The 57,671-nt window shown below is 71.6% G+C and carries 47 protein-coding genes and 3 pseudogenes (1 of these 50 running past the window's edge); 29 read left to right on the top strand and 21 right to left on the bottom strand.

Features of this window, described 5'->3' with window-relative positions; genetic code table 11:
• Both AC061S_RS22905 and AC061S_RS22900 read right to left on the bottom strand, forming a co-directional pair.
• Positions 1-269 carry the 5' end (the start) of an NAD(P)/FAD-dependent oxidoreductase gene (locus AC061S_RS22905; protein WP_478687818.1) on the bottom strand. The gene continues 1,021 nt to the left of window position 1, outside the view, so only the first 269 of its 1,290 coding nucleotides appear in the window; its start codon is at positions 267-269; its stop codon lies off the left edge, out of view.
• 123 nt (positions 270-392) lie between these two features.
• Positions 393-4,706 carry a S8 family serine peptidase gene (locus tag AC061S_RS22900; protein ID WP_478687817.1) on the bottom strand — a complete coding sequence of 1,438 codons (4,314 nt, stop codon included), beginning with the start codon at positions 4,704-4,706 and terminating at the stop codon, positions 393-395.
• A 91-nt stretch (positions 4,707-4,797) separates the two neighbouring features.
• Between AC061S_RS22900 and AC061S_RS22895 the strand changes: the two genes are divergently transcribed.
• Together AC061S_RS22895 and AC061S_RS22890 are read left to right on the top strand one after the other, a co-directional pair.
• The gene (locus AC061S_RS22895; protein WP_478687816.1) at positions 4,798-5,769 is read left to right on the top strand and encodes a helix-turn-helix domain-containing protein; all 972 of its coding nucleotides are present in this window, start codon (positions 4,798-4,800) and stop codon (positions 5,767-5,769) included.
• Between the two features lie 98 nt (positions 5,770-5,867).
• The gene (locus AC061S_RS22890) at positions 5,868-10,607 is read left to right on the top strand and encodes a HEAT repeat domain-containing protein (protein WP_478687815.1); all 4,740 of its coding nucleotides are present in this window, start codon (positions 5,868-5,870) and stop codon (positions 10,605-10,607) included.
• 17 nt (positions 10,608-10,624) lie between these two features.
• Here AC061S_RS22890 and tal read toward each other — a convergent pair whose 3' ends face one another.
• Both tal and AC061S_RS22880 read right to left on the bottom strand, forming a co-directional pair.
• Positions 10,625-11,740: a transaldolase gene (tal, locus tag AC061S_RS22885; protein WP_478687814.1), complete on the bottom strand. Its 1,116-nt coding sequence runs from the start codon at positions 11,738-11,740 to the stop codon at positions 10,625-10,627.
• Between the two features lie 302 nt (positions 11,741-12,042).
• Positions 12,043-13,995: a helix-turn-helix domain-containing protein gene (locus AC061S_RS22880; RefSeq protein ID WP_478687813.1), complete on the bottom strand. Its 1,953-nt coding sequence runs from the start codon at positions 13,993-13,995 to the stop codon at positions 12,043-12,045.
• Between the two features lie 272 nt (positions 13,996-14,267).
• On the opposite strand from AC061S_RS22880, the gene AC061S_RS22875 reads away from it, so the two are divergent.
• From AC061S_RS22875 to aroC, 20 genes are all read left to right on the top strand, one after another.
• The gene (locus AC061S_RS22875; RefSeq protein WP_478687812.1) at positions 14,268-14,969 is read left to right on the top strand and encodes a methyltransferase domain-containing protein; all 702 of its coding nucleotides are present in this window, start codon (positions 14,268-14,270) and stop codon (positions 14,967-14,969) included.
• A gap of 63 nt (positions 14,970-15,032) precedes the next feature.
• The gene (gene pabB / locus AC061S_RS22870) at positions 15,033-17,177 is read left to right on the top strand and encodes an aminodeoxychorismate synthase component I (protein WP_478687811.1); all 2,145 of its coding nucleotides are present in this window, start codon (positions 15,033-15,035) and stop codon (positions 17,175-17,177) included.
• A gap of 290 nt (positions 17,178-17,467) precedes the next feature.
• On the top strand, positions 17,468-18,661 hold the full coding sequence (locus tag AC061S_RS22865; protein WP_478687845.1) for an IS701 family transposase: 1,194 nt from the start codon (positions 17,468-17,470) through the stop codon (positions 18,659-18,661).
• 107 nt (positions 18,662-18,768) lie between these two features.
• On the top strand, positions 18,769-19,767 hold the full coding sequence (locus AC061S_RS22860) for a hypothetical protein (protein WP_478687810.1): 999 nt from the start codon (positions 18,769-18,771) through the stop codon (positions 19,765-19,767).
• 165 nt (positions 19,768-19,932) lie between these two features.
• Positions 19,933-20,427, top strand: a complete 495-nt coding sequence (locus AC061S_RS22855; protein ID WP_478687809.1) for a PhzA/PhzB family protein — start codon at positions 19,933-19,935, stop codon at positions 20,425-20,427.
• Between the two features lie 51 nt (positions 20,428-20,478).
• Positions 20,479-21,651: a 3-deoxy-7-phosphoheptulonate synthase gene (locus tag AC061S_RS22850; protein ID WP_478687808.1), complete on the top strand. Its 1,173-nt coding sequence runs from the start codon at positions 20,479-20,481 to the stop codon at positions 21,649-21,651.
• A 32-nt stretch (positions 21,652-21,683) separates the two neighbouring features.
• Positions 21,684-22,307 (top strand): isochorismatase family protein, encoded by a 624-nt coding sequence (locus tag AC061S_RS22845; protein WP_478687807.1) that lies wholly within the window; start codon positions 21,684-21,686, stop codon positions 22,305-22,307.
• Positions 22,304-24,328, top strand: coding sequence for an anthranilate synthase family protein (locus AC061S_RS22840; RefSeq protein ID WP_478687806.1), 2,025 nt, complete (start codon positions 22,304-22,306; stop codon positions 24,326-24,328). The genes AC061S_RS22845 and AC061S_RS22840 overlap by 4 nt, the downstream gene beginning before the upstream one ends.
• Positions 24,329-24,370: 42 nt before the next feature.
• Positions 24,371-25,207, top strand: a complete 837-nt coding sequence (locus AC061S_RS22835) for a PhzF family phenazine biosynthesis isomerase (protein ID WP_478687805.1) — start codon at positions 24,371-24,373, stop codon at positions 25,205-25,207.
• Positions 25,208-25,299: 92 nt separating this feature from the next.
• Positions 25,300-25,935, top strand: coding sequence for a phenazine biosynthesis FMN-dependent oxidase PhzG (gene phzG / locus AC061S_RS22830; protein WP_478687804.1), 636 nt, complete (start codon positions 25,300-25,302; stop codon positions 25,933-25,935).
• Positions 25,936-26,037: 102 nt separating this feature from the next.
• On the top strand, positions 26,038-26,418 hold the full coding sequence (locus tag AC061S_RS22825; protein WP_478687803.1) for a nuclear transport factor 2 family protein: 381 nt from the start codon (positions 26,038-26,040) through the stop codon (positions 26,416-26,418).
• An 84-nt stretch (positions 26,419-26,502) separates the two neighbouring features.
• The gene (locus AC061S_RS22820) at positions 26,503-26,871 is read left to right on the top strand and encodes a YybH family protein (RefSeq protein WP_478687802.1); all 369 of its coding nucleotides are present in this window, start codon (positions 26,503-26,505) and stop codon (positions 26,869-26,871) included.
• 41 nt (positions 26,872-26,912) lie between these two features.
• Positions 26,913-27,725 (top strand): class I SAM-dependent methyltransferase, encoded by an 813-nt coding sequence (locus AC061S_RS22815; RefSeq protein WP_478687801.1) that lies wholly within the window; start codon positions 26,913-26,915, stop codon positions 27,723-27,725.
• A 154-nt stretch (positions 27,726-27,879) separates the two neighbouring features.
• Entirely contained in the window at positions 27,880-29,067 is a 1,188-nt protein-coding gene (locus tag AC061S_RS22810; protein ID WP_478687800.1) for an MFS transporter, read from the top strand.
• Between the two features lie 37 nt (positions 29,068-29,104).
• Complete coding sequence (locus tag AC061S_RS22805; protein ID WP_478687799.1) at positions 29,105-30,124, top strand: transposase; 1,020 nt, start codon at positions 29,105-29,107, stop codon at positions 30,122-30,124.
• Positions 30,125-30,208: 84 nt separating this feature from the next.
• Entirely contained in the window at positions 30,209-31,432 is a 1,224-nt protein-coding gene (gene metK / locus AC061S_RS22800) for a methionine adenosyltransferase (RefSeq protein WP_478687798.1), read from the top strand.
• Between the two features lies 1 nt (position 31,433).
• Positions 31,434-32,471: a carbohydrate kinase family protein gene (locus AC061S_RS22795; protein ID WP_478687797.1), complete on the top strand. Its 1,038-nt coding sequence runs from the start codon at positions 31,434-31,436 to the stop codon at positions 32,469-32,471.
• Between the two features lie 11 nt (positions 32,472-32,482).
• Positions 32,483-33,385, top strand: coding sequence for a methylenetetrahydrofolate reductase [NAD(P)H] (gene metF / locus AC061S_RS22790; protein WP_478687844.1), 903 nt, complete (start codon positions 32,483-32,485; stop codon positions 33,383-33,385).
• Between the two features lie 86 nt (positions 33,386-33,471).
• Complete coding sequence (locus AC061S_RS22785) at positions 33,472-33,630, top strand: hypothetical protein (RefSeq protein ID WP_478687796.1); 159 nt, start codon at positions 33,472-33,474, stop codon at positions 33,628-33,630.
• On the top strand, positions 33,627-34,811 hold the full coding sequence (aroC, locus tag AC061S_RS22780; RefSeq protein ID WP_478687795.1) for a chorismate synthase: 1,185 nt from the start codon (positions 33,627-33,629) through the stop codon (positions 34,809-34,811). The genes AC061S_RS22785 and aroC overlap by 4 nt, the downstream gene beginning before the upstream one ends.
• Before the next feature lie 93 nt (positions 34,812-34,904).
• Here aroC and AC061S_RS22775 read toward each other — a convergent pair whose 3' ends face one another.
• The 9 genes from AC061S_RS22775 to AC061S_RS22735 all read right to left on the bottom strand — a co-directional run bounded on the left by AC061S_RS22775 (position 34,905) and on the right by AC061S_RS22735 (position 43,428).
• Positions 34,905-35,690: an enoyl-CoA hydratase/isomerase family protein gene (locus AC061S_RS22775; RefSeq protein ID WP_478687794.1), complete on the bottom strand. Its 786-nt coding sequence runs from the start codon at positions 35,688-35,690 to the stop codon at positions 34,905-34,907.
• The gene (locus AC061S_RS22770) at positions 35,687-36,934 is read right to left on the bottom strand and encodes a cytochrome P450 (protein ID WP_478687793.1); all 1,248 of its coding nucleotides are present in this window, start codon (positions 36,932-36,934) and stop codon (positions 35,687-35,689) included. Before AC061S_RS22770 ends, AC061S_RS22775 begins: the two co-directional genes overlap by 4 nt.
• A gap of 103 nt (positions 36,935-37,037) precedes the next feature.
• Positions 37,038-38,417 (bottom strand): cytochrome P450 family protein, encoded by a 1,380-nt coding sequence (locus AC061S_RS22765; RefSeq protein WP_478687792.1) that lies wholly within the window; start codon positions 38,415-38,417, stop codon positions 37,038-37,040.
• Positions 38,418-38,427: 10 nt separating this feature from the next.
• Positions 38,428-38,988, bottom strand: coding sequence for a GTP-binding protein (locus tag AC061S_RS22760; RefSeq protein WP_478687791.1), 561 nt, complete (start codon positions 38,986-38,988; stop codon positions 38,428-38,430).
• Positions 38,989-38,993: 5 nt separating this feature from the next.
• Positions 38,994-39,386: a DUF742 domain-containing protein gene (locus AC061S_RS22755; RefSeq protein ID WP_478687790.1), complete on the bottom strand. Its 393-nt coding sequence runs from the start codon at positions 39,384-39,386 to the stop codon at positions 38,994-38,996.
• Positions 39,379-40,233 (bottom strand): roadblock/LC7 domain-containing protein, encoded by an 855-nt coding sequence (locus AC061S_RS22750; RefSeq protein WP_478687789.1) that lies wholly within the window; start codon positions 40,231-40,233, stop codon positions 39,379-39,381. Before AC061S_RS22750 ends, AC061S_RS22755 begins: the two co-directional genes overlap by 8 nt.
• Positions 40,230-41,477 carry an ATP-binding protein gene (locus AC061S_RS22745; RefSeq protein WP_478687788.1) on the bottom strand — a complete coding sequence of 416 codons (1,248 nt, stop codon included), beginning with the start codon at positions 41,475-41,477 and terminating at the stop codon, positions 40,230-40,232. Before AC061S_RS22745 ends, AC061S_RS22750 begins: the two co-directional genes overlap by 4 nt.
• Positions 41,478-41,923: 446 nt before the next feature.
• Positions 41,924-43,042, bottom strand: coding sequence for a hypothetical protein (locus tag AC061S_RS22740; protein WP_478687787.1), 1,119 nt, complete (start codon positions 43,040-43,042; stop codon positions 41,924-41,926).
• Positions 43,039-43,428 carry a hypothetical protein gene (locus AC061S_RS22735; protein ID WP_478687786.1) on the bottom strand — a complete coding sequence of 130 codons (390 nt, stop codon included), beginning with the start codon at positions 43,426-43,428 and terminating at the stop codon, positions 43,039-43,041. The genes AC061S_RS22740 and AC061S_RS22735 overlap by 4 nt, the downstream gene beginning before the upstream one ends.
• Positions 43,429-43,474: 46 nt before the next feature.
• Here AC061S_RS22735 and AC061S_RS22730 point away from each other — a divergent pair, with 46 nt between their 5' ends.
• A complete protein-coding gene (locus AC061S_RS22730) occupies positions 43,475-43,645 on the top strand; it encodes a hypothetical protein (protein ID WP_478687785.1) in 171 nt (56 codons plus the stop codon).
• A gap of 72 nt (positions 43,646-43,717) precedes the next feature.
• Here the strand turns inward: AC061S_RS22730 and AC061S_RS22725 are convergent, their stop codons facing one another.
• Entirely contained in the window at positions 43,718-44,518 is an 801-nt protein-coding gene (locus tag AC061S_RS22725) for a bestrophin-like domain (RefSeq protein WP_478687784.1), read from the bottom strand.
• 191 nt (positions 44,519-44,709) lie between these two features.
• Positions 44,710-45,051: a HopJ type III effector protein gene (locus AC061S_RS22720; protein WP_478687783.1), complete on the bottom strand. Its 342-nt coding sequence runs from the start codon at positions 45,049-45,051 to the stop codon at positions 44,710-44,712.
• Positions 45,052-45,223: 172 nt separating this feature from the next.
• Between AC061S_RS22720 and AC061S_RS22715 the strand changes: the two genes are divergently transcribed.
• The gene (locus AC061S_RS22715) at positions 45,224-45,358 is read left to right on the top strand and encodes a hypothetical protein (protein ID WP_478687782.1); all 135 of its coding nucleotides are present in this window, start codon (positions 45,224-45,226) and stop codon (positions 45,356-45,358) included.
• 146 nt (positions 45,359-45,504) lie between these two features.
• Here AC061S_RS22715 and AC061S_RS22710 read toward each other — a convergent pair whose 3' ends face one another.
• From AC061S_RS22710 to AC061S_RS22700, 3 genes and pseudogenes are all read right to left on the bottom strand, one after another.
• Positions 45,505-45,750, bottom strand: coding sequence for a hypothetical protein (locus AC061S_RS22710; protein ID WP_478687781.1), 246 nt, complete (start codon positions 45,748-45,750; stop codon positions 45,505-45,507).
• A gap of 21 nt (positions 45,751-45,771) precedes the next feature.
• On the bottom strand, positions 45,772-47,079 hold the full coding sequence (gene nhaA, locus AC061S_RS22705; protein ID WP_478687780.1) for a Na+/H+ antiporter NhaA: 1,308 nt from the start codon (positions 47,077-47,079) through the stop codon (positions 45,772-45,774).
• Between the two features lie 247 nt (positions 47,080-47,326).
• Positions 47,327-48,160, bottom strand: a pseudogene (locus AC061S_RS22700) (alanine:cation symporter family protein); the annotation flags it as partial.
• A 243-nt stretch (positions 48,161-48,403) separates the two neighbouring features.
• Between AC061S_RS22700 and AC061S_RS22695 the strand changes: the two are divergent.
• Together AC061S_RS22695 and AC061S_RS22690 are read left to right on the top strand one after the other, a co-directional pair.
• Positions 48,404-50,302 carry a potassium channel family protein gene (locus tag AC061S_RS22695; RefSeq protein ID WP_478687843.1) on the top strand — a complete coding sequence of 633 codons (1,899 nt, stop codon included), beginning with the start codon at positions 48,404-48,406 and terminating at the stop codon, positions 50,300-50,302.
• Positions 50,303-50,434: 132 nt separating this feature from the next.
• A complete protein-coding gene (locus tag AC061S_RS22690) occupies positions 50,435-51,775 on the top strand; it encodes a DUF2252 domain-containing protein (protein WP_478687779.1) in 1,341 nt (446 codons plus the stop codon).
• Positions 51,776-51,984: 209 nt separating this feature from the next.
• On the opposite strand, the gene AC061S_RS22685 is transcribed toward AC061S_RS22690, so the two are convergent.
• Positions 51,985-53,286 (bottom strand): MFS transporter, encoded by a 1,302-nt coding sequence (locus AC061S_RS22685; protein WP_478687778.1) that lies wholly within the window; start codon positions 53,284-53,286, stop codon positions 51,985-51,987.
• Positions 53,283-54,410 (bottom strand): PLP-dependent cysteine synthase family protein, encoded by a 1,128-nt coding sequence (locus AC061S_RS22680; protein WP_478687777.1) that lies wholly within the window; start codon positions 54,408-54,410, stop codon positions 53,283-53,285. Before AC061S_RS22680 ends, AC061S_RS22685 begins: the two co-directional genes overlap by 4 nt.
• A 1,337-nt stretch (positions 54,411-55,747) precedes the next feature.
• Here AC061S_RS22680 and AC061S_RS22675 point away from each other — a divergent pair.
• Positions 55,748-55,983: pseudogene (locus AC061S_RS22675) on the top strand (NUDIX hydrolase).
• Between the two features lie 186 nt (positions 55,984-56,169).
• Complete coding sequence (locus AC061S_RS22670) at positions 56,170-56,445, top strand: hypothetical protein (protein ID WP_478687776.1); 276 nt, start codon at positions 56,170-56,172, stop codon at positions 56,443-56,445.
• A gap of 8 nt (positions 56,446-56,453) precedes the next feature.
• Here AC061S_RS22670 and AC061S_RS22665 read toward each other — a convergent pair.
• A pseudogene (locus AC061S_RS22665) lies at positions 56,454-56,606 on the bottom strand (hypothetical protein); the annotation flags it as partial.
• Positions 56,607-57,276: 670 nt separating this feature from the next.
• On the opposite strand from AC061S_RS22665, the gene AC061S_RS22660 reads away from it, so the two are divergent.
• Positions 57,277-57,671 (top strand): hypothetical protein (locus AC061S_RS22660; protein WP_478687775.1); only part of this gene is annotated, 395 nt, incomplete at its 3' end.

The raw sequence follows: 57,671 nt of genomic DNA, 5'->3' as shown, positions 1-57,671 counted from the left end.
CCCCAACGGGTGTACCAGCGAGCCGTGTTGCGGACCGCTCCGGCCTCCTCCAGGGCGGGGACGAGACCGATCTCGTCCAGCACCGGATAGGCGTTGGCCGTGATGGAGTGGGTGCAGAGCACCTTGTACGCCGCGGGGTCCGAGCGGCGTTCCAGCAGTGCGACGCGGACACCGTGTCGAGCGAGCAGGATCGCGGCGGCGCTGCCGGCGAGGCCGGCTCCGCTGATGACGACGTCGTAGTCGTGTTCCGCGCTCTCGGGCCTGGGCATGCGTCGATCGCCGCCTTCGGGATGTGGTGCCGCTGATGGGAGGGAGCGGTGCAGCATCCACTGGTGTCATGTCCATGAAAGCTTGTCAAGATTGTGGGGGCCGCGGCGCGGCCCCCACGGACCTCAGTCGTCCAACTCCAGGCGGTGGACGCCGCCCTGGTCGACGCCGGCGAAGAGGTACCGGCCGTCGGGCGAGGCCGCCAGGGACAGGACGTCCTTGTTCGGCATCGAGCGGGAGATGTTGTGCCAGGTCAGCCCGCCGTCGGTGGAGCGCAGTACGCCGCGCCCGCCGGTGGGGGTGAAGTCCGTCCAGCGGGTGCTGGTGCCGGCGTAGAGGGTGTCACCGACCCGGAGGAGGTCGGAGACGCTGATCCGCAGGGCGCCGGTGTCGGCCTTGGTGAAGGTCTTGCCGCCGTCCTTGCTGACGCGGATCGCCTGACCGCCCGTGATCATGGCGCCGTCGGTGAACTGGACGGCGTGCACCTCGGCTTCGGACACCCGGGTCATGGTGGCCCCGAAGTCGTCCGAGTAGAACAGCCCCCACCAGCCGCCGAACCAGATCCGCCCCGGCTTGCCGGGATCGGCCACGATGGTGTCGTAGGAGCGGCCCTGGTCGAAGGTCTTCCAGTGGGCGCCGCCGTCGGTGGTGGTGTAGAGGCCGGCCGAGCTGGATCCCCTGTACGAGATCATCATCCGGTCCGGGTTCGCGGGGTCGACCAGGAACGCGGTGCCGTTCGCCTCGCGCTCGGCGACGTCCGACCAGGTCCGGCCGGCGTCCGCGGTCTTCTGCAGCACCACGTCGTACAGGTGGTTGACCAGCTGCCAACCGGACGTCGGGTCCGCCGCGGACGGCTGGAAGCCGACGACACCGGTACCGGTCGTGCCCTCGCGCTCCGCCGCACCCCACTCGGGGCTCGCGGCGGGCACCGTGGTGCGGTAGGTGCCGACCGAGGTCCCGGCGAGGAGCTGGTCCCCGAAGGTCGCCAGCGCGGGTACGGACTCGCCCTGGACGCCGATCCGGCGGTAGCCGCCCTCCCGGGTGGAGCGGAAGAGGCCGGCGGCGCCGGAGCCGATCGTGTGGGAACCGTCGGCCCAGCGGTCGTAGTCGTAGACCACCGAACCCGGTACGGGCTGCGCGGTCGCGGTCCACGTACGCCCGCCGTCGCGGCTCAGCGCGCCGGTGCCGCTCAGGTCGTCCTGGTAGATGTCGCCGCCGGAGACGTCGACCAGGCCGCTGAAGGTGCGGCCGGTCTTCTCGACGCTGCGGCCGCCGTCCCGGCTCACGTACAGGCCCGAGTTCTGGCCCTGCACCTTGATGGCGAGCAGGGAGCCGTCGGCGTCGAAGCCGCCGAGGATCTGCACGCGCGGCGTGGCCTGGAAGACCTTCTGCGCGGGCTTCGGGGAGCCGGTGACGAAGTCGCGGATCACCCAGATCGCCTGGCCGGCCCAGAGGTACAGGTCATCGCCGCCGATCACGCTCTTGGCGAGGTACCCGGTGATCCCCGTGAGGTCGACCGGTGTCCAGGTGGCGCCCCGGTCCCGGCTGAGGAACCGTTCGCCGGTGTAGTCGGACGCGGCGAGCAGGACGCGGGTGCGGGCGTCGGCGCTCAGCTCGGTGATCGCGGCCGGCGGACCGGCCATCCGCTCCCAGCTGCGGCCGCTGTCCTCGGTGCGCATCAGCACGCCGCCCTCAGGGAACGCGGACGGGTGCGCGCTGACCACGGCCTCCCACCAGCGGTTCGGATCGCGGGAGTCGATGACCAGGGAGGGCTCGGTCAGCGCGTTGCTGACCGGGGTGTGGCCCCGCTGCTGCCAGTTCTTGCCGCCGTCGGTGGTGAGCCAGGCGCCCGGGCGGGTGCCCAGGGTCATCACGGCCCGGTCCGGGGCGCCGGGGGCCAGCTGGGTGGTGCCCACGGCGCTGTTCGGGCCGACGCCCTTCCAGTTCTTGGCCTGGGACGCCGTGAGGGTCACCTCGAAGGCGCCCGTACCGTACTGGCGTACCGCGGTGGACGTGGTGGCGCGGGCGGTCGTCGTGTGGACGCCCGAGCCGAGACCGGTGAAGTCGGCCCGGTAGTAGGACGGGTCCGAGGTGGGCGCCGTCGCCTTGGTGTAGGCCTTGCCCTTGGGCGGGGTGACCGTCAGCACCGGCGGTGCGGTGAGGGGCGTCGGGCTGTAGACGTACACGGTGGTGGAGCCGTCGTTGGACGGGTCCTCGGCCGGGTCCACGTACAGCGGGATCGCCGCCATCAAGTACGGGACGGTGAGCTCCCGGCCCCCCTCGGGGGTGACGGTGACGCGGCCGCTCAGGTAGTTGGTGGCGTAGTCCGTGACGTCCGGCCGGTCGCGCTCGACGGTCAGCACGACCTTCGCGGTGCCGCCCGCCGGGATGTCCACGCGGTCCGGGGTCACGGTGGCGGGGCCGGTCACGGTCACCTGGCCGGCGACCGGGGCGCTGCCGGTGTTGTGGAGGGTGACCTCACGGCTCCCGGTGACCTTCGGCTGGTCCATGTGCGCCAGGCCGAAGGAGACGGTGGCGGGGGAGGCGTACAGCCCGGCCGCGGCCGCGGCGGCCGTGTCGAGCCGGCCGCCGCCCTGCGCCTGCAGGTCGGGGCCGTCGAGCGGCTTCGCGGAGCCGATCACCTCGGCGCGCAGCCGGTCCGCGGGGCGGTCCGGGTGCAGTTGGCGCAGCAGCGCCGCGGAGCCGGCGGCGAGCGGCGAGGCCATCGAGGTGCCGGACATCCGCCGGTAGCCCTCGGGCTCGATGCCCTTGGGCACCGTGGAGAGGATCTCGACGCCGGGGGCGACGATCTCGGGCTTGAGGCCGAGCCGTTCGGAGTCCGGGCCGCGGGAGGAGAAGGAGGCCATCTCGTCGGTGGAGTCGCGGCCGCCGAGCACCAGCTCGCCGCCGGACTCGGCCAGCGCGGCGAGCCGCCCGCCGGTCTCGTGGTCCACGCCGGTCACCACCAGCCGGTCCAGGCGCAGGGAGTCGCCGGACTCCGCGGGCGTGGCACCGAGCAGCACCTCGCTCCGGGCGGCGGCACCGGTACGGGCGGGGGCCCCGGTACGGGTGGGGGCCTGCTCGCGCTGCGGCTGGAGCGGGTTCGCCCGGCTCCGGCCGCCGAACACCACCGGGCCGCCGCCTCCGCCGCCCACGCCGCCCACCAGGGCGGTGGCGCCGCGCCGTTCGGCCTCGCGCCAGGTGTCCAGCTCCTCGGGCCACACGTCGTACGGGTTCACGGCCGGCGGGATCGCGTACAGCACGACCTTGCCGTTGACGTCGCCCGCCTTCGCCCAGTCCTCGGCGGTCCCCATGCCGATGCTGACGACCCCGGCGGTCACCGCCGCGGCCGGCGGGTTGGCGGACCGTCCGCCGCGGTAGCTCTGCAGGGTGTCACCCGCCACCTTGAGCACGGGCAGCCGGATCCCGCTGGTGGAGGCGCCCACGGCGATGACGCCGGGAGCGGCGGCCGGGGAGCCGACGGTCCAGTAGCCGGGGCCGGTGTTCCCGGCCGCGGCGAAGACCAGGGCGCCGGCGTCCACGGCCGCGGACGCGGCCCGGGACAGCGGGTCGCTCGCGGTGCCGGCGCTGTTGCCGAGGCTCATGTTGATGATGTCGGCGCGGTGCGGGTTGGCCGGGTCCACCGCCGCCTCGATGGCCGCGATGATGCCGGAGTCGTCGCCGCTGCCGTTCGCGCCGAGCACCTTGTACGCCAGCAGTTCGGCGTCCGGCGCGGCGCCGGTGACGCCGCCCTCGGCGGCCGCCCGGCCCGCGACGATGCCCGCGACATGGGTGCCGTGGCCGTTGTCGTCCATCGGGTTGGCATCGTTGTCAACGAAGTCCCAGCCGCCGACGACCTTGCGGCCCTCACCGAAGCCGCCGCCCAGGTCGGGGTGGGTGTAGTCGACTCCGGTGTCGATCACGGCGACGGTGACGCCCTTGCCGGTGACCTTGACCCCGGCGGGGTCCTCCCGGGCCCATAGGGCCGGGTTGCCGACGACCTGGTTGGCGTCGGTGTCCAGGGCCCGCGAGGTGCCGGCGGGGCTGACGGACTTCACGCCCGGCAGCTTCCGCAGCTTCGCCGGGTCGCCGGCTCCGACGGTCATGGCCACGGCGTTGAGCAGCAGGGTGTGGCGGCGTACGGACCGGGCGGTGACGCCGGCGGTCTTCGCCCCGGCCAGGAACGCGTCGTGCCTGCCGGTCAGGTTCTTGCGCGCGGCCGTCACCTCGGCGGCCTTCGCGTTCCTGGCGTTCTTCGCGGAGCCGGCCGCGGCCTCCAGCCCCGCGGCGCCCTCGAACTCGACGATGACTCGTTGCGTGCCGGGGCTCGCCGGCTCGGGCTCGGGGGCGGCGACGGCGGGCGGGACCGAGGCGAGCAGTCCGCCGAGCACCGCGGCCACCAGGCCGATGTGCGCAGTTCTTCGGTGTGAGTGACCCATAGGCGGTACCTAATGCGGCCCGGTCCGGCCAGGGCAACGATTCCCGGTGGCCCATTGCTGCCGCTGGCACGGGTGGGCCACGATGGCCCGCATGTCCCAGGAACTGGCGGCCGTCGGTATCGACGCCTTCGACGAACAGGTCTACCGAGCGCTGCTCGCCCGGCAGGCGGCCGCCCCCGCGGAGCTGGCGGGCGAGCTCGGCACCTCGTCGGAACGGGTGGCGCGGGCACTCGACCGGATGCACGACCGCGGGCTGGTCGGGCGGCTGTCCGGCTCCCGGCGGCGCTATGCGGCCATCGACCCGCAGCATGCGGTGGAGGCGCTGATCCAGGAGAGAACGGTGGAACTGGGCCGGGTGCGGTCGGCCGCCGGCGAGCTGGCCGGTCTCTTCGAGGCCGCCCGGCGCGGCGACGCCAAGGAGGTCGAGATCGTCTCCGGCCGGGAGGCCCTGGGCCGCTGGTTCGTACGGCTCCAGCAGGAGGCCAGGCAACAGGTCCGCACCCTGGACCGGCCGCCCTACGCGCTGACCACCGCCAACCCCGTGGAGGAGACGGCGATGCGCGGCGGGCTGACGTACCGCGCGGTGTACGCCCCGGAGGCGCTGGAGTGGCCGGGGGTGCTGGACGACATCCGGCGGCTGGTGGCCCAGGGGGAGCAGGCACGGGTGCTGCCCGGACTGCGCATCAAGCTGGCGATCGCCGACGACGCGCTGGCGCTGATGCCCCTGTCGCTGGACCTGACGGACGTACGGGCGGCGGTGATCCGCCCGTCCTCGCTGCTCGACGCACTGACGGACTACTGGCGGCTGTGCTGGACCCTGGCGACCCCGCTGCTCGCCTCACCGGAGCCGGCGGAACCCGGCGAGGAGTCCGCGGAACCCGGCGAGGAGGACCGGCTGCTGCTCGCCCTGCTGGTCAGCGGGTTGAAGGACGAGGCGATAGCGCGCCAGTTGGGCTGGTCGGTACGGACCATGCGGCGCCGGATGAGCCGCCTGCACGAACAGCTGGGCGCGGCGAACCGCTTCCAGGCGGGCGCCATCGCCGCCCGGCGGGGCTGGATCTGACCCGCCCGACGCCCCGCGGCCATGGCTCGGCAGCCGTGCGCGGACAGCGTACGAAATCCCGTTGGTGGTGCCGGGAACGTCCCGGTTAGCATCCGACGATGACGACGCCGACAGACCAGCCCTTCCTCGATGCGGTGCGCCGAGCCGACGTCGGCTGGTTGGCCGGCCGGCTCGACGCACGGCTCTGCTCTCCGGCCGTCCTCGGACGTCTCGTCCGGCACGAGGATGCGCGCATGCGATACCTGGGGCTGGTCCTCCTCACCGAGCGCGTCACCTCGGGCCGGACGGGCGACGAGCAGGAGATGGCCGAGCTCGCGGGGCTGCTGCCGGCATCAGTGCCGGGGGCGCCGGAGGAGGCGCTCGTCCTGGCGCGGCTCCACGAGCGTCTGGGGCCGTATCTCCGGGGGCGCCGCCGGCCGTCGTGGCGTACGGCCGATCTGCCGGTACGGGTACGGATCGCCTGGCTGCGCGCCGAGCTTCTGAACGATCCGACGCTGCTCCGCGAGGAGCCCGCGGGCGAACTGCTCTACCAGGCCGTACGGGAAGCGACCGCCACCTGCGCGCACCGGCCCGAGCACCTCGTCAAGGAGCTGGTGGACAGCGGCGATCCGGTGTTGCAGGCCGACGCGCTGCGGCTGGCCCGGCAGGGGCTGCACGCCGGCCTGCTGGCCCCCGCGCTGGTGCGGGCACACGTGATCAGCCTGCTCGGTGCCGGCAGTACGGACGTGGTCGCCGCCGCACTGGGTGAACTCGCCGATCCCTGGGCGGCGTTGGATCCACTGCCGCCCGGGCGCCTGTCGCCCTTCCTCACTGCCGACGCGGTGTTCACCCGGCCCGGGGCGGCCGATGCCGCACTCGCGGCCGCGGCCCGCCACGGGCACCGCGGCCTGCTGCGGCAGGTCATCGACGATCCGGAACTGCCGCCGGGTCTTCGCCGGCGCGCGATGGAACTGCTCGGCGAGCTGGCGGACCGCGGTGACATCGGCGCACTGACGGCCATCGCCGCAGAGGACCCGCTGCTGTTCGGGGGTCCGGCGGTGACCTGCCTGCGCGGACTCCACCGGCGCGGGCACTTCCCGGACGGCCCGCACGTCCCCTCCGTCATCGGCCTGGCGCTGGCCGATCACTCGATTCCGCCCCACGAGGTCGCGACGGTCCTGTTCACCTGCCGACAGGACACGCTCCGCGTCCTGGTGGACGCGGCACCCGACGACCCGAACTGGCCGCGGCGGCTCGCGCTGCTGGTCGCCCTGGCCGGACAGGGGGCGGGGGAGCTGCCGATCGGGGACGCGATCACCCGCCTCCTTCCCTCGGCTCCCGTACCCGGGCCGTTCCTCGACGCCATCCGTGCCGTGCGCCACGGGGAGGGCGAGGACGCCGTGATCGCCCTCCTGCCGTCGGCGCCCGCGGCGGCCCTGGACGCTCTGGAGGCCATCGGCGGGCACCGGACGGTGACGGCGTTGCGCGAAGGGCTCGGTCTCGCCGCGGGGGAGGGCGGGGGAGACATCGCGCCGCATCTCCGCGCGGTGCGCAACCGCGCCCTGGAGGTGCTGTGGCACCTGACCGACGATCCGTCACAGCGGCGCGCCCTCCTCGTCCGCCTCGATCCCGCCGATCTGCCGACTCGCATCGCGGCGGACCTCGGTGGGCCGGACGAGCGGGAACTGGCTCTCCTGAGCTCCCATCTGGACCCGGACCAGCCGGTGGCCGCACTGTGCAGACTGGCCGCCCACGGCGGCGCCGGCACGCTCCCGGTCATCGCGGACCTGCTCCTGCGCATCGTGGCCGAGCTGGCGGCGGGCCTGGAGCCGGGCGGAGCCGCCCCCCGCCTCGACGACGGACCGCCGGCCGGGGAGCCCGTAGTGCCCCAGGAGATCCTGGACGCCGTACACGGCCTCGGCCGCCGGCTCCACGAACGGGGGCGGATCAGGCCGTCCTGCCTGCTCGACGCGGCGACCGCACAAGAGGCGGGGCACGCTCTCGTCGCGACCGTGGCGCTGGATCTGCTGGACCGCCCCGGACTGTCGAGCGGCGAGCAGGCGATCCTGCTCGAACTCCTGCTCCGAGCCCCCTACGCGCGCACCCGTGCGCGGGTGCACCGCCTGCTGCGGCACCGCGACCGGCACGTGCGCAAACACGTGATCGCGCTGCTCGCCCGCGAGACCACGAGGGAGGACGCGCAGGCGTTGTCGGCGACGTTGATCGCGCTGACCGCCGCCCAGGACGTCCAGACCGTCCGGCAGGCGCTGTTCGCCCTCCGTCACGCGCGGGCCCGCTGGGCCTCCACCGCGATCGCCGCCTGCCTCGGCCATCCGAACATGAACATCAAGAAGACCGCCGCCGCGGTTCTGGCCGGCACGGGAACGCCCGCGGTGGTACCGGCGCTGCTCTTCCGGCTCGGGCGCCACGACAACCCCGGCCTGCGCGCCCTGCTCGTCGAGGCGCTGCGCGCCATCCTCGGCGACGCGTACCCGGCGACGGTCCTCGCCGCCGCCGAACACAGCGATGACGGCCGCGCCCGCGCACTGCTGCTGGAAGGCCTCGACCGCATGCTGCCCGTGCGCTCGGTCCGCGCACTGGACGACCAGGGGTCACCGGTCGCACCGGCCCTGCTCGCCCTGGTGGCGACCGGTCGGGTCGGCCTCGCTTCCGGGACGGCCGAGGACCTGTCGACGGCCATGGCCCGGCACGGCATCACCACGCCCGCCGTACCCGGTCCGGCGGTGGACACCGGGGCGAACCGCGACATCAGGTCGCTGGAGACGGAGGGCTGGCACACGCCGGTCGCGCTGCGCCTCGCGGCATGCCACGAGCTGCCGCGTCCCGTCCGGCTGCGCGTGCTCCGGCCCCTGTTGCCGGACTGGCTGCGCCTGGCCGCCTCCGACCCCGCCGAGCGGGGCCGCGTCCTGCGGCTCACGCTCCGGGTCTGCCCCGCACCGTGGACGACCGGGGAACTGGCGGCCTTCGCCCGGTCCACCGGGGTCCTGCTCGCCGGGCTGGCCGGGTTCGCCGGGTTGGACGGGCTGGCCGGGTCCGACGAGGCCTCGGCGGAAGACCGGCAGGGCCTCCTGACGGTACTCGCAGCGGTCGCGCCGTCTCTGCCCGCGGTCGAGAAGCTGGCCGTCGCCGACGCGGTACGCGCGCTGCCCCGCGCCCCCGCGGACAGCCCGTCCACACTGACACTGCTCCGCAGCCTCGACGCGGTACTGGTCCGCGCCGACCTCGACCAGGCCCTGGCTTCGGCCCGGCTGGGCACCAACCCCCGGGAGGCCGAGACCGCCGTACTGCGGGACGCGTTCGCCGCCCCGCGGCCCCCCGAAGCCATCGAGTCGGCCGAAGCCGAGGCGTGGCGGGCCGCGCTGGACGCCGCGGTGCGCACACCGGGCGCCCTGGAGGAATTCCGCCGAGCCGACCGAGCCGACCGAGCCGACCGAGCCGACCGGGTCGGCCGACCCGACAGGCAGGACGACGGCACCGTCCCGGCCCCCCGGGACCGCCTCCTCTCCGCCCTGATCGACGTCCACGCCTCGGCCGGCCCCGAGGTCCGCGCCGCCCTCATCGACTGGATGACGGACGTCCAGCCCCTCGACGCACCGCTCTGGACCCTCGCCGAAACCGCCCACGCACCGGCGCCGGCGCCGCAACCGCGGACCGTGCACATCGACGATCTCGACCAGCCCCGTTCGACCGCCCTACGGGAACGCCTGCTGGCCATGCTGCGGGCGTCCGCGCAGGACCGCCGGCACGCCGCGGCCCTCGCGCTCCTGGAGTGGCCCGAGCCCGAGTGCAGGCTTCCCGTGCTCCGAGCGTTCCTGCACGGCCGCGTCGACGTACCCGTCGGTGCCGACCTGGCCCGCACACTGAGCGCGATCGACGAGAGCGAACTCCGCGCGGACGGCATCCTGCACGACAGGGTCGCCCTCGTGGCGAGCCGGCTCGACCCCGGGGACCTGGAACCGCTGGTCCCGCTGCTGCTGGAATGGTGGGAGCACGACCCGCCGTCCGGCAGCTCCGCGGCCGGGCAGGCGCTGGTCCAGGTCCCCGCCGACGTACTGGCGCAGCACCTCGGCGACCGCCTCGACGCCGGCGCCTGGGGGTTCCTCGACCTGCTCGACGGGCGTTCCCTGCTGCGCACCCCCGCGCTGGAGCGGACCTGTCGGCGGCTGCGCGCCGAAGGACGCGACGACCTCGCGGACGGGCTGCTCCTCGTGGACGGTCCGCTGCGCCGCCCGGACGCGGCGCGGCAGGACGCCGACGCGCTGGCAGCGCTCCGCGACCGTGCCCCGGCCTCGGCGGCGGCAGCGTCGCAACCCACCTCGCGACAGGAGCTGTTGGATCTGGCCCGCACCGGCGACCCGGTACGGATTCGCCAGGCGCTCACGCGGCTGACCGAGGCACACGGCGGCCCGGACGCAGACCAGGACCCCCGACTACTCGACGTCATCGACGAGTTGCTGCGCCACCCCAAGCCCAGGGTCCGCCTGCACGCCCACCGGACCTCGCGGGCCATGCTGGACCGCCGGACCTACCTGCACCACACGTCGATCCTGCTGGACGACCCCCAGCCGGACCTGGTGCGCACGGCGATCCGGACTCTCTGCCACGCGAACTGGGTCCCCGCGATCCCCACGATGACGGGAATGCTGGAGCACCCGCATCACGTGGTCCGCAGGGCTGCGGCCGAGGGGCTCACCAGAATGGGCGAGCCGGCGATCCAGGCTCTCAGGCAAGCCGCCGTCCGCGCCCGCCCCGACCGGCGGTCCCTCTACGCGGAGATCCTCGAACGGATCACGGCCGACGACGCCCACTCCCGGCAAGCCCGAGGGGGCACGGTCTGAGCGACGTGCCGGCGTCGTCAGGTCCCCACCGGGCGGGGCTGCTGCAGCGCGGCGGCGACCACGTCCAGGAGGCGCTGCCACGAGGCGAGCGACCGCTGGTGACGCGCCTCTTCGAGTCCGCTCAGAATGCCGGCCAGCGGAATGCCCAACTCCGCCAGGGTGCCGAGCGCTTGTCCGCACGGCGCCCCGGTCGTCTCGTCCTGCTGGACGCGGCCGTGGTCGGCGATCGCCCAGAGCAACTGCTCCGAAACGGCGCTGACCGTGTCGGGGGCGAACAGGCCGTCCGCGTAGTGGGTGTCCCGGTAGCCCGAGCCGCTCACCGCCGTCGCGGCCCAGACCAGTTGCTGACGCCTGGCCCCTTGCTCCGTGTACGGCTGCCAGGACTCGCCCGCGTACGTCTCCCGGTGCCGCGCGAGGATGGAGTGGGCGACGGCCAGGGCCGTCCTGCCGCGCAGGGCCAGGGCCCGATCCGTGCCGATGGCGTCGAGCAGCGGGTCCACCGCGGCGTCGACCGGGCTGACGTGGAACGACGCCACGGAGTGGATGCGCGACAGCGGGCGGCCCGCCTCCGAGGCCTGCGCCAGACCGGCGAGATGCGCGGCGGTGACCTGCTGGTAGCGCTCGGCGGAGAAGACCGAGGTCGCGTGCACGCCGATGCCCTCGGCCAGGCACGCGGTGATCGCCCACAGGCCCGTGTCGGTGGCCGGGATCTTCACGAGCAGATTGGGCCGGTCGACCTTCTGCCACAGCGTGCGGGCCGAGTCGAGGGTCTCCTCGCGGCCGTGGGCGAGCTGCGGGTCCATGTCGACCGACACCAGCCCGGTGGTGCGGTGGCGCACCAGGTGGGTCGGCAGCAGGACGTCGCAGGCGTTCTGGATGTCACGTACCACCAGCTCCGACACGGCCCGGCCCGCGTCGGACTCGTGACCGGCCAGGTCGCGCAGCTGTTCCGCGTAGAAGGAGCCCGTGGCCACCGCGTGGTGGAGCAGCTCCAGGTTCGTCGTGGCCCCGGACACCCGCCAGTCGCGCACCAGAGCGGCGAGGGCGTCGCTGCCCAGCAGGAAGCGGCTGATCCCGTCGATCCAGAAGGAGACGCCGCCCTCGTTCAGCTGCGCCAGCCGTACCGCCGTCATCGAGTTCCCCCACGGGGCGCGGGGAGGAGGCGGAAGGGGGAGGCCCGCACGACGGGCGGCTCGATGGGTTGTCGCGGCGCGGTCACCGTTCGCTCAGTGCTCCTTTGGACGGGAAGCGAGGGGTTCGGAGTGCCCCGTACGACTTCACCCTGACCTTGGCCCACGGTGGGGAGGAGCAGAAGGGAGCAGTCAAGACTTCGTCAAGTATGCGGTGGTATCACGTCACTTAGACGCAATTGTGGGCAGGGGCCTTACGGGGCCTATGCAGGGGCCCTACGGGCCGCTCGGTGGCCGGAGCCCCGTCACTCCGCGGCCCCGGTCCGGGAGCGGGTGCCGAGGGTCGTCTCCCGTTGCTGCCGCAGGACCCCTCGTGCCCGCAGGACGCGCAGCGCGAGCTGCACCTCCACCGCGCGCTCGCCCTTCTGCCAGCCGGTGCCGAGCAGGCCCGTGACCCGCTCGAGCCTACGGGCCACCGTGTTGGCGTGGATGTACAGGGCCTCGGCCGCGTGGGTGGGGCTCTGGCCGGCGGCGAAGTACGCCTCCACGGTGGCGATCAGGTCGGCCCCGCGCTCGGAGTCCTGCTCCAGCAGGGGGCCGATGGCCGAGGCGACGAACCCGTCCACGTCGCGGTCGTCGGAGAGCAGCAGACCGAGGAAGCCGAGGTCGGCCATGGACGCCGCGGTGCCCGCCTCGCCCAGGACGGTCAGGGCGTCGAGGGAGCGCTGCGCCTCCAGGTGCAGCCTGGACACCGAGGGGAGGCCGGTGGCGGGTCCGGCGGCGCCGACCGTGGGGGGATGGGTCAGGGAGGGCGACAGCTCGTCGGACACGGCGCGCGCGGCGGCCGAGGCGTCGGTGCCCGGCAGCAGCAGTACGATCCGGCCGTCCCGCACCGTTTTGAGCCCCCGGCGCCGGTGGCTGTACGAGGACGCCCACACGACGGCCTTGCCGTGCTCGCCGCCCTCGGGCCGGACCACCACGATGACGTACGGCTCCTCCAGGTCCACGTGGAGCTGCTGGGCGCGGGTGGCGAGCCGGCGGGGCATCCGCAGCGGCACGGCGAGGAGTTCGTCGAAGAACTCGTCACGGACCGGCCCGGCCGCGACCGCCGTGCTGCGCTGGATCACCAGCAGCGTGGCCACCGCCTGTCCGGCGAAGCGGAGGAACCGCTGGGCGTCGGCGTCGAGCCCGGAGTCCGACCGCAGTACGACGATGCCCAGGTTCTCGGCTCCGGCGCTGACCGGCGACGCCCAGTGCCCGGGGGAGAGGGGGACGGGGCCGCCCGCGGCGTGCGCTTCGAGCACGGTCCGGCCCGTCACCGCCTCGCTCAGCCCGTCCGCGTCGCCCGCCGAGGCCAGGATCTGCCCGTAGGAGTCGCTCACCACCAGCCCGGCGTCCAGCGTGTTGGCCGCCGCGCTCGTGAGCTGCTGGAGATCGCTTCCGTCGAGGACCATCGAGGTCAGCCGGGACTGGGCGTCCCCCAGGTCGGTCAGGCGCGCCACGGTGACGCGGGACTGCGCGCCGAGGGACTCCAGCTCGGCGATCCGCGTCCGCGTGCGGTCGAGGAGTTCGGCCTTCTCCAGGGCGACCGAGGCGAAGTCCGCGAGCGAGCGCATCACGCTGATCTCGTCCGGCGTGAAGTGCCGCACCACCCGGTTCGCCCCGTAGAGCACTCCGATGATGGTGCTCTCGCGGAGGATGGGCACCGCCATGATCGCGGATAGCCCCTCGGCGCGCACGACGTCGTCGACCTCGGGCCAGTGCGGGATGCGGTCGTCGTTGAGGTAGTCCGTGCTCCAGAACGGTGCGCCCGAGGTGAGGACCAGATCGCTCAGACCGCGCTTCTTGCGCACCACGAGGCCCACGTTGAGCGCCGTGGTGTCGCCGTCCGAGCTGTGGACGTAGGAGTTGCCGTCGGCGCCGGGCAGGCTGACGTAGGCCATGTCGAAGCCGAGCAGCCTGCGGGCCCGGCTGGTGACGACCTTCAGAAGGGTGTCGGGACTGGAGGGGACCGTCATGTCGTGGACGGTGTTCACGAGTCCGGTCATGAAGGTCTCACGGCGGCGCCCCTGGCTCACCGACGCCTGGACGTCCAGGGCCAGATGCGTCGCCCGCTGGAGTTCGGACATCTGGTCCGGCGGCAGGGGTTGCTGCTGGGCGCTCTGGAGCATCTCGTGGAACCGGGACGGAGGGGAATCCTGTGCCAACAGTTCCAGAACGGCGAGCGCCGGACCACTGATGGGCTCCTCGCCCTTCACTCTCGCTTCCCCCTCCAGACCCGACCGGACCTCGACCAGCCGATTGGTTTGAACCTATGTGGCCCCCTTGTGCGGGTCAAGCGGGCTCACCCCGGGCTCACCCCGGGTTCACGGTACGACGTGTGGCTGCAACATCATCCGATGCCCGCGCGGTGTTGCGGCACCACCTTCTGCCGGTCCGCAGACTCGGCAACGATCAATGGAGGGGGCGGCAACGGGCTTCTTCCGGTGCGGGGGTGCACGCGCGGCGTGCGTCGGGAACGAGGAGCGGGATGTCGGCGATCAAGAACTACGAGCGGTCTCTGGAAAGGAGCAGAGCCTCCCTGCACCACGAGGCCAGGCCCCGGACCTTCACCCTGGCCGGCGCCGAATGGCACCTCCTGGACGGGGTGTTCGCCCCGCCCTTCTCCGCCTCGACCGGCGTGGCCATGGACCTGCTCGGCCTCGCCGGGCCGGCTCCGACGCCGTGGCGGGGCTCGTTCCTCGAGGTGGGCTCCGGCACCGGGGTCATCGCCGTGTCCGCCGCGCTGGCGGGCTCTGACCGGGTCACCGCGCTCGACATCAGCGAGCAGGCGGTACGGAACACCGCCTTGAACGCGGCGCGCCACGACGTGGCGGACCGGGTGCGGGCCGTGCACAGCGATCTGTTCGACGCACTCGGGCCGGGCGACCGCCACGACACCGTCTACTGGCATTCGAACTTCGTCCTGGCCCCGCCGGGATACCGCTACGCCTCGGTGCACGAGCGCGCCTACGTCGACCCCGGCTACCGGGCCCACCGGCGGTACCTCGCCGAGTGCCTGTCCTACGTGGCGCCGGGCGGCCGGGCGCTGCTGCACTTCAGTGAGCGCGGCGACCTCGCGACGCTGGAGGCGCTGGCCGCGGAGTGCGGTCGCAGGCTGCGGGAACTGCGCAGCCGGACGGTGCGGGAGGGCGCGGAGAGCGTCGAGTACGCGCTGCTGGAGATCGTCTGACGCGCCTGCCGCGTCCGACGCCCCATCCCCAGGCGATCGCCATCCCCATGTGAGAGAACAGCCGTGCGGACTCTGCTGATAGACAACTACGACTCCTTCACCTTCAACCTGCACCACTACCTGGCCCGGGTCAACGGAACCGATCCCGTGGTGATCCGGAACGACGATCCCCGGTGGGACCCGGCGATGCTCGCCGAGTTCGACAACGTCGTCCTGTCGCCCGGCCCCGGACACCCCGGCCGCCCGGCCGACTTCGGCATCTGCCGGGAGGTCGTCGAGCACGGCGGCCTCCCGACCCTCGGCATCTGCCTCGGCCACCAGGGGCTGGCGCTGGGCCACGGCGGCGCCGTCTCCCGGGCTCCCGAGCCCCGGCACGGCCGCACCTCGACGGTGCGGCACACGGGCGCCGGCCTGTTCCGCGGTCTGCCCGCCTCCTTCGAGGCGGTGCGCTACCACTCGCTCGTCGTGACGGACCTGCCGGACGGCATGGAGGCGGTCGCGTGGACGGAGGACGGCATCCTGATGGGGCACCGGCACCGGAGCCGCCCGCAGTGGGGAGTGCAGTTCCATCCCGAGTCGGTACTCACCCAGTACGGCCATGAACTGCTTCTCAACTTCAGGGAGTTGACCGCCGAGTGGTGGCAGTCCGTGCGCGGTGCGGGGCGGCGCCCCGCACCGCGGAAGGCGGTCGATGCCGCCCGGCGCGACGAAGTCCCCGTACCCGAAGTCCCCGTGCCGGAAGCCCCCGCCGAGCCGGAGACCCGCCGTCTGCGGGTGCTGGCCTCGCAGTTGCCGACCCGCTGGGACGACGAGGTCGTCCACCAGCGGCTCTTCGGCGCCGCCGAGAATTCCTTCTGGCTGGACAGCAGCCGGCCCGACGCGGAGGCCGGCCGGTTCTCCGTGATGGGCGCGGCCTGCGGGCCGCTGGCCCGCGTGGCCAAGGCCGACGTGTGGAGCCGCACGGTCACGGTCGCCTCGGCCGGGGGGCTGGAGATCGTCTCGGGCGGGTTCCTCGACTGGCTCGACCGCGACCTGCGCGGCATGCGCACCGAACTCACCCTGCTGCCCTTCTCGTTCACTCTGGGGTGGGTCGGCTACCTCGGATACGAGCTGAAGGCGGAGTGCGGCGGTGAAGCGGTGCACCAGGCGGAGGACGCCGACGCGGCCATGGTCTTCGCCGACCGCGCCGTCGTCCTGGACCACCTCACCGGTCTCACGTACCTGCTGGCCCTGGTGGAAGACGACGAGGAGGATGCGGCCCGCGCCTGGCTGACCGCCGCCGCGGCGGAGCTGGAGTCGCTCGCGGGCGTACCCGCCGAAGAGCGGAGCCTGCCGGCGCCGGCCGCCGCCGGGATCCGGCTGCGCCATGAGCACGACGGCTATCTGCGCCTGATCGACGCCTGCCTGGAGGAGATCGCCGCCGGCGAGACGTACGAGATCTGCCTGACGAACCTGGCCGCGGCCGACGGCCCCGTCGACCCGTGGGAGGGGTACCGCGCGCTGCGCCGCTTCAGCCCCACGCCCTACGCCGCGCTGCTGCGCTTCGGTGAGCTCTCCGTGCTGAGCACGTCCCCCGAGCGGTTCCTGCGGCTGAGCGCGGAGGGAGTCGCCGAGTCCAAGCCGATCAAGGGCACCCGCCCGCGCGGGGCCAGCGTGCGGGAGGACGCCGAGATCGTCGAGGGCCTGCGCACGAGCGAGAAGGACCGCGCCGAGAACCTGATGATCGTCGACCTGGTGCGCAACGATCTCGGCCGGCACGCCGAGACCGGCTCGGTCGAGGTCAGCGGGCTCTTCGAGGTGGAGACGTACGCCACCGTCCACCAGCTGGTCAGTACCGTCCGCGCCAGACTGCGCGCCGACCGCAGCGCCGTGGACCTGGTGCGGGCCGCGTTCCCGGCCGGCTCCATGACGGGCGCGCCGAAGATCCGCACCATGCAGATCATCGACCGGCTGGAGGCCGGACCGCGCGGTGTCTACTCGGGGGCCATCGGGTACTTCTCGCTGTCCGGCGCCGTCGACCTGAGCGTGGCGATCCGCACCGCGGTGGTGACGCCCGGGCGCGTCCGCTACGGCGTGGGCGGGGCCGTCGTGGCGCTGTCGGACGCGGAGGGCGAGTTCGAGGAGACCGCGGTCAAGGCGGCTCCGCTGCTGATGCTCACGGGGGCCGAGTTCCCGGGCCGGCGCAACACGGACGCGGTGCACGGCTGAGCCGGGCGCGCACCCGCGCACCGATCCACCGCATGCGCGGTGGCCCCGGCACCCTCGTTCCCCCCTCCGGGCGGGAGGAAGAGGAGGGAAGGAGCGGCCAGGTGGTGGTGGGAGCACCACCCGGGGGAGTGGTGAGGGAGCCGCCGCACCTCGCCCGAGGACACCGGATTCGACCATGCTCGACGTTGATCGAGGGAACTCAGTATCGGAGGGGGAGACCCGTGAGTGTGACCGTCGGCGAAGGAAGCGCGGTACGCGCGCCGTCCTGGTCCGCGTCCCGGCCCGGCGGCCTGCCGGACGTGCGCGAGTCGGTGGCCTGCGGGCTGGGCGAGGTGCTGTTCACCTCGTTCGCGCGCCGCGACCAGCGCCGCAAGGGTGAGCAGTACCTGCACGGGCTGCTCCGGACGCAGGGCCGCAAGTCCATCCGCAACATCGCCGCCCAGGTGGGTGGTTCGGCCACCGAGCAGAGCCTGCACCACTTCATCAGCAGCTCCACCTGGGACTGGCGGCCGGTGCGCGAGGCGCTCGCGGGCTACCTCGCGCGGTTCTCCGCACCGCAGGCCTGGGTGGTGCATCCGCTGTCCATCTCCAAGGCGGGCGAGCAGTCGGTGGGAGTGGATTACGGGGTGGACCCCTGCACCGGGGTCTTCCGGGGCCAGCGGGCCTTCGGCGTCTGGCACGCCACCGAGACGCTCAGCACCCCGGTCAACTGGCGGCTGTTCCTGCCCGACCTCTGGCTCGGCGACGAGGAGCGGCGACGCCAGGCCGAGATCCCCGACGAGATGGGGCGGGAGACCCTGGAACAGTGCGCGGCCACCGCCGTCCTGGAGATGCTGGGGTCCTGGCGGGTGGCCGCCCGCCCGGTGGTCCTCAACACCCACATCAACCGGATCGCCGCCACCATGGGGCGGTTCACCGACGCCGGGGTCCCGGTGATCGCAAGGATCCGGGGCACCGCCCAGCTCATGATGGGCGACCCCGCGCTGCCCGGGTACGACGGAGGGGTCATGGAGGCCCAGCGGATCCTGGCCGGCGTACGCGGGCTGCGCCGCCCCGTCAGGACCGCCGGGCCGGACGGCGGTCCTGACGACACGCTGGCCGCCGCGGTCCGGGTGGCGTGCGCGGGCGAACTGCCGACCCACCGCAGGGCCGGCGCGGTCGGCGCCGTCGGCGGCCTCACCCTGGTCGGGGAGTGGCGCGGCACGCAGGGCCTGCCCGCGAACCTGTGGGTCACCAACGCGACGTCCGCCCCCGCCGAGGTGCTGCTCAGGCTCACCCGGCTCGGCGGGAGGGCCTGCCAGGACCTCACGGGAGCGGGTGAGGACGTCGGCCTCAAGGACTTCGAGGGGCGTTCCTTCCGCGGCTGGCACCGCCACATCACCCTGGCCTCCGCCGCGCACGCCGTCGCGGCCCTGGCGGGGCCGGACGGCGCCGCTCCGACGCCATGGGAACCGCGGGGACTTGACGGACTCCGGGCCACCTGACGTAGTCGCCGCGGCGGCGTTGGCGACGCCCCGCGCGTCCCGCACGATTCAAGCCACAGGGCGCTGGGGCGAGACGACTTACGAGGTCCCGAGGGGGGAGTGCAACCGTGACATCCACCGGCAGCCCGGGTGGTGACGTCCAGCCTGATTCCGCGCGCGTCGAGAGAGTGCCGATCGACCGGCTGCGGCCGTCCGACTCGCCCCGCGGCGAGGCCTGCGACGAGAGCCACGCCCGCGCCCTGGCCGGGTCGGGTCGGGAGTTCGACGCCCTTCTGGTGCACCGGCCCACGATGCGCGTCATCGACGGAATGCACCGGCTGTCCGCCGCCCGGCTGCGGGGCCACGACATCGTCGCGGTGCGCTTCTTCGACGGCAGCGAGGCGGACGCGTACGTCCTGTCCGTGCAGCTGAACGTCCGGCACGGCCTGCCGCTGTCGCGGGCCGAGCGCCGTACCGCGGCCGAGCGCATCCTGCGCACCCACCCGCACTGGTCCGACCGCGCCATCGCGGAACGCACCGGCCTGAGCGGAAAGACGGTGGGCATACTGCGCGGGGGTGTGAGTGCGGAGATTCCTCAGCCACACACCCGGGTCGGCCGCGACGGTACCGCGCGTCCCCTCAGCAGCCTCGACGGCCGATTGCGCGCGGCGCACCTGATCGCCGCCGACCCCACCACCTCGCTGCGCGAACTCGCCCGCAGGTCGGGGCTCTCCACCGCGACGGTACGAGACGTACGCGACCGGCTACGGCGCGGCGAGGCCCCCGTACCCGCGCCCAGGCGAGGCGCCGCCGGCCCGCAGCGGGCGGCGGCGGTGACCGTGCCGGCCGCGGGTCAGGGCGGGAGCGAGGTCCGCCCGGACCCGGTGGCCGCGGCTGTGCGCAACCTGCTCAAGGACCCCTCCCTGAAGGGCAGCGAAACCGGCCGGGAGCTGCTGCGCGCACTGCTCGCCACGGAGCTCACCCGGCACCAGCGGCAGCGGATCGCCGCCGTTCTGCCCGAACACTGCGCCCCGCTGGTGCGCGCCGTCGCCGCGCAGCGCGCCGCCGAGTGGAACGCCCTGGCGGACGCGATGGCACCACGCCGCGAACGCCGCATGAGCGCCTGACGCGTCTCCCTTTTCCTTTGCCATTTCCCTTTGGCGGGTCGCTCCGTCCTGTCCGCATTCCTGCGCGATGCCGCACGGGAGATCCGGCGCCGAATTTCCTTCCACGCACAGCGGCCCGTGATTAGGCTGCATCGAGTCAGATTCACCCACGAGAGAGGGACATCCATGTCCGAAATCGTCTCCGAAAACACCGCCGGATTCACCGACGCAGCCGAACTGCGCCGAAAGCACCGGGCCGTCGTCGAGCAGTACATGAACACCAGGGGCGAGGACCGCCTGCGGCGTCACGAGCTCTTCACCGAGGACGGCAGCGGCGGTCTGTGGACCACCGACACCGGCTCCCCGATCGTCATCAACGGGCGCGACCGGCTCGCCGAGCACGCCGTGTGGTCGCTGAAGTGCTTCCCGGACTGGGAGTGGTACAACGTCCGTGTTTTCGAGACGGACGACCCGAACCGCTTCTGGGTCGAATGCGACGGGCACGGCCTCATCCGTTTCCCCGGCTACCCCGAGGGCTACTACGAAAACCACTTCCTGCACTCGTTCGAGCTGGCGGACGGGAAAATCAAGCAGAACCGTGAATTCATGAATCCCTTCGAGCAGCTGCGCGCACTCGGAATTCCGGTGCCGGTCATCACGCGTGAGGGAATACCCACCTGACGGGTTCTCCACAGTCGAGAGCCCGGTTCCTCCCACCCTTGGAGAAACAGCATGGAAAACGTCCTGCACGCCGATCAGTCCCGGGCCGCGCTCCAGCAGCCCCCGTGGGGCGACCCGCTTCAGGTCCAACGGGTCCGGAAGACCCTGGAGGCCAGGCCCCCGCTCGCCCGGGCCGACGACATCCGTACGCTGCGTTCTCTGCTCGGCCGGGTGGCCGCCGGTGAGGCCCTGATGATCCAGGCCGGCGACTGTGCCGAGGACGTCAACGAGCACACGCCCGGCTACGTGGCGCGCAAAGCCGCGGTCCTCGACCTGCTGGCCGGCACCCTGCGGATGGCCACGCACAAGCCGGTCGTCCGGGTGGGCCGGATCGCGGGCCAGTTCGCCAAACCGCGCTCCAGCCCCACCGAGTGGATCGGCGGAGTGGAACTCCCCTCCTACCGCGGCGACATGGTGAACGGTCCCGAGCCGGACGCCGAGAGCCGGCGCCCGGACCCGCTGCGCATCCTGGCCGGCTACATGGCAGCCAACGACATCGTGGAAAACCTCGGCTGGAAGACCCGTACCGAGGGCCAGGGCATCGAGGCTCCGGTGTGGACCAGCCACGAGGCCCTGCTACTCGACTACGAGCTGCCGATGCTGCGCCGGGACGGGAGCGGCGGTACCTACCTCGGCTCCACCCACCTGCCCTGGATCGGTGAGCGCACCCGGCAGGTGGACGGCGCCCATGTCGCCCTGCTCGCCGAGGTGTTCAACCCGGTGGCCTGCAAGGTCGGACCCGGCATGACGCCGGCGGAGCTCCTCGCCCTGTGCGAGCGGCTCGACCCCGCCAGGGACCCCGGCCGGCTCACGCTGATCGCCCGGATGGGAGCGGGCCCGGTCGCCGACCGGCTGCCTCCCCTCGTCGAGGCGGTCCGCGCGGCGGGCCACCCGGTGATCTGGCTGACCGACCCGATGCACGGCAACACCGTCACGGCCCCCGACGGCAACAAGACCCGCATGCTGCCGACGATCGTGCGCGAGGTGCGCGGCTTCCAGGAGGCCGTGCTCGCCGGCGGCGGAGTCGCCGGCGGCCTGCACCTGGAGACCACCCCGGACGAGGTCACGGAGTGCGCCACCGACGAGGCCGCCCTCGCCCGGGTCGGCGAGAAGTACACCAGCCGCTGCGACCCGCGCCTCAACCCGGGTCAGGCCGTCCACGTGGTGTCGGCCTGGAACGGCTGACCCCTTCCCCTCAGGATCTGGAGACCAGGGCCATGCCCGGCATACCGCCCATCGAACCCTACGCGCTGCCCACCGCGGGCGACCTGCCCGCCAACACCGCCCGATGGACCGTCGACCCGAAGCGTGCGGTCCTCCTGGTCCATGACATGCAGCGGTACTTCCTCAAGCCCTTCCCGTCGCCCCTGCGCGAGGAACTCATCGCCAACGCGGCCCTGTTGCGGCAGTGGAGCGTCGCGCACGAGGTCCCGGTGGCCTACACCGCCCAGCCCGGCGGCATGGGCGACGCGCGGCGCGGACTCCTCAAGGACTTCTGGGGCCCGGGCATGCGCACCGACCCCGCCGACCGGGAGGTCGTCGCCGAACTGACCCCGGGACCGGAGGACTGGCTGCTCACCAAATGGCGCTACAGCGCCTTCTTCCGCTCCGACCTCCTGGAGCGCATGCGGGCCGGCGGACGCGACCAGCTGATCATCTGCGGCGTCTACGCACACGTCGGGGTCCTGATGTCGGCGGCCGAGGCGTTCACCCACGACATCCAGACGTTCCTGGTCGCCGACGCCGTAGGCGACTTCTCGGCCGAGTACCACGAGCTGGCCCTGCGGTACGCCGCCGAGCGCTGCGCCGCGGTGCTCACCGCCAAGGAGGTCCTCGCATGAGCGGGCGGCCGCCGTCGTTCCGGGGGAGCGGATCCGCCGTGCCGGGGCTGCTCGAACGGATCCTGGGAGGGGAACCGGGCCCGTTCGCGGTGCTGCACCGCCCCGAGGCGACCGGCCCCGGGTACCTCGACGTCCTGGTCGGCGAGGTCTCGCAGCCGGACACCCTGGCCGGGATCCCGCTGCCCGAGGGCCTGCCGCAGGGCGGGGGAGTACGGCACGACGTGCTCGCGGTCGTCCCGTACCGCCAGATCGCCGAGCGCGGATTCGCGGCCCCCGACGACGGCGCGCCGCTGATCGCGCTGACGGTCACCGGCCAGGAGACCGTACGCGTGGCGGACGCGGTGGCGCGGATTTCCGACGTACCGACCGAACTGCGCGATCCGCACTTCGACGTCAGCGACGAGGAGTACGCCGACACCGTGCGCGGCGTCCTCGCCGACGCCATCGGCACCGGAGAGGGCGCCAACTTCGTCATCAAGCGGTCCTTCGTCGCCGACATCGGGGACTACGGACACCATCGGGCCCTGGCCCTCTTCCGCCGTCTGCTCGCCCGGGAGGCCGGCGCCTACTGGACGTTCGTCATCCACACCGGCGACCGCACGTTCGTCGGCGCCTCGCCCGAGCGGCACGTCAGCGTCCGTGACGGGGTCGCCGTCATGAACCCGATCAGCGGCACCTACCGCTACCCCGTGTCCGGCCCGGAACTGCCCGGGATCATGGACTTCCTCGCCGACGGCAAGGAGACCGACGAGCTGTACATGGTCGTCGACGAGGAACTGAAGATGATGGCCCAGATCTGCCCCGAGGGCGGCCGGGTCGTCGGCCCGTACCTCAAGGAACTGGGCAGCGTCGCGCACACCGAGTACTTCATCGAGGGGCACACCGACCGGGACGTTCGCGAGGTCCTGCGCGAGACGTTGTTCGCCCCGACCGTCACCGGGAGCCCGCTGGAGAGCGCCTGCCGGGTCATCGAACGGTACGAACCGCAGGGTCGCGGCTACTACAGCGGGGTCGCCGCCCTGATGAGCCGTGACGAGTACGGCACCCGTCAGCTGGACTCGGCGATCCTGATCCGCACCGCGGACATCTCCGCCGCCGGCCGCCTGAGCATCGGGGTCGGCGCCACGCTGGTGCGCCACTCGGATCCCGCCGCGGAGGCCGCCGAGACCCGGGCCAAGGCAGCGGGCCTGATCGCCGCCCTTCAGACGCCCGCGGTCAGCCGCTTCGCGGAACACCCCGCGGTCCGCGCCGCCCTGGGCAGCAGGAACGACGCCATCGCCGACTTCTGGCTGAGCGACGTCGGCCTGCGGCTGCGGCCGGCGCCCGACCTCGCCGGCCGCCGGGTCCTCGTCGTCGACGCCGAGGACACCTTCACCGCCATGATCGCCGGACAGCTCCGCTCGCTGGGCTTCGTGGTGACCGTGCGGCGCTTCGACGAGAGCTACTCCTTCCACGGCTACGACCTGGTGGTCATGGGGCCGGGGCCGGGCGACCCGGGCGCCGGCGACCACCCGAGGATGCGGCATCTGCGGGCGGCGGTCGACACCCTCTTGCGCGAGCGGCGGCCCTTCCTCGCCGTCTGCCTGAGCCACCAGACACTCAGCCTGCGCCTCGGCTTCCGCGTGCACCGCAAGGACGTGCCCAGCCAGGGCGTGCAGAAGGCCGTCGACCTGTTCGGCGCCTCCGAACGAGTCGGCTTCTACAACGCGTTCGCCGCCGTGAGCGACGAGGACCTCGTCGAGGTCGACGGGGTCGGCACCGTCGAGGTGAGCCGGGACCCGGACACCGGAGAGGTGCACGCGCTGCGCGGACCGCACTTCGCGTCCATGCAGTTCCACGCCGAGTCCGTACTCACCCGGAACGGCCCGGGCATCGTGGCGCGCGCGGTACGCGGCGTGCTGGCCCCGCCCGCTGCGGGCGGCGCCGCGGACGCGGCCGTGCTCCCGGACACGGCCGTGCTCCCGGACACGGCCGTGCTCCCGGACACGGCCGGACAGGCGAAGCCGCGCGCCACCGTCTGACCGACCACCATTCGCACTTCGCTCAAGGGGAGAGACCCGACCATGCACAAGTACGCCGTAGTGGACGCCTTCGCAGAGGAGCCCCTGCGCGGCAACCCCGTCGCCGTCTTCTTCGACGCGGACGACATCCCCGGCGAGCGCATGCAGCAGATCGCCCGGGAGATGCACCTGTCGGAGACCACGTTCGTGCTCGCACCGCAGCACGGAGGAGACGCCCGCATCCGCATCTTCACACCCGTCAACGAACTGCCCTTCGCCGGGCACCCGATGCTGGGCACCGCCATAGCGCTTGGCGCCGAGACCGATCAGGACAAGCTCCTCCTGGAAACGGAAATGGGGGCCATCCCCTTCGAACTGGATCGCAGGGACGGCGCGGTGGTATCGGCGCGCATGCAACAGCCCATACCGACGTGGGAGTTGTTCGACCGGGCGGATGAACTCCTGTCGGCCGTCGGTGTTCGGGAGTCGACCCTGCCCGTGGAGATCTACCGCAACGGCCCCCGGCACGTCTTCGTGGGGCTCGACAGCGTCGAGGCGCTGTCCGGGCTCCATCCCGACCACCGGGCGCTCGCCGCGTTCGAGGACCTGGCGGTCAACTGCTTCGCGGGGGAGGGGACGCACTGGCGCACCCGGATGTTCTCGCCGGCGTACGGAGTGGTGGAGGACGCGGCCACCGGCTCGGCAGCGGGACCGCTCGCCCTGCACCTGGGCCGCCACGGACTGATCGCCCCAGGGCAGCCGGTGCAGATCCTGCAGGGCGTGGAGATGGGTCGCCCTTCCCTGATGCTGGCCCGCGCCGAGGGGACGGGAGAGCGCTTCGTCTCCGTCGAAGTCGGCGGCAGCGGAGCCCTGTTCGCCCGGGGCACGGCGCTCGTCTGACCGGAGCGCCCAAGACTGCGCCCGCGCCCGCACCCGCCGCCCGCACCAACGCCGTCACGGCCACGACACACCGCACGACCACGGAGGCAGCAATGAGTTCAACCAGGTCGGAAACGCTCACCGGCACCGTCGAGATCAGCTTTCCCGAGTACGACGCACCGCCCCCCGGCCCGGCGGGGCTCGTCCGCGACTGGTGGGACACCGCCGCGCGCCTCGGCGTACGGGAGCCGAAGGCGCTGGCGCTCGCCACCGCCGACGAGCGGGGACGGCCGTCGACCCGGATCGTCGCGGTGAACGAGATAGCCGATGAAGGCTTCGTCTTCGCCACGCACGTCAACAGCCAGAAGGGCCGCGAACTCACCCGGAACCCCTGGGCGTCGGGCGTCCTGTACTGGCGCGAGACCAGCCAGCAGATCAGCGTCAGCGGCGCGGTGGAGGTCCTCGGCACCGAGACGGCCGACGCCAAGTGGCTGGAGCGGCCGCTCTTCACCCATCCCGCGTCGGTGACGTCCCGGCAGAGCGAGGAACTGCTCGACATGGCCGCCTTCCAGGCCGAGGTCGCCCGCCTGGCCGACGCCGGACCGCTGCCGCGCCCGGCGACCTACGTCGCCTGCCTGCTGCGGTTCGACAGCGTGGAGTTCTGGGCCAACGGCGAGAACCGCGTGCACCAGCGCCTGCGGTACGACAGGGACGGCGACGGGTACACGGTGCGACGCCTCCAGCCGTGATCGTCTTTGCGGTGCCGAACGTTGCCGGGCCGTCGCGGATGACTTGACATAGTGCGGTGCGGCCCATCGCCAGGCATCGGCCGCCTGTGCAGAATTCATTGAGTGAACGAAGAGTCCGAGGAAACAGAGAAAACCGGACCGGGCGATGCCGAGGGGATAGCGGCGGCCTATATCGCGGCTTGGCGGGGAAAGGAATTCGACGCCTTGAGATCCCTCTTGGCGGACGATTTCTCCTACGTGGGGCCGCTCGCGACCCTCGACGATCCGGACCAGTGCCGGGAATCCCTGGAGCGCATGTCACCGGTGACAACGGACCTCGTGGTGGAACGGGTCTTCGTGTCGGAATCCGACGTAGTCACCTGGTTTACCTTGCACACCAGTATCGCCGGGCCCACTCCTGTCGCGAACTGGATCCATGTCGAGGACGGAAAGATCAGCCGAATTCGAGCGGTCTACGACCCGCGCGCCCTGATCTCCGACTGACCTCCGGCCTCCCCCGCGCCAGACACCAGACCACAGACCGACAGACGACAGACCGACAGACGACAGATGAGGATGCGCATCCCGATGACGACACAGCGCGAGAGAGCACACGAGCCCGAGGATCTGGCCCGGCTGTGGGTGGAGCGCGCCAACGAGGCCGACGCCGAGGGCATGGCCGCCCTCTACGAACCGGACGCCGTCATGGCCTTCCCGATCGGCCACGAGCACCACGGCCGCGATGCCATACAGAAGGCGTTCGAAGGGATGCTCGCGAAGTTCTCGTACTTCCCGATGGAGACGTCGCTGCCCACGCTGCGCCTGGGCGACATCGCCCTCACGTCGAGCGTCCCGCAGGACAACAGCCGGGGCCGCTACCAGGTGGCGCGGCGGCAGCCCGACGGTACCTGGCTGCGCGTCCTGCACTCGTCCGGCTACTTCGGCGAACCCAGCTGACCAGCGCGGGCCGGCGCCCCCTCGGAAAGGAAAGCAATGTGATGAGCGCGACCGTTGTGCCTGCCGATGCCTACACGACAGGTTTGCTGAGCAAGGACCTGCCCACTGAACTGGAGCGGCTCCAACTCCTGGAGAAGACCTACGACCCGGGCACCGTGCAGGCCCTGGGACGACTGCCGATGCGGCCGGACTGGCGGTGCCTGGAACTGGGCGCCGGCGCGGGCTCCATCGCGTACTGGCTCGCAGAGCGGGTGCCCGAAGGCTCCGTGCTCGCGCTGGACATCGACCCCCGGTTCATCGACGGAGACCGCGCCCCCCACCTGGAGGTGCGGGGGTCGGACCTGACCACCGACGACTTTCCCGCCGACTCCTTCGACCTGATCCACGCCCGCGCGGTGTTCATGCACCTGCCGCGGCGCGAGGAGATCGTCGAACGGGTCATGCGCTGGCTGGCCCCCGGCGGCTGGCTGGTCCTCGAGGACGTGCACTTCCTGCCCGCGGCCGACTCCGCGTACCCCGCGTGGCAGCAGGTCCACGGCGCGTACCTGGAGGCGCTCGCCGGACAGGGCATCGACCTGTCCTGGGCGCGGCGCATTCCGGCACGGCTGGAAGCGGTCGGCTGTGACTCGGTGGGCGTCTCCGTCACCCCGGGCGGTCTCGGCGTGGACGCGGTGCAGGACCGGCTCCTGGCCACCCGGCTCGTCCAGAGCGGCCCGCGACTGGTCGAAGCGGGCCTGGTCACCGCCGGACAAGTGGAAGCCGCGCAGGCCCTGGTCGCCAGTGAGCCCGCACCGGACGTGTCGACGTTCGTGTATTCGGCCTGGGGAAGGAAACCTCCCCGCTCCGCCCCCTGACAGATCCCCATCCCCATCCCCATCCCCTTCCCCCTCCCGCTCCGGCGTCCTCGCCGACGCCGAAGCACTTCCCCGAAGTGTTCCCCCTGACGGCGGTGTGAAAGTCATGAGTTCCACTCGATCGAAAACAAGCACGGACGATTCCGTGCCACTGGTGGCGAAGAAGGTATCGGCCACGGCAATCGCCTGGCTCTCGTTCACGACCATGTTCGTGATCGGAACCGACACCTTCCTCGTCGCCCCGATGCTGCCCGTGCTCTCCCGCAGTTTCGACGTCTCCACGAGCATGTCCGGCTGGATGGTGAGCGCCTACGCCCTCGGATTCGCTCTCTTCGCGCTGGTGGCAGGCCCCCTTTCCGACGGCAGGAACCGGCGCAGCGTCCTCCTCCTCGGCTTCGCCGGCTTCGCAGTGGCTACGGCCCTCTGCGGAGTGGCACCGAACTTCTGGGGCATGATCGTCTTCCGGGTGCTCGCCGGCATGTCGGCCGCCCTGGTCACCCCCCAGCTGTGGGCTTCCATTCCGGTCCTGGTGCCCGCCGACGCCATCGTGAAGACCATGGGCCTGGCCGGCGCCGGCATGTCCATCTCGCAGGTCGTCGGCGTCCCGATCGGCGGCTGGCTGGCGGCCAGCTCCTGGCACGTGCCGTTCTTCGCGGTCGCCGGTCTCTCCGCCGTCGTCTGGCTGGTGCTGTTCCGCGTCTTCCCCTCGGTGCCCGCCGCGCCGTCGGCCGGCGGCGGCTTCTTCTCGGTGTACGCCGGCCTGTTCCGCTCCCGCACCTTCACCTGGTACCTCGTGGGGTATCTCGCCTACCAGACCGGCGTGTTCGAGACCATCTCGTTCATCGGGTCCTGGCTCTCGCGGGACTTCGGGCTGGGCGTCACGGCGATCAGCACCGCGATGATGGCGCTGGGTGTCGGCATGGCGATCACCTCGATCTTCGGCAGCCACCTCATCAAGCGGCTGGGGGAGGAACGCACGCTCGCCTACGCCTTCGTGGCGCTCATCCTGATCTACGGCGCCGTGCCGTTCGCCCCCAACCTGGCCACCGCGATCACCTTGCTGGCCCTCGGCTCCGTCGTCCTCGGCCTCAACTACCCGATCTTCATGGCCATGTTGCTCTCCTGTACCACTGCGGCACGCGGCACGGTCTCCTCCCTGGCCACGACCGCGCTGTACATCGGGACCATGATCGGAGGCTTCGTGGGCGGCTCCCTGCTCTCCGCCTTCGACGGCTTCCACGGGGTCTCCGGATTCACGGTGGTGTGCCTCGTGCTGGCCGCGCTCGTGTTCGCCGGAACCGGAGCCTTCAGGCCCAAGAAGGCGGAGCCGGCCGCGGCCTGACCGGGACGTTCATCACCCGCGGGACCAGGGGGAGTTCATGAAGAGTGCCGCGTGGCGCGAAGCAGTCGGTAACCGGTCCGGCGACGCGGACCTGAGGGCCCTGTGCGACCCGCTGTTCGCCTCGCTGAACCGGAGCGATCAGCGGGCCCGGGCCGCGAAGTACGTCGAAGGGCTGCTCGTCACCGAGGGCCGCCGGTCCTTCCGCAACATGGCGGCGTGTCTGGGCGCCGGGACCGCGCTGGAGCAGCGGCTGCACCACTTCGTCAGCTGTTCCACCTGGGACTGGATGCCGGTCCGGCACGCCCTGGCCGCCCGGTCGGCGGCCGCCGCACCTCTCGACGCGTGGGTGGTGCGCCCCGTGCTCACGCCGAAGGAGGGCGACGACATCGCCGGCGTTCACCGCCGGTACGTCCCCGACCTCGGGGCCGTGCGCACCGTGCAGTACGCCGTGGGACTCTGGGCCGTGTCCGGGGCCCGGTGCCAGCCCGTCAACTGGCAGTTGCTGCGGCCCGGCGTCCCTGACATCGGGACCCCGACGGAGTGCGCGACGGGTGTGTACCTCGACCTGCTGAACGGGCCCGGGCGGGGACTTCCGTCCAGGCCGGTGGTGGTGGCCGTCGACGGAATCGACGTGATCGACGCGGTCCGGCGACTGCGCGCCGCCCGGTTGCGGTTCCTCGTCAAGGTCAGCCGGGCCGTCCCGCTCGGCCTCCTCACCCCCGCACCCCTCCCCGGCACGGAGGACCTGCTCCTCTTCGGATGCGGTGCGGGCGGTGGGGCCGGGCCCGACGAGGTGTGGCTCACCGACCTGCTGGAAGCCCGTCCCGCGGAGCTGGTGGCCCTGGCGGCGTCGGCGCGTACGGTCGAGGACTCCTTCGCGCGGATCACCGACCCGGTGGGCGCACGGGACTTCACGGGCCGCACCTTCGAGGGCTGGCACCGCCACCTGACACTCGTGTCCGTGGCGCACGCGGTTCGCGCGACCGCCCGGGGCGCCTCCGGTACGGCAGAGCCCGTTCTCGTTCCGGGTGAGTTCGAGCGGGTGCGCCTGGCCTGATCCCGCACGCGGCGTGCGGCTCCGCCCCCCGCTGACCCGTTTCCACTGATTCCACCGCATCCAACGGACTGCTCAAGGAGTGCCATGTCCCGCCGTCTCTTCACCTCGGAGTCCGTGACCGAGGGTCACCCCGACAAGATCGCTGACCAGATCAGCGACACCATCCTCGACGCGCTGCTCCGTGAGGACCCGACGTCCCGCGTCGCCGTGGAGACGATGATCACCACGGGTCTCGTCCACGTCGCGGGGGAGGTGACGACGAAGGCGTACGCGCCGATCGCGCAGCTCGTCCGCGAGAAGATCCTGGAGATCGGTTACGACTCCTCGAAGAAGGGCTTCGACGGCGCTTCCTGCGGCGTGTCGGTGTCGATCGGCGCGCAGTCCCCGGACATCGCGCAGGGCGTCGACACCGCGTACGAGAAGCGCGTCGAGGGTGCCGCCGCGGGCGAGGAGGGCGACGAGCTCGACAAGCAGGGTGCCGGCGACCAGGGCCTGATGTTCGGGTACGCCTGCGACGAGACGCCCGAGCTGATGCCGCTCCCGATCCACATCGCGCACCGCCTGTCCAAGCGGCTGTCCGAGGTCCGCAAGAACGGGACCGTCCCCTACCTGCGTCCCGACGGCAAGACCCAGGTCACCATCGAGTACGACGCAGACCAGGCGGTGCGCCTGGACACCGTTGTCGTCTCCTCCCAGCACGCCTCCGATGTCGACGTCGAGGGTCTTCTCGCCCCTGACATCCGCGAGCACGTTGTCGAGCACGTCCTGAACCAGCTCGTCGAGGACGGCATCAAGCTGGAGACCGAGGGTTACCGCCTGCTGGTCAACCCGACCGGCCGTTTCGAGATCGGCGGCCCGATGGGCGACGCCGGTCTGACGGGCCGCAAGATCATCATCGACACCTACGGCGGCATGGCCCGCCATGGCGGCGGCGCCTTCTCGGGCAAGGACCCGTCCAAGGTCGACCGCTCCGCCGCCTACGCCATGCGCTGGGTCGCCAAGAACGTGGTCGCCGCCGGTCTGGCCTCGCGCTGCGAGGTCCAGGTCGCGTACGCGATCGGCAAGGCCGAACCCGTCGGCCTGTTCGTGGAGACCTTCGGCACGCACAAGGTCGACGTCCAGAAGATCCAGGACGCCATCGGCCAGGTCTTCGACCTCCGCCCGGCCGCGATCATCCGCGACCTCGACCTGCTCCGCCCCATCTACGCCCAGACCGCCGCCTACGGCCACTTCGGCCGCGAGCTGCCCGACTTCACCTGGGAACGCACCGACCGCGTGCACGCACTCCGTGCCATAGCGGGGGTGTGAGGTGCGCATAGCCGTCACAGGATCGGTCGCCACCGACCACCTCATGACCTTTCCCGGACGCATCAGCGACCAGCTCCTGGCCGACAAGCTCGACCGGATCTCGCTGTCCTTCCTCGTGGACACCCTGGACATCCGGGACGGCGGCGTCGCCGCCAACATCGCCTACGGGCTGGCCCGGCTCGGCCACCGCCCGCTGCTCGTTGCGGCCGTCGGCCAGGACTTCCACGACTACGGCCGACGGCTCGCGGAGCTGGGCGTGCGCACCTCGGCGGTGCACGCCTCCGCCACCCGGCACACGGCCCGCTTCCTGTGCACCACGGACCCGGACGGCAACCAACTCGCCTCCTTCTACGCCGGCGCGATGGCGGAGGCGGCCGACATCGACCTCGTCGACGTGATGAACCGGTGCGGCAGAGCCGACCTGGTACTGATCGGGGCCGACGCCCCGGCGGCGATGCTCCGCCACACCCGGGCCTGCCGCACCCTGGGGATTCCCCACGCCGCCGACCCGGCCCAGCAGCTGGCCCGCCTCGAAGGCCCCGAGATCCGAGAACTCACGGACGGCGCACAGCTGTTGTTCACCAACGAGTACGAGCACGAACTGCTGCTGCGCAAGACCGGCTGGACCCACACCGAGGTGCTGCGGCGGGTCGGCACGTGGATCACCACGCTCGGGGAGAAGGGCAGCCGCATCGAACGGGCGGGCAGCCCGGCGGTGGACGTCTCCGCGGTCCCCACGGACGCCGTGGTCGACCCGACCGGCGTCGGCGACGCCTTCCGGGCCGGCTACCTGGCCGCCCTCGCCGCAGGACACACCCCCGTGCGCTGCGCGAGGACCGGTTCCGTGATGGCCTCGCTCGCCCTGTCGGCCGTGGGCACGCAGACGTACGACACCACACCGGAGACGGTACGGGAACTGCTCCGCACCGCCTACGGGGCGGACGCGCCGGACGGCGCCCCCACCGCGGCCCCGCCGGTGGAGTCGGCCGCGACCGCCGCACCCTTCGCGGGGTCCGCGGCCGGCGAGGCACGCCGGTGAGCACCCTCACGCTGCCCCGTACGAGCCCGGGCCCGGCCGCTCTGATCGCGGCCGGCCACCGTTCCTACTCCTTCGAGTTCTTCCCGCCCAAGACGGGCCAGGGCGAACGCGTGCTGTGGCAGGCCCTGCGCCGGGTCGAGGCCGTCGACCCGTCCTTCGTCTCCGTCACGTACGGGGCGGGCGGATCCTCACGGGAGCGGACCACCGACCTCACCCAGCGCATCGCGGAGCACACCATCCTGCGCCCCGTCGCCCACCTCACCGCGGTCGGCCACTCGGTGGCCGAACTCCGCCGGATCATCGGGCGCTACGCCGACGCGGGCGTGCGCGACGTACTCGTCCTGCGCGGCGATCCGCCCGGTGACCCGCGGGGGCCGTGGACCCGCCATCCGGGGGGTCTCGACCATGCGGTGGACCTGGTCCGGCTGGTGCGGGAGCTGGGCGACTTCAGCATCGCGGTCGCCGCCTTTCCCGAACGCCACCCCCGCTCACCCGACTGGGACGGCGACATCCGGCACTTCGTCGCCAAATGCCGGGCGGGCGCCGACTACGCCATCACCCAGATGTTCTTCCGCGCGGAGGACTACTTCCGGCTGCGCGACCGGCTGGATGCCGCAGGATGCGACACCCCGGTCATCCCGGAGATCATGCCCGCCACCCGGTACGACCAGATCCGCCGCTTCGCCGAACTGAGCGATGCCGCCTTCCCGCCCGACCTGGCCGGCCGTCTGCACGCCGCCCGGCACGACCCCAGCGAGGCCCATCGCGTGGGCGTCGAGCACGCCACCGAACTGGCCCAACGCCTCCTGGACCACGAGGCGCCGGGGCTGCACTACATCACCCTCAACCAGTCCACCGCGGCACTCGACATCCACCGCCGGCTGAGCCTGCCCACCCGCCCCGCGGACCAGTAGGGCGGGATCCACGCGGCCGTCCGCGCGAGGCGGCCGTCCGCGCAGGTTCCGAGTCCGCACCCTCGACCCAGGGAGACGCATTGCCCATGACCCGCACCGCCCCCTTCATGACCTGCACGGGCCCAGTGCTCCCTGTCCGGCGCGTGCGGCCCGCTGAGGACGGCGACCCCGGCCCGCCCGCCCGGCACGCGGCGCCAGAAGCCGCCGAGGCCGCCGAGGCCGCCGAATCGGAGGGGGACCTGTGAGCAGGTTGCGCTGGCTGACCGCCGGGGAATCGCACGGACCCGCACTCGTCGCCACGCTGGAGGGGCTCCCCTCCGGTGTTCCGGTCACCACGCAGATGGTGGCGGACGCGCTGGCCAGGCGGCGGCTGGGCCATGGGCGCGGTGCCCGGATGAAGTTCGAGGAGGACGAGGTCTCCTTCCTGGGCGGGGTGCGGCACGGCCTGACCATGGGCGGCCCCGTCGCGGTCATGGTGGGCAACACCGAGTGGCCCAAGTGGGAGACGGTGATGGCGGCCGATCCGGTGGCCCCGGCGGAGCTGGCCCGGCTGGCGCGCAACGCGCCCCTGACCCGCCCCCGCCCCGGTCACGCGGATCTTGCCGGTATGCAGAAGTACGGGCTGGACGATGCCCGGCCGGTTCTCGAGCGGGCGAGTGCGCGGGAGACGGCTGCGCGGGTGGCGCTGGGCGCGGTCGCCAGGTCGTACCTGAGGCGGACGACCGGCATCGAGATCGTCTCCCACGTGGTGGAGCTGGCCACCGTCCGTGCCCCGTACGGTGTGCTGCCCACGCCTTCGGACCAGGCGAAGCTGGATGAGGATCCGGTGCGTTGCCTGGATCCGGAGGCTTCCAAGGCGATGGTCGCGGAGATCGACCGGGCCCACACGGACGGCGACACCCTCGGTGGTGTGGTCGAGGTGCTGGCGTACGACGTACCGGTGGGTCTCGGCTCGTTCACGCACTGGGACCGGCGGCTGGACTCGCGGCTCGCAGGTGCGTTGATGGGCATTCAGGCGATCAAGGGCGTCGAGGTCGGGGACGGCTTCGATCTGGCCAGGGTGCCGGGGTCGAAGGCGCACGACGAGATCGTGCGGACGGCCGGCGGCGTGAAGCGCACGACCGGCCGGGCGGGCGGCACCGAGGGCGGCATGTCCACGGGTGCGCTGCTGCGGGTCCGGGCGGCGATGAAGCCGATCGCGACGGTTCCGCGTGCGCTGGCGACGATCGACGTGGCGACCGGCGAGGCGGCCGCCGCACACCATCAGCGGTCCGACGTGTGTGCCGTCCCGGCGGCGGGCATCGTGGCGGAGGCCATGGTCGCGCTGGTGCTGGCGGACGCGGTGGCCGAGAAGTTCGGCGGGGACGCCGTCGGCGAGACGCGGCGCAACGTGCGGTCGTACCTCGCGCATCTCCCGGTCGGGTGAGCGGCGCGGCGAACGGTGCGAGGTGCCCGACCTGATCGTGAGGGGTCGGGCACCTCGCCGTGCGCGGACTGTGTCTCCGCATCAGCCCGGGGATCAGCCCCTCGTGTGCTGCTGGAGGGTGGCTGCCAGGAGGTGGGAATCGAGCAGGGAAACGTCTGCCGTCCTGTCCGCCCGTGCATACCCGGCCAGCATCCGCTTGGTCAGGACGAGCGCTTCGGGCGAGCGCCGGACGAGGGGCCTGGTCCAGGAATCGATCACCTTGTCCAGTTGGTCGAGCGGGGCGGTCCGGTGGAGCAGACCGATGCGGTGTGCCGTGTCGGCGTCGAAGACGTCGCAGGTGAGCATGAGTTCACGGATCCTGGAGGCGCCCACCTCGGAGACCAGGCGTCCCATCGCCCCGCCCCACGCCGGCGGCAGCCCGATGCCCACCTCCGGCATGCGAAAGCGGCTGGTGTCGGCACCGGCGCGCAGATCGCAGAAGGAGGCGAGGGCGAGACCCGCGCCGATGACCCGCCCGTGCAGCCGGGCGATGGTGACCGCGTGGGTGTTCTCCAGGGCCTGGCACAGGCGGTGCGCCTTGTCGGCGATGCGCCGCAGGCCCACTCCGGACGGATCGGCGGCCAACGCCTCCTGGTACTCGTTGCGGTCGGCACCCAGGCAGAAGTCCGCACCCAGCGACGACAGCGTCAGGATCCGGACGTCGGGTCTCTCGTGCAGTTCGTCGAGCAGGGTGATGAGATCGTCGAGGACCACGGTGTCCAACGTGTCCTCCTGCCCCCAGGGGTTGAGGCGGACATGCAGTACGGGGCCCTCCTGCTCGGTGCGAATCGCCTTGGGAGCGGTCCGGACGCGTGCGGGGGTGGGGGTGGAGTCGGTCATGCGAGTGCTACGTCCAGGTTCAGGAGTCGCCGGAACGCCACACGGGGCGCCATCGACGGGGGGCGTACGAGAGTGAGGCGGGGAAGGCGCTGGACCAGTTGGTGGAGAAGGGTCTGCGCTTCGAGGCGGGCCAGCGGCGCGCCGAGGCAGTAGTGGATGCCGCCGCTGAACGCGAGGTGGTCGGCGGCCCGTTCGGGGTCGAACCGGTTCGGGTCGCCGTGCCTGGCCGGGTCTCGGTGCGCCGCGCCGATCATGAGGTGGACCATCTCGTCGCGGCGGATCTCGAAGCCGCCCAGCACGGAGTCCTGCGATGCGATCCTGCTGATCACGTGGGTGGGCGGGTCGTAGCGGAGGGTCTCCTCCACGAAGCCGGCCACGAGGCCCGGGTTGTCGGCGACCATGGCCCAGCGGTCCGGACTCTCGACGAGCCGGAGCGTCATCGTCGAGAGGAGGGTCGCGGTGGTTTCCAGGGCGGCCAGCAGGACGAACAACACGAGGAAGTAGACCGCTTCGTCGGCCTTGTCCTGGTCGGGCTCGATCGCGTCCCACGTCTGGATCCACCGGGTGACCGGGTCATCGCCGGGGCGGGAGCGCCGGTCACGCACCAAGTCCATGAAGTACGTGCGGAGTTCGGCCGTGGCGGCGTCGGACAATGCGAGTTGGCTGGCCGACGGCAGCAGCTCCTGGGTGAAGACCTGATCGTGCGTCAACGCCCGGAGCCTGGGCCAGTCGGCCTGTGGTAGCCCCAGCCAGTCGCCTATGGCGGCGACGGGCAGCTCCTCGCAGACCAGCTCCGAGAAGTCCGCCTCGCCGGTGCGTATTCGCTCCGTGAAGGCGTCGAGGAGCTGATTCGCGGTCCGCTTCACATTGCGGCCGATGCGCTCCACGGTGCCCCGGTCGAAGGTGCCCGCCGCCCGACGCACCTTGGTGTGGTCAGGGGGGTTGAGCGCGGCGAGCGTGTTGCCCATCTCGCGCGAAGAGGGCGCGTTCCAGCGCGTCCCGGCCCCTTGGCGCTCGCGCCATTCCCGGTCGGGCTCCAGCCACTGACGGCTGCGCAGAACCTGGTCGCAGGCGGCGAAGCCCGTTACGGCGAAACCGCCCCAGGGGGCGGGCACCACCTCTCCCCGCGCGAGGAGTTCGCTGTAGATGGGGAAGGGGTCGGCCTGCCCTCCGGCCGTCCGTAGACGGGAGAAGAGGGAGGCGGACGCCCGGCGGTCGTACGTCGGGATAGTGGCAACGCCCATATGGCGGCTCCTTTCTGAGAACCAGCCGCCATGCATACCCGCATGATCGTTAGCGCATCCACTACCACTGAGTACTCAGGAAGTTACTAGAATCACACTTGCCTCACTCGCCCCTGGTCCACGCCAGGAAGCGGCTGAACAGGCCGCCCTTGGACTGCTGCGCGGCCCCGGCGTTCGCGCGCGAGGGTCCGGAGCTGGCGGGCGCGGGGGCGGCCGCCTGCTGCGGGAAGGGCTGGCCCGCGTGCGAGCCGGCCGACCCGGCCGCCGGGGGAACGGCCTTCGGGGTGAAGCGGATCGGGAGCGTGACCAGCGAGCGGCTCCACGGACTCGGCGCCCAGGTGAGCGACTTGAACGGGACCCGCAGCTCGACGTCATGGAGCTGGTTGAGCAGCGTCTCGACGGCAGTCACGGCGATCATGAAAGCCGGGTCCTTGGCGGGGCAGGCGTGCGGGCCCGCCCCGAACGCCAAGTGCGCCTTAGCGCTGAGCTGTTCGCGGTGTTCGGTCAGCTTCGGGTCGGTGTTGGCCGCGGCGAACGAGATGAGGACCGGGTCGTTGGTCCGGACCACCCTGCCGCCGAGCTCGACGTCGTGAGTCGGGTAGTGAACCGCGTAGTTGGCGATCGGCGCGTAGTTCCAGAGGGTCTGGGAGACCGCGTCCTCGACCGGAAGGCCGGCCTGCCAGTCCTCTCCGAGGTACAGGGCGCTGCTGGTGCCGATGGCCGCGGCCAGCGGCGCGGTGCCACCGGAGAGCAGGGTGACGAGCTGGTGCAGCACCTCCTCGTCGCTCAGCTGGGCCGAGTGCTCCATCAGCCGGGTCGTCAGGTCGTCCGTCGGGCGCCGCCGCTTGAGTTCGATCAGCTCGGTGAGCGCCCCGCCGAGCACCTCGTCGGCACCGGGCGTCCCCTCGAAGATGCCGCTGATGCCGGCGATCACGCGGTCGCCGATCTCGGGCGGGCAGCCGAACAGGTCGCTGAAGACCAGCAGCGGCAGCGGCTGGGCGTACTCGGACATCAGCTCCGCCTGGCCGCGGATGTCGGTACTGAACTGGCTGATCAGGTAGTTGGCGGACTGCTGCGTCTGCCTGATGAGCTGGTGCTCGTTGACCGTGGCGAGGCTGTCGGTGACGGCCCGCCGCAGTCGCGCATGTGCTGCACCGTCGCTGAAGAGCGCGTTGGGGCGGTAACCCATCATGGGCAGCGCGGGACTGTCGGCGGGGACGCGGCCTTCGTTGAGGGCGTTCCAGCGGCGGGAGTCGCGTACGAAGGAAGCGGGGTTCTGCAGGACGTACAGGGCGGCGTCGTAGCTCGTGACGAGTTCGGCCTGGACGCCGGGGGCGATGTCCACGGGTGCGCTGTGGCCGAAGAGACGCAGCTGCGCGTAGTGGCTGTCGGGGTCGGCTCCGAACTCGGGGCCGTACAGCTGGACGTTCCCGTGCGCGGGGCAGCCGGGGGGTATCTCCTGCGGTTCGAGCGGCTGTTGCATTCCGGGGCTCCTAGCTGAGTTGGGACATGAGGTGTTTCACGAGGGTGATGAGGGCCCGCGCGGAGGAGTTCTCGTCCCGTACGTCGCACTCCACGACAGGGGTCTCGGCGGTGAGGTTCAGCGCCTCGTGCACCTCGTCGAGCGGGTAGTGCGTGGTGCCCTCGAAGTGGTTCACGGCGATGGCGTACGTCAGGCCGAAGCGTTCGACGAGGTCCAGGACGGGGAAGGACTCGTGCAGTCGCTCCGGGTCGACGAGGACCAGCGCGCCCAGAGCCCCCCGGGAGAGCTCCTCCCACATCTCCTTGAAGCGCTCCTGGCCGGGTGTTCCGAAGAGGTAGAGCACCAGGGTGTCGCTCAGGGTGAGCCGGCCGAAGTCCATGGCGACGGTGGTGGTCGTCTTGTCGGGCGTGCCCGACAGGTCATCGAAGCCCACGCTGGCTTCGGTGATCTCTTCCTCGGTCCGCAGGGGTTCGATCTCGGAGAGACTGCCGATACAGGTGGTCTTGCCGACCCCGAAGTGCCCCACTATGAGGATCTTCACCGCGTGGGAGACATCTGGATCCAGGTACACGGGGGTTACGCTCCGAATCGATTCTTCAGGCCCTCGAGCACGGCGCTGACCAGTTCTCTGTCGACACGTTCGGCGCGCGGTATCGGTGTCCTCGCGAGGATGAGGTTGTCCTCCTCCAACTGCGCCAGCAGGATGCGGACGATGCCCAGGGGCAGGTGCGTGTGCCCCGCCACCTCGGCCACGGACAGGAAGCCGTTCGCCACCAGGTCCATGACCTGCCCCGCTTCCGGGGACAGCGTGCGGGCCGCGGCCTGTCCGTTCTCCACCGCCGCCGTCACGAGCGTCGTGTGCTCGTACTCGTGGTCCGGGGGCAGCGCTCGTCCGTTCGTGATCACGAAGAGGGGGACTAACGGAGACGTCAGTTCCAGCTCTTCATCCTGTTCGAACCCATCAGGCATGGCGCGTCCCCTTCCCTTGTCCCGCCGTCGCCGTCGCCGTCGCGGTCAGTCGGGGAACCACCTCGTGCAGACGCGTGGTGAACTGTTCGATGTCGCAGTCGTGTTCGGCGGCCGCGGCGAGGAAGGCATCGGGTCCGGCCGTCATCAGGAAGATCCAGCCGTGCTGGAACTCGATGACCGTCTGACGCCATTCCGCGTCCTCGACGACCCCCGCGAACTGGGAGGTCACCCGGCTGTAGGCGTGGATGCCCGTCATCGCCGCGGAGATCGTGTCCGCGAGGTCGCGGTTCATCCCGCTGGTCGCCCCGCGGGGAAGGCCGTCCGATCCCAGCAGCACGGCGTGGCGGGCGCCCTTGACCTCGGACATCACCTGGTCGAGCTCGCCGAGGGCGAATCCCGTGTCACCGGATCCCTGCTGCCGGGGGACGCCCGCCCGTGGACCTCCGGCCTCCTCGGAGCTTACCCGCGGCGGCGAGGTGAGGTTGTTGCCCAGTCGGGCGACGAGGCGGTGCATGCGGAAGGAGATCTGCTGCATGTCCACATCGGGCGCGGCCGCGGCGGCGAGGTAGGAGCCCTGCCCCGCCCCGATCAGGAAGCTCCAGCCGTGCGAGAACTCGATGATCGTCTGGTTCCACTGCCGGTCCTCCTCAGGTCCGGCGAAGTGTGCCGTCGCCCGGCTGAGCGACTGCATCCCGGCCATGGCCGCGGAGATGGTGCGTACGTCCTTCTCGGCCAGGCCCTCGGTCGCGCCGCGCGGAAGGCCGTCCGCGGACAGCAGGACGGCGTGCCGTGCGTGGGGCACGTTGTGCACGATGTCCTCGAGCATCCACGACAGGTCTGCGGTCATGCCTCTTCGGGCCCTTCGAACGAGGTGGCGTCAAGGTTGCGACCGGAGAGCGTGCCGCGCTGGAAGGCCCCCAGACTGCGCCCGGAGGCGCGGCCCGTTTCCCCCGGGGTCCGTGGCGCCGGCACGGCGGTGTCGGGATCGGGATCGGGGACGCTCGCGATGGGCGCCTGGCGTGCGCCGCGCTTGGGCAGACCGTGCATCGTGCGCGAGGCCGCGCTCGGCTGCGGCCGGCTCTCGGTGGCACGCCGGATATCGCTGACCGGGGCCTCGGGAGCCTTCGGGGCCTCAGGAGCCTGCGGGGCGGCCTGCGGGGCGGCCTGCGGGGCGGGCGGTATCTCCTCCATGGTCCACAGCTCCTCGGGCAAGAGGACGACGGCCCTGACGCCGCCGTACCTGGAGACTCCGGTGACGTCGACCTTGAAACCGTGCTGACGCGCGATCAGGCCGATGACCGGGAAGCCGAACTTCGGCTGAGTCCCGAGCTGCGACAGACGGGGGGCGACTTCTCCCGAGAGCAGCGCGGTGGCCCGCTGCCGCTCTTCGTCGTTCATGCTGACACCGGCGTCGTCGATGACGATGCAGAGGTTGTTCTGGACGCGCTGGAACGTCACCTCGATCGGTGCGTCGTGCTGCGAGAAGCTGGCCGCGTTGTCGAGCAGCTCCGCCACGGCGAGGGCGACCGGCGCGACCGCGGACGACTTCAGGGCGAGGCTGGTCTGCTGCATGATGGCGACCCGGTTGAAGTTGCGGATCTGCCCCTGGGCGCTGCGCACCACGTCGTAGACGCTGGCGGGCCTGTTGCGACGGCCGAGCGGCGCACCGCACATGACGGCGATGCCCTGAGCCTTGCGGGCCATCTGGGCGTTGGCGTGGTTGACGTCCAACAGGTCGCTGAGGACGGTGTGTCCGCCGTACTTGCGCTGGATGCCGTCCAGGAGCGTCGTCTGTTCGGCCGCGAGGCTCTGCAGGAGGCTGGCGGCGCCCTTGAGGACGGCCTTGGTGTTCTCCTCCGCCGCTTCCTTGGCTTCGCGGAGCGTGGCGTCCTGCTCGTTCCGGAACCGCTGCAGCTCGGCGTACGACGCGTGCAGTTGGCTGTCCGCCGAGAGGAGCCGGTGCCTCAGTTCGGCCTCGGTGTGCTCCTTCTTCGCCCCCAGTGCTCTGTTGCGGGCGACGAGTGCCACGACCGCGACGACGGCTATCGCCGCCACCGCAACCAGGCACCACACAAGTGCGTCTCGATTCATGGAAACCTTTCCCGGCGCGTGCCATGCGGACGGCTGCAGAAACACCTCGCGAGGCCCCGCAACACAGCTGATCGGCACGGTTCACCTGCAGTTACGCGGTGAGCATGCCGCCGATCACACATCAGCATCTGCGTCAAAATGGAACAAGATCACAGACCCGGGGATGTTATCACCGGATCTTCCGCCCCTCGGACGCCCGCCGTGACGCCGCATACGCCCAACCAGCCTGCCATAGGCGCTGGTTGACATGGCCTTTCGGCCCCTCGCCTCTGCCGTCGGCCACCCTTCCCGTCACCGATCCGTTAAACAGTTCTTCACGCGAGGAGTGGCGATCTCTCACATCTGCCTGAGGCGCCGTCAACCGCTCGTCAGTGGAATCCGCGAGGGGCGCGAGCGGGGTGTCGTGCGGGGTGTCGTGCGGGCCGGCCCCGAGACGCGGTGAGCGGTCACCTGTCGTCCGTCCACTCCTCCGGTTCGTGGTGCGGGTAGGCCCGGGCGCGCTTCCCCTGGTACGAACGCACGTCGGCCCCGCGGCCCGTCGCCTCGACCCGTTCGAGCAGCTCCGCGGCCGCCTGGGACGTCCTGGGCGAGGAATTGAGAGTGTCGAGGAAGTCCAGCAGGGTCCTCAGCGGTGCCGCGGCCATGTGTGCCGACAGCGCGCGCCGTCGGTCCTCGGGGAGCGTCATCAGATCGGCGGAAAAGGACTGCCCCAGCCCCGAAGCGTGGACGTACCTCATCAGGTGGCGCAGCGGGACCCGGACGAGGCGCTCGTCACCGCGATACGCGAGCTCCGCGAGAACGGCCACGACACGATCGGACGGACGGTAGGCGGCCGCAGCCGCCGACAGGCTCGGCACGACGGGTGCGCCTTCGTCGGACAGGAGCGAGATCACCTCCAACACCTCGGCGGCAGGGCGGTCCGTCCGTACGAGGCACACCAGGACGGCGCCCGACGGGGGCCAAGCCCCGCCCTGCCAGTGACGTTGCAGCACGGCCAGCTCGGGTACGGACCGGAACCGGGCGGCGCACCGGACGAGATGAAATCTGAAGGCCGTTTGGAACGGCCCCTGCGTCATCAGGTCACCGATCTCCGTGACGACGCCGAGGGACCGGGCCTGAGCGGCATCGCTGAGCAAGGACTCGCCCCTGGAACGCTCACCCGCCTCCCCGAGCCGTTGCAGCACCAGCACGATCTCCGCGGCCGGACGTTCCCACGCCACGTCGGCCAGCTCGCGGCCCAGCGTGCGTACGTCACCGCTGGACCGGAACCCCTCAAGGCGCTCCAGCAGCGGTCCGATCGGCCCCCCATCGTCCCGGTGCAGCTCGGCCAACTCCTCCTCCATGGCCAGGACCCGCTCCTCCAAGTCCCGGCAGTGGTCCTCCGCATCGGCCCGCAGGGCCGACGTATCGGCCAGACCGGCGCGAAGCTTCGTGATCTCGGCCAGGAGGGCGTCGCGGACGGCGGTGTGGTCGTCGAGCGCGGTGCGGAGCTCGACCTCGCGTCGGGTGGCGGCGGTCAGGTCAGCCGACCAGTCGCGGTTGAGGGCGTCGAGTTCGCCCCTCACGGACCGGACCTCGGACTCGCGCTTCGCCAACAGGTCGTGCAGCGCCTCCTCCTGACGGTCAGGCGGGCGAGCGTGCGCTGGGAGCGCGTCATCTCCTGGCGCAGGCACTCCAGTTCGTACCCGGCGGGGTTGGTGGCTTCCAGGGCCGCCAGACGCCGGCGGTGAACCTCGGCCTTGACCTCCTCTGTGAGCGGGGCCCCGAGCTTGAGCTCCGCCTCGCGGACGAGGCGGCCGATGAAGTCCTCGGTGGCGACCCGGCGCCCGCGCAGGAACCGGGAGACGGTGGCGGCGTCCAAGGCGACGCGGACCGCGTACGCCTCCTGTGAGACGCCCAGGGTCTTGAACAGCCCTGTCAACGTCTTGCCGAGGGCCGCAACCTCCGGCACCTCGCCCCGCTCCCCGTTCATTGCCGGCGCCCGATGGGCCGCGCGGGTGCTCATCGTCGGGCTCGCGCTCGTACCCGTCGTCATCGTGACATTGGCCTCCGTGCCCGCCCTGCTGGTGCTGCCGTTCTCCCGCCGCCGCAGCGCACACGCCACAGCCATCGTGCGACAGCTCATCGCCTGGACCCGGGGGCTGCTGGTCACCAGCCGGGAGCGGTGAGTGCCCGCGCCGGGGCGACCGCGTACCCAACCCGTGGCCGTACCGGCGGGGGCACGGCCGAACGGCGTCCGCTCACACCTTGGCCCGGGTCCTGTTCCCCCGGGTGTCGCAGGGGAGGACGGCCTGGGGACGTGAGGACCGCAGAGTGCGCAGGGTCTGCGCCTCGACGGCCGTGATCGCCTTGGGCGGCACGTTGATCAGCCAGCCGAAGGGGCGGTCCACGTCGCGGATGATGAACAGCGCGCTGCCCAGCAGGACCGTGACGACGACCAGGGCGGCGAGCTGTCCGCGGTTGTCCCGGTGGGGCACGGCGACGCCGAGGGAGACCACGGTCACGGTCAGCGCGCACAGCAGGAACCAGAACATGGGCGCCGGGATGCTGGGGGACGCCTGGGCCAGCCGCTCCTCGCGGGCCAGCGCCCGCTGGTCGTCGGCGGCGATCAGCATTCCGAAGGACTGCTCGGCGCGCAACTGCCGGAACACCTCGGGGAAATCGCCGCTCCACTCGTCGGAGGCGGAGGAGGCGCGGACCTCGGCCATGGCCGGCCACTCCGCGAACCGCACCGTCCGCGCGTAGCAGACGGTGTCCTCGAGCAGCCGGGTCCGCTGCGGTTCGGGGGCGTAGCCCGCCATCGACGCGAGGTGGGCCAGCTCGTGCGCCTCCCGCCGGGCGGCGCTGTCGGCCAGCCCGTACGAGCCCGAAGCGGTCACCAGCACGAAGGCCAGCAGCAGGATCGTCAGGGTCTGCATCGGGCCGATCAGGTCCTGGACACCCATACCCTGCTCGCTCGCGCGGACCAGCCGCGGTCGCAGGTACCGGTTCGCGGCGAACGACGCCACCAGCGCGAGCACCAGCACCACGATGATGACCACCGGCCGCACCTCCCGTCACGGCATCCTCCAGCCCCACCCAGGCACCCCTCCCGCCGCCGCGCCCGGCCCCCCACCCGAACGGCCCCGTGGCGCTCCACCCGACGGCCTCCCCGAACAGACGCCCCGCACCACCCGGGAGCCGGGCCGCCGGACCCTGGACACCGGGCGGGCGAGGGCGAAGGCCTCCTCGTTCAGCTCTTGCGGGCCAACGGCTGCCCGGCGAAGCTCACCCCTTCGAGGCCATGAGCCATGAGGTTGCGAATGTTGCTGTGATCGGTGTCGTCCGGCGTCGCCAGCACGCTGCGATAGTGCTCACCGAATGCCAACAGCGCTTCTTGGTCGCTCAGCCCCTCCAGCAGGGCCAGTCCCAGCGTCTTGCAGGAGCCCTCGTTCTCACCTGCGGCGTTTTCCAGCTCCCCGTTGCGGAACGCCTGCGGCTGGTACTCGTAATGCGCGGCGACGAAGGCCAAGGTGTCGGCGAACTCGTGCTCACCCGACGCAAGGCTCGCCCGCAGCGAGTTCAGATCAGTCATGTTGGCTCCCCTGGCTTGAACAGACGATCCGATTGCCGTCCGTGACCGGACGACATTACCCCCTCGAGGCCGGCCGGCAGGAACCGCGCGACACGTCCGAACGAGCAGCATCTCCGCAGGTCACGAGGCACCTCGGGGCCCATCTCTACGCGACTGGTGCGGTTGCTACTCGATGTCCGGATCCGACACCTTCACGCAGAAGACTCCTGTGTTGTTGGCCTGGGCGGTGCTCGGCCGCGCCGACGAGACGTTCTTCTCGGCCAGCAGGGTGCCGACCGCCGACACCTTCGCGGCGGCGCGGGCGTAGGACGCGTACAGATCCTTCCTTCCCGGCCGTGCGCCGTGTTCTCGGCGGTCGGCCGGATAGAGCCTGTGAGCGAGCGGAAGAGGGTGACGTCCAGCGCTGACCCAGGTCGGCGGTCTCGTCTCCAGCCGGGCCGGCGTGGGAGGAGGTCAGGGGACCAGGAGCATGAACGGGTAGTCGGCCGCGCCGCTGTTGCTGCCGGTGAACACGGTGAGGGTGTTCGCCGCTCCGCCGCACGCGTTACTCGGCTGGGTATTGACGTACACGGTCCACCCCCAGGCGCTGGTGCCCTCGTGTCCGTACAGGGTGGCGACCGGCGTGCTCCGTGCGACCTCGATCCCCGTGGCGTCGTCGAACGTCACCACGATGGCGATGCCGAGCAGGGTGATCGCCATGGTGCCGTCCCTCCGATGCGGTCAGTTGGGATGACGGGCGGGGAATTCGACCTGGTCCCGTTGGTAGATGTCGGGGATGCCGTCGGCGTCCGCGTCGACGTTCTCTTCCTCGTAGAGGCGCTTGTAGAGCGTGTTGCGGCGGCGCAGCAGTACGGCTGCCAGAACGGCTGCGGTGACGGAGGCGATCAGGACGGCTGCTTTGACGTGTTCGCCGACTGCCTGTCCGGGGAAGGCGAGTTCACCGATGAGGAGGGCCACGGTGAAGCCGATGCCGGCGAGGACGGACAGGCCGAGGACGTCGGCCCAGGCCAGGTCGGGGTTGAGTCGTGCCTTCGTGTAGCGGGCGGCCAGGTACGTGCCGAGGAAGATCCCGATGACCTTGCCGACGACGAGGCCGACGACGATGCCGAGGGGTTCGGGGCTGGTGAACACCTGCGCCAGGGCGGGACCGGAAATGCTGACGCCGGCGGCGAAGAGGGCGAAGAGGGGGACCGCGATTCCGGCGGAGAAGGGGTGCAGCACGTGCGAGACGCGAGAGGCGGGGGAGGCCTCCTCGTCCTTGTCGCGGGTGGTGCGCAGGATGAGGCCCATGGCGACGCCGGCGACGGTGGCGTGGACACCGCCGTTGTACATGAGGGCCCAGATCGCGATGCCGAGCGGCACGTACCACCACCAGCCCCGGACGCGGAGCCGCTGGAGGAGGTGGAAGAGGGCGAGTCCGGCGAAGGCTCCGCCGAGGGCCCAGAGGTTCAGGTCGCTGGTGAAGAAGATCGCGATGATGAGGATGGCGCCGAGGTCGTCGACCACGGCGAGGGTGAGGAGGAAGGCGCGCAGCGCGGCGGGCAGGTGCGTGGAGATGATGGCGAGGACGGCGAGTGCGAAGGCGATGTCCGTGGCCATCGGCACGGCCCAGCCGGCGGGGCTGCCGCCGCCGAGGCCGGTGGTCAGCGCGTACAGGGCGGCCGGTACGGCCATGCCGCACGCCGCGGCGATGACCGGGAGGGCGGCGGTGGCGGGGGTGCGCAGCTCGCCGACGACGAGCTCCCGCTTCAGCTCGATGCCGGCGACGAGGAAGAAGACCGCGAGGAGGCCGTCGGCGGTCCAGTGTCCGACGGAGAGGTCCAGGCCGAGGGCGGGTATGCCGAAGTGGAAGTCGCGTATCGCTTCGTACACGTCGCCCAGCGGGCTGTTCGCCCAGATCAGCGCGATGACGGCTGCGGCGAGGAGGACGAGGCCGCCGACGGTCTCGGTGCGCAGGGCGGACGCGACGGCCTGGCGTTCGGGCCACGGCATGAGGCCGAAGACGATGCGAGGTCGCGGGCTGCTCATGGTGAAGGGCCTTCCGGGGCGTCGACTGGAGATGGGCATACGGCCCCTAGGACGCCGACCAGACTTCCCGGCACACCGCGCGTCCAGGGCGGCTCAGCCGCCGCATTGACGCGTTCTTTACACCCTAGGGGAGATGTCAGGATCCCGCTAGAGGGGTCCTCACCTGCAAGAACGCATTGAGCGGGCCCGTACACGCCAAGGCGCGAGGGGTGTACGAGCCCGCTCAGGAGCCGGGCCGCGGGGGTGGTCAGACGGTGGTCTTCACCAGCTCCCGGTCGTCGTCCTCGTCGTCCTCGCCTGCTTCGGTGTCCGCGTCGAGGCCGGCGTCGCGGCGGCGGACGAAGTCGAGGAAGCTGTTCAGCTCCCGCTTGACCACGGGGGCCAGGAGGTACAGGCCGATGGTGTTGATGACGGCGAGCATGAAGAGCACCGCGTCGGCCATGTCGATCAGGGTCTGCAGGGTGAGCAGCGAACCGGCGACCGCGCCCGGGCCTTCGCCCTTGCGGGCCTCGCCCCAGCTGGCCGGGTTGGCGATGACGATCGTCAGGGCGGTCATCGTGCAGATGACCACGGTGTCGATGAACGGCTCCAGCAGGGCGACCAGGCCCTCACTGGCGGGGTGCTTGGTCTTGACCGCGGAGTGGGCGATCGGGGCGGAGCCGAGACCGGCCTCGTTGGAGAACGCGGCCCGCTTGAAGTCGACGATCAGCGCGCCGAGGACACCACCGGCGACACCCTGCGGGTTGAAGGCGCCCTCGATGATCGAGGAGAGGGCCGACGGCACCGCGGAGACGTTGACCAGGATGACCACGAGGCAGGCGACGATGTAGTTGCCGGCCATCGCCGGGACGAGCTTGCTGGTCACGGAGGCGATGGAGCGGATGCCGCCGAGCAGGACGGCGCCGAGCAGGACGGCGCCGAGCAGGACGACGCCGAGCAGGACGACGCCGACCAGGGCGGCGATCAGGATGCCGAAGAACAGCGCGCCGGCCGAGGAGCCCATCAGGCCGATGTCGCCGCCGGTGACGGAGACGAGCTGCGCGTAGGACTGGTTGACCTGGAAGAGGTTGCCGCCGAAGAGGCGCGTGGCCCACGTCAGCCGTCCGCGTCGCGCAAGGAGAGATCGCCCCGCCGAGCTCGGATCGCCGCCGCGTTCGCCCCGCTGTCCGGCACGACGGCGTCCTCCGATGCCACTCGAGTGGATCTACCGCCGGGGCTGCCGAGTAGGACGTATCGGGGAAATGGGATTGTCAGCCCGGCACGGCATTCTGTGGCGGTGTCTTCGATCTCAGCACAACCCCAACAGCCGGAAACCGCACGGCGGATGATCGTGTGCGGGGACGACGGGCTGGCCCGTCGGCTCGCCGCCGAACTGCAGGAGGTGTACGAGGAGCGGGTCACCCTGGTGATGCCGGCCGCCCGTGCCGCACAGCCGAGCGTGGCGCGGGGCCGGGGTGGCGGCGGGCGTGGTCTGTTCGGGCGCGTGCCGGTGATGCGGTCGCGTACGCCGTCCGGGGACCAGCCGGCCCCGCGCGAGCTGCGGGTCCTGGAGGCGGCTGAACCGGACGAGGAGGTGCTGGCCGCCGCGGGGGTGGCCGGGGCCGCCGCGCTGGCGCTGGTCTACGAGGACGACGACACCAACGTGGGCGCAGCCCTGGTGGCCCGGCGCCTCAACCCCCGTCTGCGCCTGGTGATCCGGCTCTACAACCGCAAGCTCGGCCAGCACCTGGAGGAGCTCCTCGACCAGGCGGCGATCGTCGCCGAGCCGGGGATCGACCTGCGGAAGCTGGACTCCTCGACGACGGTGCTCTCGGACGCCGACACGGCAGCTCCGGCGCTGGCGGCCAGCGCGGTCGCCGGTACCAGCAAGGTCGTCCAGGCGGACGGCCTGCTGCTGCGCGCGGTGGAGCGCACGCCTCCGGGGCGGGGAGAGGTCGCCGATGCCGGGCTGTGCACCCTGGCGCTGCTGTCGGCCACGTCCGCCGACCCGGCCGGCGGAGAGGCGTCGGAACTGAGCGGAGACCGTGGGCCCCAACTACTGCCTGACGACCGGGCGGTGGCGGCCGCCACCGGGCGGGGCATCGTCGCCCTGGAAGCGGTCTCCCACGCCGGTCCCGCCCCCTCCGGCGGGCGGCTGTCCGCCGCCTCACTGCCCGTGGCCTCCCTGTTCTCGCGTCGGCTGCGCTGGTCGCTGGCCGGGATCGTGGCGGCCGTGGCCGCGCTCGCGGTGGCGTCCTGGATGACCACGGGCGACCATCCGCTGCACGCCGCGTACATCACCCTCCTCGACATCTTCGCGATCAACGACCCGGCCGTGGAGGAGCCGACCGAGCGTCAGGTGCTGCAGATCCTGGCCGGGTTCGTCGGCCTGCTCCTGCTCCCGGTCCTGGTCGCGGCCGCGCTGGAGGCCCTGGGCGCGTTCCGTACGGCGACCGTTCTACGCCGCCCGCCCCGCGGGCTGTCCGGCCACGTCGTGCTGCTCGGCCTGGGCAAGATCGGGTCCCGGGTGCTGGCGCGGCTGCGGGAGCTGGACATCCCTGTGGTGTGCGTGGAGTCGGACCCCGAGGCCCGGGGTCTGGCCCTGGCCCGGCGCCTGCGCGTGCCGGTGGTCCTCGGCGACATCACCGAGGAGGGCGTACTGGAGGCCGCCCGCGTCCACCGCGCTCACGGCCTGCTCGCACTGACCAGCTCCGACACCACGAATCTCGAAGCCGCCCTGTACGCGCGGGCCGTCACGCCCGACCTGCGGGTCGTGATGCGCCTGTACGACGACGGCTTCGCCACCGCCGTCTACCGCACCCTGCGCGCCGCACACCCGGCCGCCCTCACCCGCAGCCGCAGCGTCACCCACCTCGCGGCACCCGCCTTCGCCGGAGCGATGATGGGCCGCCAGATCCTCGGCGCCATACCGGTGGAGCGCCGCGTCCTGGTGTTCGCCGCCCTCGACGTGTCCGGGCACCCTCAGCTGGAGGGGCGCACGATCACCGAGTCCTTCCGCCCCGGCTCCTGGCGGGTGATCGCCCTGGACGCGTCCCTGCCGCAAGACCGGCGCCCCGACCTCGCCACCGCGACCGGCGACGGCCCCGTACGCGGCCCCGGACTGATGTGGAACCTGCACCCCGGCTACGTACTCAGAGGCGAGGACCGCGTCGTCGTCGCCGCCACTCGCCGGGGGCTGGCAGAACTGCTCGGGCGGAGGGCGACGCGTACGTCCCAGCCCTGAAACCCCGCCCGGGGTATGCGTCGGCCTACGTCGGCCAGGCGCGGGTCCCGCGCAGACGGGTGCGCGCGCAGTGACATGCGCTTCGGCCGCCGTGCGCTCAGGATGAGGGGGACCGGCGACAAGGAGCGGAGCATGACCAGTCCGGGTGAGCGGTCCCGACGCGGGCGGGCCGTGCGCAAGAGCGTCAGCCGTGCTTCGCACGGACGGTGGACCGCGTCGGCCGACCGGCCCGATCCCGTCGGGGCGCTGGAGCGGCAGGCGGCCGACCGGGTTCCGGAGCTGCTGCCGATCCGCTACGGCCGAATGGCGGCCTCGCCGTTCGCGTTCCTGCGTGGCGCGGCCGCGGTCATGGCCGCCGACCTGGCCGCCCAGCCGGACACGGGCCTGACCGTCCAGCTGTGCGGGGACGCGCACCTCTTGAACTTCGGCATGTTCGCCTCGCCCGAACGTTCCCTGCTCTTCGACCTCAATGATTTCGACGAGACCCTGCCCGGCCCCTTCGAGTGGGACGTCAAACGGCTCGCCGCGAGCGTCGCGGTGGCCGCACGCCAGAACGGTCACGGCGACGACTGGGCCAGAGCATCGGCCCTTTCGGCGGCCCGGTCCTACCGGCAGACCATCAGGGAACTCGCCGGGCAGGGCGAACTGGAGGTCTGGTACCACCGGATCGACACCGCCGATCTGCTGCCCCTCATTCGCAAGCCCAAGCTGCGCGGCCGGGTCGAGGCCGGCCTGGCGCGCGCCCGCGGCCGTACCAGCCTTCGTGCTCTGGAGAAGCTGACCGAGGTCCGCGACGGCGGCCGGCGGATCGTCCACGATCCGCCCCTGCTGGAACCGCTGGCCCGAGCCGAGTCACAGGCCGTGGGCGCGGTCTTCAGCGAGTACCGCAGCACACTTCCCGAGGAGCGCCGCCTCCTGCTGGACCGGTACCGATTCGTCGACGCGGCACGGAAGGTCGTCGGTGTCGGGAGCGTGGGGACCCGCTGCTACATCGTGCTGCTCACCGGCCGTGACGACGACGACCCGCTCTTCCTGCAGATCAAGGAGGCAGGTCCGTCCGTCCTGCAAGGCCACCTCCCGGCCGACGGCCATGATCACCACGGCCACCGGGTCGTGGCGGGCCAGAGGCTTCTGCAGGCCACCAGCGACATCTTCCTCGGCTGGATGAGCGGCCCCGAGGGGCGCCACTTCTACGGTCGGCAACTGCGCGACATGAAGGGATCGGCCGATGTCGCGACCATGTCCCGGGTCGTCCTCGGCCGGTACGCCGGGCTGTGCGGCAGGGCGCTGGCGCGCGCCCATGCCCGCTCCGGTGACCGCATCGCCATCGCGGGATACCTGGGCAGTGCCGATACCTTCGAGCGCGCCGTCGCCGACTTCGCCCTCCGCTACGCCGACCGGACCGCCGCCGATCACGCCCTGCTGACCGGAGCTGTCGCCGCCGGCGCCGTTACCGCCATCAGCGGAGTCTGAGCGGCCCGGCTCCGGGCGGGTCCCGCGCAGCGGAGGTCGATGCTGCCCGGTCGAGTCGGCGGTCCACGCGGACGACAGGACTGCGCGGGCCGGCGGTGTTCCGCCGGCCCGCGCAGCCGTGTGCTTGCCCGAGCCGCTTCGACAGCCTCACCGAGCGGGCAGGGAAGCGGCAGTGGCCGCCACCCCGCGCTCGTACGGCTCGGCGTCGGTCAGGCGCCCACTGTCCTGCGTTCCCCCTCCACCTGCCCGGGTGACAGCCTGCCGGTGCGGTTCAACCTGTGGAGCGCCGTCGCGCAGGCAAGGCCGAGCAGGATGAGCGCCGCCCATGGCAGCGCGGGCACCCGAGCTTCCCGGGCCGCGTCCAGCGCCATGCCCATCCCCAGGTTGCCGACGGTGATGCCGATTCCGCAGATGGTGTTGTACAGGCCGTAGTGCGTGGCCACGAGACGGTTGCCGGCGAGGCGGACGATGGTGTCCATCTCGAAGGGGTAGGCGATCATCGTCCCCACCGCCAGGAGCAGCGCCGCCATGGCCGCCGGCAGTGCGGCCAGGAGCCACAGACCCACCCCGCCGTCCGGCACCGGCACCGCCGAGGCCGGGAGGAGCGGGACGAAAGCCGCTCCCATCGTCAGTAGTCCCCAGGTGAGCGCGCTGCCCGGTTTCATCCGGGCGCTGCACCAGGCGGTGACCCTGGTCTGGAAGGCGATCGTGCTCAGCCCGGAGACGGCGAACAGGGCCGCCACCGCGGCGGCGGCGAACGCCCCGTCACCGCCCAGGCGCCTGACCTCCAGCGGGAGGGCCAGGTAGACCTGGAAGGTCATGACGTACGAGCCGATCATGGCCAGGGAGAACAGCAGGAACGGACGGTTCGAGAACATCCCCCGCCACTGCCGCAGGATTCCCTCGCGCTCGCCCTCCGCCGTGTCGGCGTGGGCGGCGCGACGGGCGGGCAGGGCCCGGATCTGGACGATGCTCAGGATCGCGAAGATGCCGGCCGCCACCAGGCAGGTGACGCTGAAGTCCACGCTGGTCAGCACCATGCCGACCAACGGACCGAGCAGGATGCCCGCTTGGTAGAAGACGTTGAACAGAGCGAACGCCTCGACGCGGCGCTCACCCGCGTCTGCCGCCAGGTAGGCCCGGGTGGCCGGGTTGAACAGGGCCCCTGCCAGGCCCGTGGCCGCCGACGCGGCCAGGAGCGCGGGCACCGACTCTGCCAGGCCGAGCGTCGCGAATCCGATGACGCGCAGCACGAGTCCCGCGATGATCATGGGCTTGTAGCCGAGTCGGTCTCCCAGGGTCCCGCCGATGAGGAACATGCCCTGCTGGCTGAAGTTCCGTACGCCGAGGACCAGCCCGACGAGCCAGCCCGCGAGGCCCAGCGGCCCGGCCAGGTGGGTGGCCAGGTAGGGCATCAGCATGTAGAAGCCCAGGTTGATGGTGAACTGATTGATCATCAGGAGCTGGACGCTGCTGTCGTACGAGCGGACCTGCTCGATCGTGCCCTTCACAGGGCCTCCCGAGCCTCAGGTGCGCCGGAGAGGTCGTTCTTGCCGTCGCCTGCGAGGGTGAGCGGGTCGACGACGGTGGTGCAGCGGGTCCAGCGGGTGACCTCCTTCTCGTCCAGGCGGCCGATCAGGTCCGGTTCCAGGGCGGGCGGGGAGTCGAGCAGACCGTGGGCGGCGCAGTAGCCGTCGTCATAGACGGTGCCGAGGTAGCGCTGCGGGCCATCCGGAAAGACGGCCGCGATCCGTGCGTCTTCGGGAAGGGACCGGGCGAGCCAGCCGGCGACCAGCGCGACTGCTCCCACGCTCCATCCGCCGGTGGTGTAGTGGGAGCCGGCCAGTTGGCGGCAGGTCCACACGGCTTCGGCGGGGGAGACCCAGTGCACTTCGCTGAAGTTGTCGTAGGCGACGTTGCGGGGGTAGATGCTCGACCCCAGCCCGCGCATGAGCCTCGGCCGGGCGGGCTGTCCGAAGATCGTGGAGCCGATGGTGTCCACTCCTACCAGCGTCAGATCCGGGTAGAGCTGTCGCAGTACCCGGGAGATCCCGGCGGAGTGGCCACCGGTGCCGACGCTGCACACCAGAACGTCGATGTGTCGCAGCTCGGTGGCCAGTTCGAGGGCGAGCGGCGTGTAGGCGGTGGTGTTGTCGGGGTTGTTGTACTGGTCCGGGCACCAGGAGTCCGGGTGCTGGTCCATGAGTTGCCGCACGCGGCCGCGGCGGGCCTGCTGCCAGCCGCCGGTGGGGTGCGGCTCGGAGACCATGTCGACCTGGGCACCGTACGCGGCCAGCAGCCGGGTCATGGAGGGCTCAAGGCCCGGATCGGTGACCAGCGTGATCGGGTGCCCGTAGACCATGCCCGCCAGAGCGAGGCCCAGGCCCAGGGTTCCGCTGGTGGACTCGATGATCCTCGCGCCGGGCTTCAGGTCGCCGCGGGCACGGGCCCGTTCGACCATGTGCAGTCCGGGACGGTCCTTGATGCCGCCGGGGTTGAAGCCCTCCAGCTTCGCCCAGAAGCCGCGTCCGGCCGGGGTGAGGGGTTCGGAGATGCGCAACAGGGGGGTGTTGCCCACCAGTTCTGACAAGGCCGTGCGGCCCGTGGCTGACGTGTCGGTGATCGAAGCATGCATGGCTGTGCCTTCGTTCGTGGTGGAGTCGACTACTCGTTCGGAGGGCGCGCCGTGGTCGGAGGCATCAGGAACAGGGGTTCCGGCCCCGGAGGACGGCGTGCGCAGCCGCGTGCGGCTGCGGGACGGGACGAGTGGTCTAGATCTGCCACCGGCAGACGTCGGCCAGCGTGGAGCGACCGGTGCGGGCTATGGGCGATCTACCGGGGGCGGGCAGCACCGCGGTCACCGGCGTGGTGTGCACCGCCCCGGGCTCTTGTGGAACAAGGGCTGCGGCCGTCTCGGCCGGGCGCTGCACCGCGCCTGAGTCCCACGTGGTCAGGCAGGGCGAAACGCACGCGGAACCGTGCTCGTGCTGAGGATGGTCCGGTGACTGGAGATCGTGTGGGAGCTCTTCGTGTCCGCCCGACGTGGCCGGATCGGAAAGGGAGAGGTGCTGGTGGCCGTCGTTGACGAGGTAGGACGAACAGTGGACGGCAGCCAGGAGCAGCACACTCAGTGCGCAGGCGAGCAGGATGCCGGGCCAGGACGGCAGCCGGCGAGCAAGGCGTGGCAGGGGGAAGCGGAGCACAGGTCCTCCGTGCGGCAGTCGCTTCCTCGGCCGATGGACGGAGAAGTGACGCGGGCGGGTGCGCGCGGGGCAGGGGGATTTCGGGCGCCAGAGGACGAGACGGTTGAACCTATCGCCGTCGTGTGGGCAAATCCGTGAATCCCGCAACGCATGGAGTGTCGTCGGACTGCTCCGACGCCTACACCTGAAGGACGGCCTGTGATCCGAGGTGTGCCGAGGGTGTGGCAGAAGATCGCTTCACCTGTTCAGCCGGCCGCGCACACCAGGGAGTCCGGGAAGCCTGCTCCTGGGCCTGCACGACGCGGAGGACGGGCTTGTCCGCCGCGTATGACGGTGCACTCGAGCGCCGCGCACCCTCGTCGTCCGTGGAGTGGCCTTCGTCCTCGGAGCAGCCCGTGTCGTGCCCCGCCGTCTGGACTGCCACGGGTGCAAGGGATGCGGAGGCGACCGGCGCGGCGGCCCCGTCGTCGTGTGCCGACAGCGAGCAGCACACGCCCAACAGGGCGAGAAGCAGCAGGGCCAGCCCGGCACTGACCAGTCGGCACACCTGCGAGAGGGGTGACCGGCCGCCGGAATGCGACCACGCTGCAATCATGCCGTGATCGTATCCAGTACTCGCCGGGTCCTGGGTGCCCCTCCTGGAAGAGCATGCGATCCAACTACCCTCCCGCGCAGGCTCTGTAGGAAGGGATGAGCGCCACGACCGAGCACCGGTCCGGCGTGTTCGGCGGCGAAGGGGCAACTGTCCTGACAGTTCCCCGCTGACAAGGTGGAGCCGGGGGAGTTACGTGAGGCTGCTGCTGTCCGGGAGGCGCAGGAAGAGCGGTCTGCGGGTGGTTGCACGTGAGCTGCTCAGCGAGCGGATTCATCCCGCTACCGGCCGACTGATGTCCTACACGGCCTGCGATGTACTCGCGGCAGAGCGGGAAGTCGCCGAGATCGCGTGGGTCGCCGCACGGGCTCTTCGGACTGGTGGAGGCGTACTTGGACGGTGCACTCGGCTGATCGGCCCATCTGCGAGCCGCAGATGCGTCGGGAGCCGGCGGCCCGGGATCTGGCCCACGAGATCGCTGCCTGGCTGCGTAGGTCACAAGCGGCTCTGGTCCACATCTTGTGGAGGCTCACGGAAAGTGATGTCAGTGGGGTGTGGTGGGCCGGACTCTGCCGTTGACCTGCTGGGAGGCCACTGTGATGCCCGTGTATCCGTCTCTGACCCACTCCTTGGCCGAGGCTTTGGTCGGTGCCCTGTGGTTCATTGAGGGCAGCGAAGACGAGCAGATGGACCCGGACGATGCCGTGAAGGTGTTGGAGGGCGTCGCCCACCTGTTCAGCCAACTGTCGGCTGATCAGCGGCAGGAGCTGATCGATCTGGTCAGGGCGATGGCCGAGGCCGAGCCCGACCCAGCCCGACGGGAGTTCTTGGAAGGGTTCCCGGAAGGATTCGGGCTGGTCGAGGACACGTCTTGAGTGGGTTTTCAGGAGTGGAGCAGGACGCGCTTTCGTAGCAGTTCGCATCCTGCACGACCGTACACCTGACGTTTCAGCATCTTGATTCGGTTGACCTGACCTTCGACGACTCCGGAGTTCCAGGGCAGGGAGAAGCCGGCGGTGACGGGGTCCAGGTCGCGTTCGAGGTGGCGGGCGAATGACTGGAGGGTGGGCAGGTTGGCGGTGCTGGCGGCTTCGATGCGGCCACCTCGGCGGCCGGGACCGCTGCCAGCCGGGCGGGCAGCGCGAACAGGACCACGACCAAGCTCATCGCCTTGTTCAAGATGACGGCCGAGAGCGCGGCGAACCCGAAGAGGCCGATCAACAGCGGCAGTCGGAACTCCGCGCCGCCCAGCCCGATCATCCCGCCCAGAACGCCGATCGCTGCTCCCGCACAGAACACCACGGGTGCCGAGTGCGTCGAGCGGAGGGGAAGGAGGTTCTGGTCAGTGGTCACGACCGGAATCCTCGCTGGTGGCCGTCCCTGTCTGCTACGGCACGACCCCACCTTCGGGGAAAGGCATCGGGTGTCCGCTCAGGCTTCGTCCGGACCTCCGAGCACCTGCATCGACGCCCGATCCCTCCCTGCGCCGGCCCGCTCCACAACTCCCGGCGGGGTGCGGAACATGCGCACCAACACCTGCGCGGTTTCCGGCCGGGCCGGTCCGTAGGCCATACGGATCATTGACGGGTGCGAGGAGTCGATCCGGCTGGTACTGGAGGCGTCTCCGGGGTCTTGAGCGGAACCGGCGGGGGCCCCGATAGCGTTCCCTTCTAAGACGCTGTCCGGCGCTGGAGGGGATACGGGCCATGCAACTGACCGGAGAAATCGCCGCGATACGGGGCGGGCTGGGCGATCCGGACCGTCTGGTGGGGGAGTTCCGGCGGGCTGTCCTGCTGGTTCCGCTCGCTGATGGTCCCGATGGTGGTCTGATGTCGGCGGTTTCGGGTGGCATCCGGTGGATCTACGCGTTCACGGACGAGGAGGCGCTGGCCCGGTTCGCCGCGGCGGGCGGGGAGTCCGGCCGGGAGTGGGAGTTCCTCTCGGTGCTGGGTGCGCGGCTGGTGGACGCTTTGGTTCCGATGGCCGATGGTCCGGCGGGTGTGGTCGTGAACGTGGCGGACGGGGACGGGTCGATGTTCTTCCCGCCGGTGGCGGGGATCGTCCCGGATGCGAATGCCGTGGACCTGGTGGCCGGGGAGGC

The sequence above is a fragment of the Streptomyces sp. CA189 genome (assembly GCF_056428985.1).
The sequence above is the reverse complement of the archived record's forward strand: the minus strand, read 5'-3'. Positions and strand labels throughout refer to the sequence as shown.

Bases quoted from the DNA above. Each gene is read 5' to 3' on its own strand.
- AC061S_RS22900 (WP_478687817.1), bottom strand. From the start codon at position 4,706: ATGGGTCACTCACACCGAAGAACTGCGCACATCGGCCTGGTGGCCGCG.
- AC061S_RS22895 (WP_478687816.1), top strand. From the start codon at position 4,798: ATGTCCCAGGAACTGGCGGCCGTCGGTATCGACGCCTTCGACGAACAG.
- AC061S_RS22890 (WP_478687815.1), top strand. From the start codon at position 5,868: ATGACGACGCCGACAGACCAGCCCTTCCTCGATGCGGTGCGCCGAGCC.
- tal (WP_478687814.1), bottom strand. From the start codon at position 11,740: ATGACGGCGGTACGGCTGGCGCAGCTGAACGAGGGCGGCGTCTCCTTC.
- AC061S_RS22875 (WP_478687812.1), top strand. From the start codon at position 14,268: ATGTCGGCGATCAAGAACTACGAGCGGTCTCTGGAAAGGAGCAGAGCC.
- AC061S_RS22855 (WP_478687809.1), top strand. From the start codon at position 19,933: ATGTCCGAAATCGTCTCCGAAAACACCGCCGGATTCACCGACGCAGCC.
- AC061S_RS22850 (WP_478687808.1), top strand. From the start codon at position 20,479: ATGGAAAACGTCCTGCACGCCGATCAGTCCCGGGCCGCGCTCCAGCAG.
- AC061S_RS22845 (WP_478687807.1), top strand. From the start codon at position 21,684: ATGCCCGGCATACCGCCCATCGAACCCTACGCGCTGCCCACCGCGGGC.
- AC061S_RS22840 (WP_478687806.1), top strand. From the start codon at position 22,304: ATGAGCGGGCGGCCGCCGTCGTTCCGGGGGAGCGGATCCGCCGTGCCG.
- AC061S_RS22835 (WP_478687805.1), top strand. From the start codon at position 24,371: ATGCACAAGTACGCCGTAGTGGACGCCTTCGCAGAGGAGCCCCTGCGC.
- phzG (WP_478687804.1), top strand. From the start codon at position 25,300: ATGAGTTCAACCAGGTCGGAAACGCTCACCGGCACCGTCGAGATCAGC.
- AC061S_RS22820 (WP_478687802.1), top strand. From the start codon at position 26,503: ATGACGACACAGCGCGAGAGAGCACACGAGCCCGAGGATCTGGCCCGG.
- AC061S_RS22815 (WP_478687801.1), top strand. From the start codon at position 26,913: ATGAGCGCGACCGTTGTGCCTGCCGATGCCTACACGACAGGTTTGCTG.
- AC061S_RS22805 (WP_478687799.1), top strand. From the start codon at position 29,105: ATGAAGAGTGCCGCGTGGCGCGAAGCAGTCGGTAACCGGTCCGGCGAC.
- metK (WP_478687798.1), top strand. From the start codon at position 30,209: ATGTCCCGCCGTCTCTTCACCTCGGAGTCCGTGACCGAGGGTCACCCC.
- AC061S_RS22785 (WP_478687796.1), top strand. From the start codon at position 33,472: ATGACCCGCACCGCCCCCTTCATGACCTGCACGGGCCCAGTGCTCCCT.
- AC061S_RS22775 (WP_478687794.1), bottom strand. From the start codon at position 35,690: ATGACCGACTCCACCCCCACCCCCGCACGCGTCCGGACCGCTCCCAAG.
- AC061S_RS22770 (WP_478687793.1), bottom strand. From the start codon at position 36,934: ATGGGCGTTGCCACTATCCCGACGTACGACCGCCGGGCGTCCGCCTCC.
- AC061S_RS22765 (WP_478687792.1), bottom strand. From the start codon at position 38,417: ATGCAACAGCCGCTCGAACCGCAGGAGATACCCCCCGGCTGCCCCGCG.
- AC061S_RS22755 (WP_478687790.1), bottom strand. From the start codon at position 39,386: ATGCCTGATGGGTTCGAACAGGATGAAGAGCTGGAACTGACGTCTCCG.
- AC061S_RS22750 (WP_478687789.1), bottom strand. From the start codon at position 40,233: ATGACCGCAGACCTGTCGTGGATGCTCGAGGACATCGTGCACAACGTG.
- AC061S_RS22745 (WP_478687788.1), bottom strand. From the start codon at position 41,477: ATGAATCGAGACGCACTTGTGTGGTGCCTGGTTGCGGTGGCGGCGATA.
- AC061S_RS22720 (WP_478687783.1), bottom strand. From the start codon at position 45,051: ATGACTGATCTGAACTCGCTGCGGGCGAGCCTTGCGTCGGGTGAGCAC.
- AC061S_RS22715 (WP_478687782.1), top strand. From the start codon at position 45,224: ATGTCCGGATCCGACACCTTCACGCAGAAGACTCCTGTGTTGTTGGCC.
- AC061S_RS22710 (WP_478687781.1), bottom strand. From the start codon at position 45,750: ATGGCGATCACCCTGCTCGGCATCGCCATCGTGGTGACGTTCGACGAC.
- nhaA (WP_478687780.1), bottom strand. From the start codon at position 47,079: ATGAGCAGCCCGCGACCTCGCATCGTCTTCGGCCTCATGCCGTGGCCC.
- AC061S_RS22695 (WP_478687843.1), top strand. From the start codon at position 48,404: ATGATCGTGTGCGGGGACGACGGGCTGGCCCGTCGGCTCGCCGCCGAA.
- AC061S_RS22690 (WP_478687779.1), top strand. From the start codon at position 50,435: ATGACCAGTCCGGGTGAGCGGTCCCGACGCGGGCGGGCCGTGCGCAAG.
- AC061S_RS22680 (WP_478687777.1), bottom strand. From the start codon at position 54,410: ATGCATGCTTCGATCACCGACACGTCAGCCACGGGCCGCACGGCCTTG.
- AC061S_RS22670 (WP_478687776.1), top strand. From the start codon at position 56,170: ATGCCCGTGTATCCGTCTCTGACCCACTCCTTGGCCGAGGCTTTGGTC.